The sequence below is a fragment of the Polymorphum gilvum SL003B-26A1 genome, assembly GCF_000192745.1.
Taxonomy (GTDB): Bacteria; Pseudomonadota; Alphaproteobacteria; order Rhizobiales; family Stappiaceae; genus Polymorphum; species Polymorphum gilvum.
In genome coordinates this window covers 3,913,888-3,970,084 of record NC_015259.1, presented here as the reverse complement: position 1 = coordinate 3,970,084, position 56,197 = coordinate 3,913,888, and the positions used below count along the sequence as shown (strand labels likewise).

At 64.8% G+C, this 56,197-nt stretch carries 56 protein-coding genes and 1 tRNA gene (2 of these 57 running past the window's edge); 37 read left to right on the top strand and 20 right to left on the bottom strand.

Features of this window, described 5'->3' with window-relative positions; all coding sequences use genetic code 11:
- From cpaB to SL003B_RS18455, 7 genes are all read left to right on the top strand, one after another.
- Positions 1-620, top strand: the 3' portion of a protein-coding gene (gene cpaB / locus SL003B_RS18485; RefSeq protein ID WP_013654394.1) for a Flp pilus assembly protein CpaB. 157 nt of this gene lie to the left of the window's left edge; the window shows 620 of its 777 coding nt (coding positions 158-777); the start codon falls outside the window, past its left edge; it ends in the stop codon at positions 618-620.
- 50 nt (positions 621-670) lie between these two features.
- Positions 671-2,083 carry a type II and III secretion system protein family protein gene (locus tag SL003B_RS18480; RefSeq protein WP_013654393.1) on the top strand — a complete coding sequence of 471 codons (1,413 nt, stop codon included), beginning with the start codon at positions 671-673 and terminating at the stop codon, positions 2,081-2,083.
- Between the two features lie 10 nt (positions 2,084-2,093).
- Positions 2,094-2,813, top strand: coding sequence for a CpaD family pilus assembly protein (locus SL003B_RS18475; RefSeq protein ID WP_013654392.1), 720 nt, complete (start codon positions 2,094-2,096; stop codon positions 2,811-2,813).
- A 20-nt stretch (positions 2,814-2,833) separates the two neighbouring features.
- A complete protein-coding gene (locus SL003B_RS18470) occupies positions 2,834-4,129 on the top strand; it encodes a CpaE/TadZ family protein (RefSeq protein WP_013654391.1) in 1,296 nt (431 codons plus the stop codon).
- 121 nt (positions 4,130-4,250) lie between these two features.
- A complete protein-coding gene (locus SL003B_RS18465; RefSeq protein WP_013654390.1) occupies positions 4,251-5,660 on the top strand; it encodes a TadA family conjugal transfer-associated ATPase in 1,410 nt (469 codons plus the stop codon).
- Complete coding sequence (locus SL003B_RS18460) at positions 5,653-6,672, top strand: type II secretion system F family protein (protein WP_013654389.1); 1,020 nt, start codon at positions 5,653-5,655, stop codon at positions 6,670-6,672. The genes SL003B_RS18465 and SL003B_RS18460 overlap by 8 nt, the downstream gene beginning before the upstream one ends.
- A gap of 13 nt (positions 6,673-6,685) precedes the next feature.
- On the top strand, positions 6,686-7,663 hold the full coding sequence (locus tag SL003B_RS18455; protein WP_013654388.1) for a type II secretion system F family protein: 978 nt from the start codon (positions 6,686-6,688) through the stop codon (positions 7,661-7,663).
- Positions 7,664-7,771: 108 nt separating this feature from the next.
- On the opposite strand, the gene SL003B_RS18450 is transcribed toward SL003B_RS18455, so the two are convergent.
- Positions 7,772-8,548, bottom strand: coding sequence for a tetratricopeptide repeat protein (locus SL003B_RS18450; RefSeq protein ID WP_013654387.1), 777 nt, complete (start codon positions 8,546-8,548; stop codon positions 7,772-7,774).
- Between the two features lie 184 nt (positions 8,549-8,732).
- Between SL003B_RS18450 and SL003B_RS18445 the strand changes: the two genes are divergently transcribed.
- From SL003B_RS18445 to SL003B_RS18435, 3 genes are all read left to right on the top strand, one after another.
- Complete coding sequence (locus SL003B_RS18445) at positions 8,733-10,166, top strand: leucyl aminopeptidase family protein (protein ID WP_013654386.1); 1,434 nt, start codon at positions 8,733-8,735, stop codon at positions 10,164-10,166.
- Positions 10,167-10,232: 66 nt separating this feature from the next.
- Positions 10,233-10,583 carry a MarR family transcriptional regulator gene (locus SL003B_RS18440; protein WP_013654385.1) on the top strand — a complete coding sequence of 117 codons (351 nt, stop codon included), beginning with the start codon at positions 10,233-10,235 and terminating at the stop codon, positions 10,581-10,583.
- Positions 10,584-10,594: 11 nt separating this feature from the next.
- The gene (locus tag SL003B_RS18435; protein ID WP_013654384.1) at positions 10,595-11,461 is read left to right on the top strand and encodes a C40 family peptidase; all 867 of its coding nucleotides are present in this window, start codon (positions 10,595-10,597) and stop codon (positions 11,459-11,461) included.
- Positions 11,462-11,472: 11 nt separating this feature from the next.
- On the opposite strand, the gene SL003B_RS18430 is transcribed toward SL003B_RS18435, so the two are convergent.
- A complete protein-coding gene (locus tag SL003B_RS18430) occupies positions 11,473-12,654 on the bottom strand; it encodes a DNA recombination protein RmuC (protein WP_013654383.1) in 1,182 nt (393 codons plus the stop codon).
- A 167-nt stretch (positions 12,655-12,821) separates the two neighbouring features.
- Here SL003B_RS18430 and def point away from each other — a divergent pair, with 167 nt between their 5' ends.
- The 4 genes from def to truA all read left to right on the top strand — a co-directional run bounded on the left by def (position 12,822) and on the right by truA (position 15,825).
- Positions 12,822-13,340 (top strand): peptide deformylase, encoded by a 519-nt coding sequence (def, locus tag SL003B_RS18425; RefSeq protein ID WP_013654382.1) that lies wholly within the window; start codon positions 12,822-12,824, stop codon positions 13,338-13,340.
- A gap of 132 nt (positions 13,341-13,472) precedes the next feature.
- Positions 13,473-14,435 (top strand): methionyl-tRNA formyltransferase, encoded by a 963-nt coding sequence (fmt, locus tag SL003B_RS18420; protein WP_013654381.1) that lies wholly within the window; start codon positions 13,473-13,475, stop codon positions 14,433-14,435.
- 17 nt (positions 14,436-14,452) lie between these two features.
- The gene (locus SL003B_RS18415) at positions 14,453-14,986 is read left to right on the top strand and encodes a GNAT family N-acetyltransferase (RefSeq protein ID WP_013654380.1); all 534 of its coding nucleotides are present in this window, start codon (positions 14,453-14,455) and stop codon (positions 14,984-14,986) included.
- Positions 14,987-14,994: 8 nt separating this feature from the next.
- The gene (truA, locus tag SL003B_RS18410) at positions 14,995-15,825 is read left to right on the top strand and encodes a tRNA pseudouridine(38-40) synthase TruA (protein ID WP_013654379.1); all 831 of its coding nucleotides are present in this window, start codon (positions 14,995-14,997) and stop codon (positions 15,823-15,825) included.
- On the opposite strand, the gene SL003B_RS18405 is transcribed toward truA, so the two are convergent.
- The gene (locus SL003B_RS18405; protein ID WP_013654378.1) at positions 15,822-16,646 is read right to left on the bottom strand and encodes a DUF2189 domain-containing protein; all 825 of its coding nucleotides are present in this window, start codon (positions 16,644-16,646) and stop codon (positions 15,822-15,824) included. The two genes, truA and SL003B_RS18405, sit on opposite strands and share 4 nt — an antisense overlap.
- Before the next feature lie 202 nt (positions 16,647-16,848).
- On the opposite strand from SL003B_RS18405, the gene SL003B_RS18400 reads away from it, so the two are divergent.
- From SL003B_RS18400 to SL003B_RS18390, 3 genes are read left to right on the top strand one after another with little or no spacing between them, the layout of a single operon-like run.
- Entirely contained in the window at positions 16,849-17,274 is a 426-nt protein-coding gene (locus SL003B_RS18400) for a DUF805 domain-containing protein (RefSeq protein ID WP_013654377.1), read from the top strand.
- Between the two features lie 52 nt (positions 17,275-17,326).
- Positions 17,327-18,508 (top strand): succinyl-diaminopimelate desuccinylase, encoded by a 1,182-nt coding sequence (gene dapE, locus SL003B_RS18395; protein WP_013654376.1) that lies wholly within the window; start codon positions 17,327-17,329, stop codon positions 18,506-18,508.
- Between the two features lie 3 nt (positions 18,509-18,511).
- Positions 18,512-19,105 (top strand): hypothetical protein, encoded by a 594-nt coding sequence (locus tag SL003B_RS18390; protein ID WP_013654375.1) that lies wholly within the window; start codon positions 18,512-18,514, stop codon positions 19,103-19,105.
- 85 nt (positions 19,106-19,190) lie between these two features.
- On the opposite strand, the gene dapD is transcribed toward SL003B_RS18390, so the two are convergent.
- Positions 19,191-20,039 (bottom strand): 2,3,4,5-tetrahydropyridine-2,6-dicarboxylate N-succinyltransferase, encoded by an 849-nt coding sequence (dapD, locus tag SL003B_RS18385; protein ID WP_013654374.1) that lies wholly within the window; start codon positions 20,037-20,039, stop codon positions 19,191-19,193.
- Between the two features lie 190 nt (positions 20,040-20,229).
- Between dapD and SL003B_RS18380 the strand changes: the two genes are divergently transcribed.
- Positions 20,230-21,135: a DMT family transporter gene (locus tag SL003B_RS18380; protein WP_013654373.1), complete on the top strand. Its 906-nt coding sequence runs from the start codon at positions 20,230-20,232 to the stop codon at positions 21,133-21,135.
- A 6-nt stretch (positions 21,136-21,141) separates the two neighbouring features.
- Here the strand turns inward: SL003B_RS18380 and SL003B_RS22470 are convergent, their stop codons facing one another.
- From SL003B_RS22470 to rpmH, 11 genes are all read right to left on the bottom strand, one after another.
- Entirely contained in the window at positions 21,142-23,121 is a 1,980-nt protein-coding gene (locus SL003B_RS22470) for a methyl-accepting chemotaxis protein (protein ID WP_049792615.1), read from the bottom strand.
- Between the two features lie 140 nt (positions 23,122-23,261).
- Entirely contained in the window at positions 23,262-23,714 is a 453-nt protein-coding gene (gene queF, locus SL003B_RS18370; protein WP_013654371.1) for a preQ(1) synthase, read from the bottom strand.
- A gap of 48 nt (positions 23,715-23,762) precedes the next feature.
- Positions 23,763-24,128, bottom strand: a complete 366-nt coding sequence (locus tag SL003B_RS18365) for a hypothetical protein (protein ID WP_013654370.1) — start codon at positions 24,126-24,128, stop codon at positions 23,763-23,765.
- A 99-nt stretch (positions 24,129-24,227) separates the two neighbouring features.
- Entirely contained in the window at positions 24,228-25,139 is a 912-nt protein-coding gene (locus SL003B_RS18360; protein WP_013654369.1) for a LysR substrate-binding domain-containing protein, read from the bottom strand.
- An 86-nt stretch (positions 25,140-25,225) separates the two neighbouring features.
- The gene (locus tag SL003B_RS18355) at positions 25,226-25,981 is read right to left on the bottom strand and encodes a pyrimidine 5'-nucleotidase (RefSeq protein ID WP_013654368.1); all 756 of its coding nucleotides are present in this window, start codon (positions 25,979-25,981) and stop codon (positions 25,226-25,228) included.
- Positions 25,978-26,865: an acetylglutamate kinase gene (argB, locus tag SL003B_RS18350; protein ID WP_013654367.1), complete on the bottom strand. Its 888-nt coding sequence runs from the start codon at positions 26,863-26,865 to the stop codon at positions 25,978-25,980. The genes SL003B_RS18355 and argB overlap by 4 nt, the downstream gene beginning before the upstream one ends.
- 455 nt (positions 26,866-27,320) lie before the next feature.
- The gene (gene yihA, locus SL003B_RS18345; RefSeq protein ID WP_013654366.1) at positions 27,321-27,977 is read right to left on the bottom strand and encodes a ribosome biogenesis GTP-binding protein YihA/YsxC; all 657 of its coding nucleotides are present in this window, start codon (positions 27,975-27,977) and stop codon (positions 27,321-27,323) included.
- A gap of 76 nt (positions 27,978-28,053) precedes the next feature.
- Positions 28,054-28,695, bottom strand: coding sequence for a CatB-related O-acetyltransferase (locus SL003B_RS24020; protein ID WP_013654365.1), 642 nt, complete (start codon positions 28,693-28,695; stop codon positions 28,054-28,056).
- Positions 28,696-28,882: 187 nt separating this feature from the next.
- A complete protein-coding gene (yidC, locus tag SL003B_RS18335; protein WP_013654364.1) occupies positions 28,883-30,706 on the bottom strand; it encodes a membrane protein insertase YidC in 1,824 nt (607 codons plus the stop codon).
- A gap of 9 nt (positions 30,707-30,715) precedes the next feature.
- Positions 30,716-31,126 (bottom strand): ribonuclease P protein component, encoded by a 411-nt coding sequence (rnpA, locus tag SL003B_RS18330; protein WP_013654363.1) that lies wholly within the window; start codon positions 31,124-31,126, stop codon positions 30,716-30,718.
- Between the two features lie 65 nt (positions 31,127-31,191).
- Positions 31,192-31,326: a 50S ribosomal protein L34 gene (rpmH, locus tag SL003B_RS18325; protein WP_013654362.1), complete on the bottom strand. Its 135-nt coding sequence runs from the start codon at positions 31,324-31,326 to the stop codon at positions 31,192-31,194.
- 415 nt (positions 31,327-31,741) lie between these two features.
- Between rpmH and SL003B_RS18320 the strand changes: the two genes are divergently transcribed.
- The 4 genes from SL003B_RS18320 (at position 31,742) to SL003B_RS18305 (ending at position 36,006) form a co-directional block, all read left to right on the top strand.
- The gene (locus tag SL003B_RS18320) at positions 31,742-32,599 is read left to right on the top strand and encodes a TVP38/TMEM64 family protein (RefSeq protein WP_013654361.1); all 858 of its coding nucleotides are present in this window, start codon (positions 31,742-31,744) and stop codon (positions 32,597-32,599) included.
- A gap of 104 nt (positions 32,600-32,703) precedes the next feature.
- On the top strand, positions 32,704-34,134 hold the full coding sequence (locus SL003B_RS18315; RefSeq protein ID WP_013654360.1) for a dihydrolipoyl dehydrogenase family protein: 1,431 nt from the start codon (positions 32,704-32,706) through the stop codon (positions 34,132-34,134).
- 47 nt (positions 34,135-34,181) lie between these two features.
- Positions 34,182-35,672, top strand: a complete 1,491-nt coding sequence (locus SL003B_RS18310; protein WP_013654359.1) for a sensor histidine kinase — start codon at positions 34,182-34,184, stop codon at positions 35,670-35,672.
- Between the two features lie 257 nt (positions 35,673-35,929).
- A tRNA-Arg gene (locus tag SL003B_RS18305) sits at positions 35,930-36,006 on the top strand.
- On the opposite strand, the gene SL003B_RS22875 is transcribed toward SL003B_RS18305, so the two are convergent.
- Complete coding sequence (locus SL003B_RS22875) at positions 35,977-37,635, bottom strand: recombinase family protein (RefSeq protein WP_083812126.1); 1,659 nt, start codon at positions 37,633-37,635, stop codon at positions 35,977-35,979. The genes SL003B_RS18305 and SL003B_RS22875 overlap by 30 nt on opposite strands.
- A gap of 7 nt (positions 37,636-37,642) precedes the next feature.
- Positions 37,643-37,843: a hypothetical protein gene (locus tag SL003B_RS22870; RefSeq protein WP_083812125.1), complete on the bottom strand. Its 201-nt coding sequence runs from the start codon at positions 37,841-37,843 to the stop codon at positions 37,643-37,645.
- Positions 37,844-38,043: 200 nt separating this feature from the next.
- Here SL003B_RS22870 and SL003B_RS18295 point away from each other — a divergent pair, with 200 nt between their 5' ends.
- The 9 genes from SL003B_RS18295 to SL003B_RS18255 all read left to right on the top strand — a co-directional run bounded on the left by SL003B_RS18295 (position 38,044) and on the right by SL003B_RS18255 (position 52,097).
- The gene (locus SL003B_RS18295; RefSeq protein WP_041376296.1) at positions 38,044-38,334 is read left to right on the top strand and encodes a type II toxin-antitoxin system RelE/ParE family toxin; all 291 of its coding nucleotides are present in this window, start codon (positions 38,044-38,046) and stop codon (positions 38,332-38,334) included.
- A 3-nt stretch (positions 38,335-38,337) separates the two neighbouring features.
- On the top strand, positions 38,338-38,673 hold the full coding sequence (locus SL003B_RS18290; protein ID WP_013654357.1) for a HigA family addiction module antitoxin: 336 nt from the start codon (positions 38,338-38,340) through the stop codon (positions 38,671-38,673).
- A gap of 64 nt (positions 38,674-38,737) precedes the next feature.
- Positions 38,738-42,250, top strand: coding sequence for a helicase-related protein (locus tag SL003B_RS18285; RefSeq protein ID WP_013654356.1), 3,513 nt, complete (start codon positions 38,738-38,740; stop codon positions 42,248-42,250).
- Positions 42,247-43,578, top strand: a complete 1,332-nt coding sequence (locus tag SL003B_RS18280; RefSeq protein WP_013654355.1) for an AAA family ATPase — start codon at positions 42,247-42,249, stop codon at positions 43,576-43,578. The genes SL003B_RS18285 and SL003B_RS18280 overlap by 4 nt, the downstream gene beginning before the upstream one ends.
- 1 nt (position 43,579) lies before the next feature.
- On the top strand, positions 43,580-44,221 hold the full coding sequence (locus SL003B_RS18275; protein ID WP_013654354.1) for a retron system putative HNH endonuclease: 642 nt from the start codon (positions 43,580-43,582) through the stop codon (positions 44,219-44,221).
- 2 nt (positions 44,222-44,223) lie between these two features.
- Complete coding sequence (locus SL003B_RS18270; protein WP_013654353.1) at positions 44,224-47,124, top strand: DUF1156 domain-containing protein; 2,901 nt, start codon at positions 44,224-44,226, stop codon at positions 47,122-47,124.
- A gap of 14 nt (positions 47,125-47,138) precedes the next feature.
- Positions 47,139-49,973 carry an ATP-binding protein gene (locus tag SL003B_RS18265; RefSeq protein ID WP_013654352.1) on the top strand — a complete coding sequence of 945 codons (2,835 nt, stop codon included), beginning with the start codon at positions 47,139-47,141 and terminating at the stop codon, positions 49,971-49,973.
- Positions 49,974-49,985: 12 nt separating this feature from the next.
- Positions 49,986-50,879 (top strand): abortive infection family protein, encoded by an 894-nt coding sequence (locus tag SL003B_RS18260; RefSeq protein ID WP_013654351.1) that lies wholly within the window; start codon positions 49,986-49,988, stop codon positions 50,877-50,879.
- Positions 50,880-51,191: 312 nt separating this feature from the next.
- On the top strand, positions 51,192-52,097 hold the full coding sequence (locus SL003B_RS18255; RefSeq protein WP_013654350.1) for an ArdC family protein: 906 nt from the start codon (positions 51,192-51,194) through the stop codon (positions 52,095-52,097).
- Positions 52,098-52,123: 26 nt separating this feature from the next.
- Here SL003B_RS18255 and SL003B_RS18250 read toward each other — a convergent pair whose 3' ends face one another.
- Positions 52,124-52,330: a hypothetical protein gene (locus SL003B_RS18250; protein WP_041375630.1), complete on the bottom strand. Its 207-nt coding sequence runs from the start codon at positions 52,328-52,330 to the stop codon at positions 52,124-52,126.
- A gap of 320 nt (positions 52,331-52,650) precedes the next feature.
- Between SL003B_RS18250 and SL003B_RS18245 the strand changes: the two genes are divergently transcribed.
- The 5 genes from SL003B_RS18245 to SL003B_RS18225 all read left to right on the top strand — a co-directional run bounded on the left by SL003B_RS18245 (position 52,651) and on the right by SL003B_RS18225 (position 54,712).
- The gene (locus SL003B_RS18245) at positions 52,651-53,115 is read left to right on the top strand and encodes a helix-turn-helix domain-containing protein (RefSeq protein WP_013654349.1); all 465 of its coding nucleotides are present in this window, start codon (positions 52,651-52,653) and stop codon (positions 53,113-53,115) included.
- Entirely contained in the window at positions 53,112-53,681 is a 570-nt protein-coding gene (locus tag SL003B_RS18240; protein ID WP_013654348.1) for a PIN domain-containing protein, read from the top strand. The genes SL003B_RS18245 and SL003B_RS18240 overlap by 4 nt, the downstream gene beginning before the upstream one ends.
- Before the next feature lie 217 nt (positions 53,682-53,898).
- Positions 53,899-54,258 carry a DUF2958 domain-containing protein gene (locus SL003B_RS18235; protein ID WP_013654347.1) on the top strand — a complete coding sequence of 120 codons (360 nt, stop codon included), beginning with the start codon at positions 53,899-53,901 and terminating at the stop codon, positions 54,256-54,258.
- Entirely contained in the window at positions 54,255-54,482 is a 228-nt protein-coding gene (locus tag SL003B_RS18230; protein WP_013654346.1) for a hypothetical protein, read from the top strand. Before SL003B_RS18235 ends, SL003B_RS18230 begins: the two co-directional genes overlap by 4 nt.
- A complete protein-coding gene (locus tag SL003B_RS18225) occupies positions 54,479-54,712 on the top strand; it encodes an Arm DNA-binding domain-containing protein (RefSeq protein ID WP_013654345.1) in 234 nt (77 codons plus the stop codon). Before SL003B_RS18230 ends, SL003B_RS18225 begins: the two co-directional genes overlap by 4 nt.
- An 84-nt stretch (positions 54,713-54,796) precedes the next feature.
- Here the strand turns inward: SL003B_RS18225 and SL003B_RS18220 are convergent, their stop codons facing one another.
- Positions 54,797-55,216, bottom strand: coding sequence for a hypothetical protein (locus SL003B_RS18220; RefSeq protein ID WP_148259344.1), 420 nt, complete (start codon positions 55,214-55,216; stop codon positions 54,797-54,799).
- A 212-nt stretch (positions 55,217-55,428) separates the two neighbouring features.
- Here SL003B_RS18220 and SL003B_RS18215 point away from each other — a divergent pair, with 212 nt between their 5' ends.
- On the top strand, positions 55,429-55,929 hold the full coding sequence (locus tag SL003B_RS18215; protein WP_041375629.1) for a hypothetical protein: 501 nt from the start codon (positions 55,429-55,431) through the stop codon (positions 55,927-55,929).
- A gap of 64 nt (positions 55,930-55,993) precedes the next feature.
- Here the strand turns inward: SL003B_RS18215 and SL003B_RS18210 are convergent, their stop codons facing one another.
- Positions 55,994-56,197, bottom strand: partial view of a WGR domain-containing protein gene (locus tag SL003B_RS18210; protein WP_013654342.1) — the 3' portion only. Its footprint extends 24 nt past the window's final position; only the last 204 of its 228 coding nucleotides appear in the window; its start codon lies off the right edge, out of view; its stop codon occupies positions 55,994-55,996.

The window sequence follows — 56,197 nt, the reverse complement described above, 5'->3', positions numbered from 1 at the left end:
ATATACGGTTGGGCGATCACCTGGCTGCCTCCGATATCAGTTGGGCAGAATGGCCGGAAAATGTCGTTCCGCAAGGCGCGATCACGCGCCAGAACCAGCCTGACGCAGAGGAGCTCATGGTCGGCCAGATTGCCAAGGCGCCGATCTACAGTGGTGAGCCGATCCGCGGACAGCGCTTGATCCGCACCGACCGCGGCTTCATGGCTGCCATCCTGCCCAAGGGCAAGCGGGCGATCGCCGTCGGCGTTGAAGCGGAAACGACTGCAGGCGGGTTCATCCTTCCCGGTGACAAGGTCGATGTCATTCTTACCCGCAGTTCGGATTCCAACCGCAGCAATGCCAGGAGCGAAACGATCCTGGAGAACGTTCGGGTCTTGGCCATCGACACGACGACGGCCGGCGAACAGGACGAGAAGTCGCTGTCTCCGGACCGCACCGCCACGCTCGAACTCAGCCTGGAGCAGGCGGAAGTCGTCGCCCAGGCGCAGCAGATCGGGACCATTTCCCTCGCCCTGCGCAGCGCCCAGGATTCCGGCGACGAGATGGACGGTCCGATCAGCCGCAAAGGCGGCGTCAGCTTCGTAAAATATGGCGTGTCCAGTCAGGGCTCGACGCGATGACGGCGGGAACCGGGAGCCATCGCGTGTGGGCTAGCATGAAGGAAGCAGTCATGAGTGGCAGGCGTTTTGCGACCGGTCTGTTGGCGGCTCTGGCGGTCTTGGTCACGGTCTCGGCCATGCCGGCTGCACGGGCCGACGACGGCTTCCCCAAAACCGTTCATGTCGCTGCGGGCGAGCGCGCCACTGCGCGGCTGCTGCGTGTCGGCCTCGGACGCTCGGTGGTCGTCAACGTCGCAGAAGATGTTGCGGACGTCCTCGTTTCCAACCCCGAGATCGCGGATGCGGTGGTGCGCAGCAAGAACCGGGTGTTCGTGCTCGGCAACAAGGCAGGCCAGGCGAACCTCGTCCTGTTCGGGCGCAACGGCCGCGAACTGGCGAGTTTCAATCTTCGTGTCGAGCCGGATACCTCGGACCTGAGCGCCCTCCTGAAGCGAGTGCTGCCGAATTCCGATATCCATGCCGAGTCCATTAACGGCAACGTTGTCCTGTCGGGAACCGCGGTCAGTGCGGCCGACGCCCAGAGTGCGGCGGATCTCGCTACGCGGTTCGGTGGCAGCGGAGCGGGCGCCCTGCCGGTGCTCAACATGATTTCGGTCGCCGGCAAGGACCAGATCCAGCTAAAGGTTACTGTTGCCGAGGTGGACCGGTCGGTCGTCAAGCAGCTTGGCGTGAACCTGTCCGGATCGATAGGCATCGGCAACTATAGGGGTACTTTCAACAGCGCGTCCGATTTCCCGGTCAACCCCGGCATCACCTCCCAGGCGACCGGAGGCATCGGATTTCTGGCCGGCGGCACCAATGTCAATGCCGAGATTCAGGCACTGCAACGCGACGGCGTCATCCGCACCCTCGCAGAACCGACCCTGACCGCCATCTCCGGTGAGAACGCCAGCTTCCTGGCCGGCGGCGAGTTTCCGGTTCCCGTCAGCCAGGACAACGACACCATCGGCGTCGAATTCAAGAAGTTCGGCGTCGGCCTCGATTTCACACCGGTAGTCCTCTCGGGCGGCCGCATCAGCATGCGCGTCAAGACCGAAGTCAGTGAGCTGACCAATGACGGGGCGGTCACGACAGGCGGCATCGTGATCTCGGCACTGAAGGTGCGTCGCGCGGAGTCTACCGTCGAGCTTCCCTCCGGTGGCACGCTTGTGATGGCGGGCCTCCTCAAGGAGACCTACAAGCAGGCGGTCAACGGCATTCCGGGCTTGATGCAACTGCCCGTCCTCGGGGCTCTGTTCAAGAGCCGCGACTTCCTGCGTCAGCAGACCGAACTGGTGGTCTTCGTCACGCCCTATGTGGTCACTCCGGTTGCGGCGAACGCGCTGACGAGGCCGGACCAGAACTTCCTTCCGCCGTCGGATGCAGAGACGGTATTCCTGAACCGCATCAACAAGCTGTTCGGGGTGTCCGGTGCCAAGGTGCCGGGTACCTACCACGGCCAGGTGGGCTACATCTATGAGTGAGGAGCGGGCCATGCGTATGAGTTTCCCGAGCAGCCGGTCTCTCCGGGTCATGGCTCTTTGCGCAACGGCGGTTTCGGCGGCGGCGCTGGCGGGTTGCCAGAGTGGTCAGACGTCGGCGCCTCTGGCCGCCACCAACGACTATCGGCTGCGCCATCCCATCGTGATCACCGAACAGGCAGAAACCCTCGATCTCCCGGTCGGGCAAAGCACCCGAAATCTCAATCGCGATTTCGCCGAGCGGGTGACCGAGTTCGGTCAAGCGTCGCGCCGCAATGGCAACGGACACGTCGAGATCCTGGTTCCGTCCGGGGCAGCAAACGAGGCTGCCGTCCATGCGGTGACGCCGAGGATCCGGTCGGCACTCGCGCTCGGCGGGGTTTCCGGTACCCACGTTTCGACGCGGTCATACCCGGTCGACGACGCTACTGCCCAGGCGCCTATCCGGCTCGCCTACACGCGGATCAAGGCGTCCGCCGGTCCCTGCGGAGAATGGCCTGCCAACATCGGCGGCAGCCTGAATGCCAATCAGGACTATTACAACTTCGGGTGTGCCACTCAGGCGAACCTGGCGGCCATGGTCGACAACCCCGCCGACCTCCTTGGACCTCGGGCTATGACGCCGGCCGACCAGATGCGCCGGGCGACCGTGTTCCAGAAATATCGTGCCGGCGAGCAGACGGCCTCGGACTACAAGGAAGGCGACGGCGCGTCCGTCTCCGATTCGAACTAGGGAAAGAGCGGAGAGCTGACATGACCACCGCCGCCGCCCAGGGCAACTACGGGGCCCTGCCCGACGAGACCGGCACCCTCCAGCCGGTCGTTCAGGCGCCCGAAATCCGGTCGGTTCCCCGGATTTCGCTTCAGGCCTTCTGTATCGATCCCGAGACGGCCAAGGTGATCGAGGCCGCCGGCGAGGACCGTCGCATGACCAAAGCCCATGTGAAGGTTCACATGGGCGGCATTCCGGCGTCGATCGAGTTCTACTCACAGGCGCCCACCCCGAACCTGATCGTGCTCGAAAGCGCCGCCGCGCCGGATGTCTTAGTTGCCGACCTCGATCGTCTTGCAGAATTCTGTGACGCCGGCACGAAGGTCATCGTCATCGGCCACGTGAACGACGTTGCGCTCTACCGCGAGTTGATCCATCGAGGCGTCAGCGAATATCTCGTGGCGCCAATCAGCGTATTCCAGATGATCGGTGCGGTCGGAGAACTCTATTGCGACCCGCAGTCTGCCCCGCTCGGGCGGACGATCGCCTTCTTCGGGGTGAAGGGGGGCTGCGGCGCCTCGACCATCGCGCACAACGTCGCGTGGTCGATCGCGCGGGACTTTCAGAACGAGGTGGTGCTGGCCGACCTCGACCTGCCATTCGGCACCGCCGGACTCGATTTCAACCAGGATCCCCTGCAGGGCGTTTACGAGGCAGTGTCCGCGCCGGAGCGCCTCGACGAAACGTTTCTCGACCGTATCCTGTCCCGCTGCTCGGATCGCCTCAGCCTGCTTGCCGCTCCGGCGTCTCTGGAGCGGACCTACGACTATTCCGACACCTCGTTTGATGCGCTGGTCGATGTCATGCGCCAGGGCACCCCGACGATCGTCCTGGACGTGCCCCATGCCTGGAACGGATGGGTCAAGCACATGCTCGTGGCGGCCGACGAGGTGATCATGGTCGCCGAGCCCGACCTGGCCAACCTGCGCAACGCCAAGAACCTCGTCGACACGCTCAGGCACCTGCGGCCGAACGACGGTCCGCCGCATTTGGTCATGAACCGCGTCAACATCCCCAAGCGCCCCGAGATCAAGCCTGACGAATTCGCTAAGGCGCTGAATCTTGCGGTGCTGGCGGCGATCCCCTTCGAGCCGCAACTGTTCGGTACCGCCGCCAACAACGGCCAGATGATTGCCGAGCTGGATGGCAAGCACGCGATCAACGAGGTGTTCAACACCGTCTCGCAGGTCGTGTCCGGACGCAGCGAGGTGAAGAAGAGCCGCCGGTCGCCTTTCGGATCGCTGCTGTCGATCCTCAGGAAGGGCAAGGGCGCCTGACGGCGCGCGCCAAGGTAAGAGTGGAGCCGACATGTTCGGGAGACGCGGAAATACGACGCCAGGATCGTCGCCGGTCACACGACCGGTAGTCGAGCCGCGGCCGTCGCCGGCGCCGGAGCCGATGGCCCCGCCGGCCGACCTCGCTCCGCGAGAAAGCCGCGCCGCGGACATCGACAAGGTGATCCAGGCGGCGGCGTCCCAGATGGTTAAAAAGGACGACGACCGCAGCCGCCGCCGCTCACCCGAGTATTACGAGACCAAGTCCTCCATCTTCAATGCCCTGGTCGAGGCGATCGACTTGTCGCAGCTAAGCCGTCTCGGCCCGGAGGATGCCCGCGACGAGATCCGAGACGTCGTCAATGACATCATCGCCCTGAAGAATGTCGTCATGTCGATTTCCGAGCAGGAGGATCTGCTCGAGGACATCTGCAACGACGTACTCGGCTATGGTCCGCTCGAACCGCTTCTGGCGCGCGACGACATCGCCGACATCATGGTCAACGGCGCCCACACGGTCTACATCGAAACCGAAGGCAAGATGCAGCAGACCAACATCGCGTTCCGCGACAACGCGCAACTGATGAACATCTGCCAGCGGATCGTCAGCCAGGTCGGCCGCCGGGTCGACGAATCGAGCCCGATCTGCGACGCGCGCCTGCCCGACGGGTCGCGCGTCAACGTCATCGCGCCTCCGCTCGCAATCGATGGCCCGGCGTTGACGATCCGCAAATTCAAGAAGGACAAGCTCACCCTCGACCAACTGGTGAAGTTCGGCTCCATCACGCCGGAGGGAGCGACGATCCTCCAGATCATTGGCCGGTCGCGCTGTAATGTCCTCGTCTCCGGCGGCACGGGCTCGGGTAAGACGACGTTGCTGAACTGTCTGACTGCCTACATCGATACCACCGAACGCATCATCACCTGCGAGGACAGCGCCGAACTCCAGTTGCAGCAGCCGCATGTGGTGCGCCTCGAAACGCGGCCGCCCAACCTGGAGGGCGAAGGCGAGGTCACCATGCGCGACCTGGTGAAGAACTGCCTTCGCATGCGTCCCGAACGCATCATCGTCGGCGAAGTGCGCGGACCGGAGGCGTTCGACCTGCTGCAGGCCATGAACACCGGTCACGACGGCTCGATGGGCACGCTGCACGCCAATTCGCCGCGCGAGGCGCTCTCGCGCGTGGAATCCATGATCACGATGGGCGGTTTTTCGCTGCCGTCGAAGACGCTGCGCGAGATGATCGTCTCTTCGATCGACGTCATCGTCCAGGCCGCGCGTCTCAGGGACGGCTCGCGCCGCATCACCCACATCACCGAGGTGATGGGCATGGAAGGCGACGTGATCATCACCCAGGACATCTTCCTCTACGACATCATCGGCGAGGACGCGAGCGGTCGCATCATCGGCCGGCATCGCTCGACAGGCATCGGTCGACCGAAGTTCTGGGAGCGGGCGCGCTACTTCGGCGAGGAACAGCGTTTGGCAGCGGCCCTGGATGCCGCCGAGGCGGCGGAGCTTGTCAATGACTAGCCTTGATGCCTTGCTCACGCCGGAACTGACGACGATTGCCGTGGCGCTGCTTGCCGCCTTCAGCATCGGCGGAGTGATCTACGCCCTGTTCGAGCCGGTTCTGAGCGGGTCCAAGCGGCGCGAGCAGCGCCTCGGCCAGATCGCCGCCCGCCCCCAGGCAGCGTCCGATCGCCGGCCCGTGCGCGACGCCGAGAAGCGGCGCAAGTCGGTGCAGGACCAGTTGAAGGAGTTCGAGGAGAAGCAGAAGGCCCGCCAGAAGAGGGCCAACAGTCTGACCCTTACAAATCGGCTCGAACAGGCTGGCCTCGACTGGGAACGCAAGCATTTTATCATCTTCAGTATCGTCAGCGGCCTCGTGTTCCTGATTCTCGGCTTTCTTCTGACCCGCTCGCCGATCCTCACGCTGGCCATCGCCTTCGTCGGTGGCCTCGGCTTTCCGCGCTGGTATCTCGCCCGGCGGCGGCGGAAGCGGTTCGATGCGTTCCTGAACGAACTGCCGAACGCCGTCGACATCATCGTGCGCGGCGTCAAGGCAGGTCTGCCGCTCGGGGACTGCATCAAGATCGTCGCCTCGGAGGCGCGCGATCCAGTGGCCGGCGAGTTCCGCAAAATCGTCGAGGCTCAGGTCATGGGACTGACGCTGACCGAGGCCGTGGGCCGTCTTCCGGACCGGGTACCGCTGGCGGAAGCGAACTTTTTCGCCATCGTCGTGGCAATCCAGCAGCAGGCCGGCGGCGGCCTGTCCGAGGCCCTCGGCAATCTCGGCAAGGTTCTGCGGGGCCGCAAGACGCTCAAGGGCAAGATCCGGGCGCTGAGCTCTGAGGCGAAATCCTCGGCGGCAATCATCGGTTCTCTGCCGTTCATCGTCTCGTTGATCCTGTACCTGATCGCTCCCGATTACATCATGCTCTTGTTTACCGAGACAGCCGGCAACATGATCATCGCCGGCGGCCTGCTCTGGATGTTCATCGGTTCGATGGTCATGAAGAACATGATCAACTTCGACTTCTAGGAAGGGCGCCGGCATGGGCTTCTCGGATCTTGCCAACAGCCAGATGGTCATCGCGGTCCTGACTATGGTCGCCGTGGCGGGTACCGTCTTCACGCTCGTCATGCCGGTGTTCGAGCGCGACGGACTGAAGTCGCGGATGAAGACCGTCGCTCTCGAGCGCGAGAAGATCCGCGCCCGCGAACGGGCACGCCTTGCGACCGAAAAGGGCGATACGCGGGTCTCCCTGCGCAATCAGCCGAAGAAGCAGGTCAAGAACCTGGTCGACAAGCTGAACCTGCGCACGGCACTCGCCGACGAGAATACCCAGGACAAGCTTCGCATGGCCGGCTACCGCGGCACCGGCCCGCTCTACACCTTCCTCTTTGCGCGTATCGTGATGCCGTTGATCCTGTTCGTGATCGCGCTGTTCTACGTCTTTGCCTTTCTGCCGGCCACATTGCCCAGCTTCACGAAGGTCTGCGCGGCTCTGTTCGTCGGCGGCATCGGCGTCTTTGCGCCCAATGTCTACATCCAGAACCGGATCACCAAGCGCCAGCAGTCGATTCGCCGGGCCTGGCCGGATGCGCTCGACCTTATGCTGATCTGCGTGGAATCCGGCATGTCGATCGAAGCCGCCTTCCGCAAGGTGGCCGACGAGATAGGCATCCAGTCGATTCCGCTCGCCGAGGAACTCACCCTCACCAATGCGGAACTGTCCTTTCTCCAGGAGCGCCGCCAGGCCTACCTGAATTTCGCCAAGCGCACCGGCGTCGACGGCGTCAAGAATGTCACCATGGCGTTGATCCAGGCGGAACGCTACGGCACGCCGATCGGCCATGCGCTGCGGGTCATGGCCGACGACAACCGCGAGCAGCGCATGCAGGAAGCGGAAAAGAAGGCCGCTTCCTTGCCGCCGAAGCTCACGGTGCCGATGATCGTGTTCTTCCTGCCCGTGCTCTTCTTCGTGATCATGGGGCCGGCGGTCATGCAGATCATCGCAACCTTCCGCTAGGCCGGCGGGGCTCGGCTCCGGAGCCTCCGCATCCGGACGCTTGCCCGTGGTGATGCCTTGCCGACGGTCGACGTTCGCCCGCGGGACGCTGCGCGAGACCTCGTCCGTTCAGCTGCGGCTTTGCGCGATCATTGTCTTCAGATAGGCGATGTTGGCTTCCGCCTGGGCGGGGTCGAGTTCGCTGCGAGCCACTTGCTCGGCTTCCGCGAACTTGCCCTGCAGGCCAAGCGCGAGCGCCAGATTCTGCCTGATCCGGCTGTCGGCGCGTGGGCTTTGGGAGGCCTTGCGCAGGGTGTATTCGGCTTCCGGCAACTCCCCGGACAGAAGGTGCGACAGGCCGAGATTGTTGAGCAGGCTCGGCTCGTCCGGCGCGATCTTGCTCGCCTGGTTATAGAGCGACCGCGCCCGGGCGTGGTTGCCCATCTGGTCGTGGACCGCGCCTTCCGCAGACAGTAGCCGCCAGTCCGGGTTCTGGGGTGTCTGCGCCGCCTGGAGCACGTTCAGCGCCTCGGCGAAGTTGCCGTTCATCGCCAGGATCTTGCCATAGGCCGACGCGATCTCACGGTCATTGCCGTTGGCAATGATCGCCGAGCGCAGCACGGCCATGGCCTGCTCGATCTGGCCGTTGCGGCGCAGGGCATTGGCATAGCCGAGCACGGCCGTGCGGTCGGAGGGGTTACGCTCGTAGGATTTCGACCATGATGCCACCTCGCGTCGCGCGTCCGCCGAACCGGGGGCGACATAGCTCTGGGTGGGGCTCGAATGGGTACCGATCACCTTCTTGGAAGAGGCGCAGCCGCTGACGAGGAGGGCAGCCGCCACAGCGGCGGCGAGCGGAACGAGGCGGGGCCGGGAAACGGTCCCGCAGCAGGCGGGATGGACCATGAACTTCTCCTCGAAACTCGGGCAGCGAACTGTGCGATTTCCTAAGAGCAATAACTTATTAACCCTAATGCTTTGTTAAACAGTGGCTTTGTCGGTCTCAGTCCATCCGGCGGGCAACCATTGAAATGCGCCGGGGGGCAGCGTAGACCTGGGCTCTTCCGTTTCGATGCTGGAGATCCAAACCGTGTCCGACAGCCTGCTCGCCTTGGCCGATGCCGTGTCGCCCGTCTCGATTCATGCCGTTTGCACCCGGACTCTGGCGGACAGGTTATCCCAACTGGGGCAAGGCGCAGCAGACTGGGCGACCCTTCAGGGCTACAAGGCTGCGGCCGGCACCGTCCTGGTCTTGCCGGGGGATGCCGAACGGCCCCAGGCAGTCCTGTTCGGCGTTCCGGAGACAGGGCAGGGGACTGGCCAGGAAACAGGGCAGGGGACTGGGCTGGGGGATACCTTCGCCGCAGGTGCGCTTGTCGCCGCGCTGCCGGCCGGCGACTACTGTCTCGCCGAAGGCTTTCCCGATCCCGAACGGGCCGCGTTGGGCTTCGCCCTCTCGTCTTATCGCTTCACGCGCTATCGCTCCGCCGAGGCTAGGCCGCTGCCGCGCCTGGTCATCGCCGATGGCGACATGCTCGCACGTCTGCGGCGTATCGGTGCCGGCGTGGCGCTTGCGCGCGACCTGATCAACACGCCTTCCAACGACATGGGGCCGGCGGAACTCGCTGAGGCCGCTGTCGGTCTCTTCGCGCGACATGGCGGGACGGCAGAGGTCATCGTCGGCGACGATCTGCTGAAACAGGGCTTTCCCATGATCCACGCGGTCGGCCGTGCGAGCAACCGCGCACCGCGGCTCATCGATTGCCGGTGGGGCGAGGCGGCCCACCCCAAGGTGACGCTGGTCGGCAAGGGCGTGGTGTTCGATACCGGCGGCCTCGACATCAAGCCGTCGAGTTCCATGCTGCTGATGAAGAAGGACATGGGTGGGGCGGCGAACGTTCTCGGCCTCGCGGCCATGATCATGGACGCCGGCCTGCCGATCCGTCTCCGGGTCCTGATCCCGGCGGTGGAAAATGCGATCTCCGGCTCTGCCTTCCGTCCCGGCGACATCCTGCCCAGCCGCAAGGGGTTGAGCGTGGAAATCGGCAACACCGACGCGGAAGGAAGGCTGGTGCTCGCCGACGCGCTGGCCCTGGCCGATGAGGAGGAACCGGACCTGATCGTCGACATGGCTACTCTGACCGGCGCCGCGCGGGTCGCCCTTGGCCCCGACCTGCCCCCGGTCTACACCGATGACGAGGACCTCGCGTTGGCGCTGGCTGCGAAGGCCGAGGCGGAAAACGACCCGCTTTGGCGCTTGCCCCTGTGGCAGCCCTACATGAAATACCTCGACAGCAAGATCGCCGACATTAACCATGTCAATACCTCCGGCGCCGGCTACGCCGGGTCGATCACTGCAGCCCTGTTCCTGTCCCGTTTCGTCGAGAAGGCGAAGGCGTGGGCGCATTTCGATATCTTTGCCTGGACGCCGATCGAGCGACCAGGCAAGCCGACGGGCGGCGAGGCGCAGGGCATCCGGGCCTTGTTTGCGCTGTTGCAGGAACGCTATCCGGGAATTAAATAACGGAACCGAAACGATTTCGCGGTTCAATGGTCCGGATCGGCAACAGACCAGGAAGGCGCCGTCGCCATGGCGATTGACATTCGTGCTTCCCAGGCGCTGAAACTCTGGCACGAGGTCAATCTGGCGCTGGTCCGCGATGGCGATCAGGATCTGTCCGCCCGCCAGATGACGATTCTGCTGACCGTCTATCTAGAGCCGCCGCCTCACACGGTCCGTGGCCTCGCCGCCAGGCTCGGCGTCACCAAGCCGGCGATCACGCGGGCGTTGGACACGCTCGGCGCCATGCGCCTGCTGTCGCGCCGGCGTGACGAGGCCGACAGGCGTAATGTCGTCATCACCCGCACGGTCGAGGGCGCACTCTATCTCGACCGTCTCGGCGACCTTGTTGCCGAGAAGGCCAAGGCCTTGCCACGCTGAAGGAAACCGTCTTGCTGGAACAACTGGACAGACGACTGCATCCCGTCAGGCCAGACCTCGCGGCACGCGCCTATGAGGGCCGCGTCGCCGCCGCCCGGTTCGTCGATGGCACCAGGCGGAGTGTGACAGCCGACGTGCTGGCCTTCCGCCGCGAGCCGCGGCCGGACTGTCCGATCGACACCGAAGCGCTGTTCGGCGAGGCGATCACCGTTTACGAGGAGACGATGGAAGGGTGGGCCTGGGGTCAACTCGAAACGGATGGCTATGTCGGCTGGTTCTCCTCCGACGGCATCGGTCCTTTCCGCGAGACGACGCACAAGGTCTCGGCGCTGCGCACATTCCGATATCCCGGTCCTGAACTGAAGGCGCCGCCGCTCGGCATGCTCTCGCTCGGCGCACGTGTCGCCGTTACCGGTCATGCAGTCACACGCGGACTCGAGTATGCCCTGCTGGCCGATGGGTCTGCCGTGGTCGCACGGCATCTCGTGCCGCTGGGAAGGAGTGCGGACGACTGGGTCTCGGTCGCGGAAGCCCTGCTCGGCACGCCCTATCTCTGGGGCGGACGCTCGTCCCTCGGCCTGGATTGCTCCGCCCTCGTCCAGCTTGCAGCCTCCTTTGGCGGCCACAGCCTGCCACGCGACAGCGACCTGCAGGAACGCCAGGCCGGCGATGCCCTGCCGCTCGAGACGCGCGGCCTGAGGCGCGGCGATCTCCTGTTCTGGCGCGGCCATGTCGGCGTGCTGAGCGCGCCGGACCTTCTGCTCCATGCCAACGGCTTCACCATGACCGTCGCGCACGAAGCCCGGGACGCGGCCGTTGCCCGCATCGGCGCTACCGAATTCGGCGCCTTGACCGCCATTCGGCGCCTGCGGCGCTGAGAGGGACGCCGTCAGTCGTCTCCGGGCACGAGCCGCAGCCGCTCACTCTGGTCCGCGACGACCTCGCGCATCTCGCCGAGGTCCAGATCTTCGATCTTGCGGCTGCGCTTGGAGATCTTGTCGGTCGAGATCAGAATCTGGTCGATGTCCTTGTTCGCCTGGGCGAAATGAGACTGCAGCTTGCCGACGCGGTCGTTGAGCCGCGCCACGTCGTCGCTCAGGTGGGCCACCTCGGCCTGGATCAGATGAGCCTGCTCGCGCATGCGGGCATCGCGCAGGACCGCCTGGATCACCTGGATCGACAGCATCAGCAGCGATGGCGAGACGATCACCACTCGTGCCCGGTGTGCCTTCTGGACCAGATCCTCGAAATTCTCGTTGAGTTCGGCGAACACGCTTTCCGACGGCACGAACAGGAATGCCGTGTCCTGCGTCTCGCCGGGGATCAGGTAGCGCTCCTTAATGTCTTGGATGTGCTTGGTGAAGTCGCGGCGGAACTGCGCCTGGGCGGCCTTCAGTCGGTCGTCCCCTTCCGCCTTGCGCAGCAGGTTGAAGGCCTCGAGCGGGAACTTGGCGTCGATGGCCAGCGGCGGCGCGCCGTTCGGCATGTGGATCAGGCAGTCCGGCCGCGACCCGCTCGACAGCGTCGCCTGGAAGCTGTAGGCGCTCGGGGCGAGCTGGTCCTGGATGATCGCCTCCATGCGTCCCTGGCCGAAGGCGCCGCGCGTCTGCTTGTTGGCGAGGATTGCCTGCAGTTCGACCACCTGGCCGGACAGGTCGGTGATCGTGCGCTGGGCGCGGTCGATGACCGCCAGCCTCTCGTGCAGCTGGCGCAGGCCCTCGTGGGTCTGCTTGGTGGTGTCCGCCATCGACAGGCCGAGCTTGTGGCCCATGCCGTCGAGCCGCTCGTTGACGGCGCGCATCATGTCCGACTGGCGTGAGCCGAACACCTCCGCCATCGTCTGCATCCGTCCCGTCATCTCACCCTGGCTTTTCAGGAGTTGCGACAGGTGGGCCTCCAGTTCGTGGATGCGTTCGGCGGCCACCGCGTCGGCCGCTGCCCGCAAGCGGATCTGCCGCAGGGAGCTGAAGACCAGCAGAACGATGAAGGCAAGCATCGCCAGCCCGGCGGCGACGGTTACCTCGAGCACGGTCACCGACCGGTCGCCGACAATGAAAAGGATATCCTGCATGAAACAAACATAGAACGATTCGGGTGCCGACGCAGCCTCCGATATCGGCGACGCATTTTGCCGGCTGTTTGCATGAGGCCGGTTCTTGTCCGCTTTTGAGGGGCTTGGCCGCCTGTCCGCAACGGATTCGCGTTGACCGTCTGCCCGCCAATGCCTATCTGAGAGCCATGACGAAACGCGACATCCTGATCATCCCTGACCCTGTCCTGCGCCAGCACTGCGAGCCGGTCGTCAAGGTCGACGACGCAATCCGCAAGCTCGCCGACGACATGCTGGAAACCATGTATGCAGCGCCGGGAATCGGTCTGGCCGCCAGCCAGATCGGCGTGCTCAAGCGCCTGTTCGTGCTGGATGTGGCCAAGGAGGATCAGCCCAGGGCCCCGATGGTGTTCATCAATCCGGAAATTGTCTGGGCATCCGAGGAGATGTCTGTCTACCAGGAAGGCTGCCTGTCGATCCCGGAGTACTACGAGGAGGTCGAACGGCCCGCTTCTGTGCGCGTCCGGTTCTTCAATCGCGACGGCGACGAGCAGGAACTGCAGGCCGACGGACTTCTGGCTACCTGCATCCAGCACGAATACGACCACCTGAACGGCAGGCTGTTCATCGATTACCTGTCGAAGCTCAAGCGCGACCGCGTCGTCAAGAAATTCGCCAAGCAGGCCCGCCACGCCGAACGGGTCTGAACGGCCCATGCTTCGGGCGGCGTGCCTCCCCTATCCCTGCGGCTTGGTTGTTCCTGACACGGCGCGCTGTTGCGCCGCGCGTCCGCCTTGCGCAATAAGGGCGATGGTCCTTTCAGGGAAAGCGGAAACGGAATGTCGCTACGCATCGTCTTCATGGGCACGCCGGAATTCTCGGTGCCAACTCTCATGGAAATCGTCGGGCAGGGCCACGAGGTTGTCGCCTGCTACAGCCAGCCGCCGCGGCCCGCCGGCCGGGGGATGGACCTGCGCAAGTCGCCGGTCCACGAGGCCGCCGAGACCCTCGGCATTCCCGTCTTCACGCCGACTTCGCTGAAGGACCCGCAGGAACAGGAGCGCTTTGCCGCCCTGGATGCCGATGTCGCCGTCGTCGTCGCCTACGGCCTGCTGCTGCCGAAGCCGATCCTGGAGGCGCCGCGCGAAGGCTGCCTCAACCTGCATGCCTCGCTCCTGCCCCGGTGGCGGGGCGCGGCACCGATCAACCGGGCGATCATAGCTGGCGATCGCGAGACCGGCGTCGAGGTGATGCGCATGGAGGAAGGGCTCGACACCGGTCCGGTCTGCATGTCCGAGGTCGTGCCGATCGGTCCCGACATGACCGCCGGCGACCTGCATGACCGGCTGTCGACGCTCGGCGCAGATCTCATGGTGCGCGCACTGGCCGCCCTGTCGCGGGGCGCCCTCATGCAGACGCCCCAGGCCGAGACGGGCGCCACCTATGCCGCCAAGATCTCAAAGGCCGAATGCCGCATCGACTGGACGAAGGGTGCCGCTGCGGTTCACAATCACATCCGTGGCCTCTCGCCTTTCCCGGGAGCCTGGTGCGAGGTCGCCCTCGGTGGGCGGACCGAACGGATCAAGGTCTTGCGGTCCAGGGTCGAGGCCAGGAGCGAGGCCAGGAGCGAGGACGGAACCGGCGTCGCCGGAACGGTTCTGGATGTCTCGGAGGCACCGGTCGTGGCGTGCGGCAGCGGTGCCGTTCGGTTGCTGCAGGTGCAACGCGCGGGCAAGAAGCCCATGTCGGGCGCGGAATTCCAGCGCGGAGCGAAGCTTCAGGCTGGCGTGGTGTTGGCGTGACGGCGGAACCCGAGACGATGAACGATGCAAAGAATTTCCCCACCGTGACCATCCGGCCCGTCAATCCGGCCGACGAGCCGGCCGTGCACGCGGTGATCGCAGCCGCGTTCGGCCAGGAAACCGAGGCGGGGCTGGTCCATGACCTGCGTCACTGCGGGGCGTTGGTCCTGGAGCGGGTCGCGGAAACGCCGGACCGACGCATCGTCGGGCACATCGCGTTCAGCCGCGTGACCGGTGCGGGCGCCGGCCATCGGCTACATGTGTCTTGCCTCGCATCCCTCTCGGTACATCCGGATTTTCAGCGCCTCGGCATCGGTTCGCAGCTGGTCGAGTCCTCTCTTGCGGATCTCCGGAAGGCCGGCGAGGATCTCGTCCTGGTACTCGGGCCTCCGGCCTATTATCCGCGTTTCGGCTTCGATCCGGTGCTGGCGCAGAAGGTCCACGGCCCCTACGCCGGCAATGCCTTCATGGCGATGGCGCTGACCGAGGCGGGTGACAACGACCTGCCCGTCGAGGTGACTTTCGCCACGCCCTTCGAGGACTTCGAATAGGGCGCTCCATGCCGCGATACAAGCTGACGATCGAATACGACGGGCGGCCGTTCTGCGGCTGGCAGCGCCAGGCGAACGGCCCATCCGTGCAGGCGGTCATCGAGCGCGCGGTGAAGGCCTTCTGCGGTGAAGAGGTCACTATTGGCGGAGCAGGACGCACGGACACCGGCGTTCACGCTACCGGACAGGTTGCCCATGTCGACCTATCCCGCGACTGGCCGGCAGACACAGTCCTCGGAGCGCTGAACTTCCACTGTCAACCCGACCCGGTCGCTCTGCTCGCCTGTGAGAAGATGCACGCTGGCTTCGACTCGCGTTTTTCGGCGATCCGCCGCGCCTACCGCTACCGGATCGTCAACAGGGTGCCGCCGCTGACTTACGAGCGCGGGCTTGCCTGGCATGTCAAGCCACCGCTCGATGCGGAGGCGATGCATGCCGCCGCCCAGGTCTTCGTCGGCCATCACGACTTCACCACGTTCCGTCATGCCCGCTGCCAGGCGAAGAGCCCGGTCAAGACCCTGGAGTTCTTTGCCGTACGGCGCGAAGGCGATGTCGTCGTCGCCGAATGTGCGTCGCGCTCCTTCCTGCACAATCAGGTCCGCTCGATGGTCGGCACCCTGAGGCTCGTCGGCGAGGGGCGCTGGGATGCGCAGACCGTCCGGGAGGCGCTGGCCGCACGCAACCGCAAAGCCTGCGGTCCGGTCGCCCCGCCCGACGGGCTCTATCTGACCCGGGTCGACTACCGGCCCGTGTCGGAGGACCTGGCGGCGCTTGCCGCCCGCCGTTGGCACGCTGCCGGACTTGCTGCGCCCGACGCCGCCGACGACGGCGAAGCCTAGGTCGATGCGACTGTCGCCGCGGGCTCAGGCGCCACGCAGCGACGGTACAGATGCCAGGTCGTGTGGCCGAGCACCGGCAAGGTGACCAGCAGGCCCATGAAGGCCGGCATCATGGAGATGATCAGCGTCACCGTCACGACGATTGCCCAACCGACCATCGGCAAGGGCGAGGTGACGACGGCGCGCACGCTGGTGATCATGGCGGTGATGAAGTCGCGGTCCCGGTCCATCAGAAGCGGGAACGAGATCACGGTCAGCGAAAACAGGATTACCGACAGGATCGCACCGACGACGTGGCCGACCAGCAGGAACATCAGACCTTCCGGAGTGCTGACCACCTCGGAGACGAATTCGCCGAAGGTGGCGAAGGACTGGAAGCCGAGGAATAGGGCCAGCAGCAGGCGGACCTGGTACATCCACATGATCAACACGAACAACACGACGAAGGCCATCCAGGAGATCTCCCGACCACGCTGGGCCCAGACCACACCTAGCACGGACGGCCACGACAGCGTCTCACCGGCTTCGAGGCGGCGGCTGACCTCATACAGGCCGACGGCGATGAACGGGCCGATGAGGGCGAAGCCGGCAGCGAGGGGATAGCTCAGATAACTCATCTGGAAAGCCGAGGCGGTCAGGATGATCAGCAGGCCGCCGCCAGCGTAGATGGCGCCGAAGAACAGGCCGAATTGCGGCGCACGACGGAAATCGCGCAGGCCCGCCGCCAGCGCGTCGACGATATCGGTGATTCCGATTGCGTTGACGACCGGATCCCGCCGCACGGCCGGCGGGACCGGTGCGGTCGTTCCTTGCTCCTGCATGGTCAATGTTTCCTCCCAACATTGGCGTGTGCGTGCAGATTGGCGCGAAATCGTCGCGGCGCCAACGGTATTTTCGCGCCTTCGCAAAGAAGATTGGCGCCAACACTGCTGAAAAACCGCGGGCGAGGGCGCGCCGCGCTTGATCCGCCACGCGCTTGCCACTAACTCGGGGAGGACTTAACCGAGGCGAACCGGACCCCGCATGGCGCAAGCACCTTTTTCGGCCAACATCACTCCAGGGTTTGTATGGCTGTTCCTGAGCCCGATCGGGCGCCTCTCGCGCGAGCCCTATTGGCTCGGCTTCCTGATGGTCTGGGCGGTGATCGCCATCGCTGCGCGGATGTGGTTCACCACGCTCGACCCCTCGGTCGGCATCGAGCAGCTCACGATCGTCAATTTTATGGATTCCAACCCGCTGTTTCCGTTTCTGTTTTTGTTCCTGCAGTGGGTCGAGTTGTCGCTCGTCATCAAGCGGCTTCAGGATGCGGGGTTGACCGGGTTCCTCGCGCTTCTGATCTTTGTGCCGCTGCTGAACGTCGTGGTGATCCTGGTCCTCGGTTTCCTTCCGGGCACGGCCGGGCCCAATCGCTACGGGCCGGTCCCGAACAGCTATTATCGCCGCAAATAGACCCGCGCCGCCCGGATTGACGCAGTATCGGCCGCTGACTAGGACTGTCGTCATGACCGACATGCAAGATATCGCCGTTTCCTTGGCCCAGGACCTGATCCGGTGCCCGTCGGTGACGCCGGCCGAAGGCGGCGCTCTGCAACTGCTGCAGGAGCGACTGGAGGGTGCAGGCTTCTCCGTTCAGCGGCTGACATTTTCTGACACCGATACCCCTGACGTCGAGAACCTGTTCGCGTCGATCGGCCATGGCGCTCCCCATTTCGTCTTCGCCGGCCATACCGACGTGGTTCCTGCCGGAGCAACTGCCGACTGGAGCCACGGTCCCTTCGACGGCGTCATCGACGCCGGCCTGCTTTATGGCCGCGGCGCGGTCGACATGAAGGGCGGCATCGCGGCCTTTGCCGCCGCCGCCCTCGCCTTCGTCGCCGAGCGGGGGACCGACTTCGGCGGTACGATCTCCTTCCTCATCACGGGCGACGAAGAAGGGCCTGCGGTCAACGGCACGGTCAAGCTGCTTGACTGGGCGCGTGCCCAGGGACATGTCTTCGACGCTTGCATCGTCGGCGAGCCGACCAATCCGGTGCGCCTCGGCGATGCCATCAAGATCGGCCGCCGCGGGTCGCTGTCGGGCATTGTCGCCGTGACGGGCATCCAGGGGCATGTTGCCTATCCGCATCTGGCGCACAATCCGATTCCGAACCTCTTGCGGCTCCTCGCTGCGCTGCAGGCGTTGAAGCTCGATGAGGGCAACGCGCGGTTCGAGCCGTCCAATCTCGAGATCGTCAATCTCGAGGTCGGCAACGCCGCCTTCAACGTCATTCCGGCTCGGGCGGAGGCGCGCTTCAACATACGCTACAACGACGAGTGGACCCTGGACGGACTGAAGGCGAAGGTGACGGCCGTGATCGAGGCGGCCGCTGACCGATCCTGCGACTGGTCACTGGAGTTCCGGCGCGATGCCAGCGAATCCTTCCTCACCCGCGACGACCGGCTGATCGAGGGACTTGCCGACGCGGTCGAGGCCGAGACGGGTCAGCGTCCGGACCTGTCCACCGGTGGCGGCACGTCCGATGCGCGCTTCATCAAGGACTATTGCCCGGTGGTCGAATTCGGACTTGTCGGGCAGACCATGCATAAGGTCGACGAATGCGTCGCAGTTGTCGATCTCAAGCGACTGGCCGCGATCTACCGCCGGTTCCTGGATGGCTATTTTCCCGTGGCCGGAGCGGAGTGAGCGATGGTCGGCATCGCGGAAACGCTCCGCGCGATCGAGGCGAGTTGGGCGTTGTTCCGGGGCCGCGCGGATGCGATGCGCGGTTTCGACCTGTCGATCGGAGGCTTCTGGCGGTCGTTTTCGGTCGTCATCCTGCTTGTGCCACCGCTGATCGTAACCTCGCTCGCGGAGCGCCGGCTGATCCTGATCGAAGCCGGTGTGGACTCCGGGTTCTTCCCTGAACAGGCGTTCTGGCAGGCCCAAGTGGTTGTTTTCGGGCTCGACTGGATTCTCTATCCGTTCGTCATGGCCGTCCTCGCCGCTCCGCTCGGCCTGTCTCGGACCTATGTGCCCTTCGTCGTCGCACGCAACTGGACCAGCCTGCTTGCGACCGTGCCCTTCGTGATCCCGGCCCTGCTCTACATGGCTGGCCTGATCCCGTCCGGCATCCTGGTGCTTCTGTCGATCGCCGCGTTGGCGGTCGTCGCCCACTATCGCTACCGCGTGACGCGCATCTCCCTCCAGGCGAGCGTCAGCGTCTGCATCGGCGTCGTCGTGCTTGACCTGCTGCTGTCGCTGCTGATCGGCGAAAGCGTCGCACGGATGTTTGGACTTTAGCCGCCGGCCTGTGCCGGCTCGGAAAGAGCAACGGGCCCGCACGCAACGCGTACGAGCCCGGCCGATTAGGGTCGGCGCACCCGGTTCAGTCGCGCAGCAACTCGTTGATCGAGGTCTTGGAGCGGGTCTGCTCGTCGACGCGCTTGACGATGACGGCGCAGTAGAGGCTCGGTCCGGGCGTTCCGTCCGGCAGCGGCTTGCCCGGCATCGTGCCGGGCACGACGACCGAATAGGCCGGCACCTCGCCGACGAAGACTTCGCCCGTGGTGCGGTCGATGATCTTGGTCGAGGCGCCGATGAACACCCCCATGGACAGCACCGCGCCCTCGCGCACGATGACGCCTTCGACCACTTCCGATCGCGCACCGATAAAGCAGTTGTCCTCGATGATCACCGGACCGGCCTGCAGGGGCTCGAGCACGCCGCCGATGCCGACGCCGCCCGACAGGTGCACGTTCTTGCCGATCTGGGCACAGGAGCCGACGGTGGCCCAGGTGTCGACCATCGTGCCTTCGCCGACATGGGCGCCGAGGTTGACGAAGGACGGCATCAGGACGACCCCCTTGCCGATGAAGGCGGAGCGACGGACGATGCAGTTCGGCACCGCACGGAAGCCGGCCTCCTCGAAATCGACTCCGCGCCAGCCGTCGAACTTGGACGGCACCTTGTCCCACCAGGTCGCGTCGCCTGGCCCGCCCTTGATCACCTCCATCGGATTGAGGCGGAACGACAGGAGGACCGCCTTCTTCGCCCACTGGTTGACGACCCAGTTCCCGTCCTTCTTCTCCGCCACGCGCAGCTGGCCGCGGTCGAGCAGGTTCAGGGTCGTCTCGACCGCCTGCCGCACCTCGCCGGTGGTGTGGGTGTCGATGCTGGCGCGATCCTCGAAAGCGGCGTCGATGGTGGCGGCGAGCTTGGCAAGGTCATGGATCATGAGGGGGAGGTCTCCGGCACGGGGTGCGTTGGAAAAGGGCGTTGACTCTGTCGGCGGATAAGAAGCGGGGCGGTGCTCTTGAGTCAATGGGGTAGGGCGGTTGAGAATGCCTCAATGGGCGGCCGTGGCAGGCGCCCCTATAGTGCTGCGGTCCAGTCCTGGCGGGGCGGACGGTCAGGAGCAGCTCTGCATGGAACTCTGGATACCGATCACGATTTTTGCCGCATTCTGCCAGAACGTGCGCTCGGCGCTCCAGAAACACTTGAAGGGGCGCTTGGGAACGACCGGCGCGACCTTCGTGCGCTTCGGCTACGGCTTTCCCTTTGCCGTGCTGTATGTGGCCGTCCTGCATCATGGGTTTGGCCACGACCTGCCAGCGCTTAATGCCGGTTTCCTGCTCGCTGCGATCGCAGGCGGCCTGGCGCAAATCTTCGCCACCTTCCTGCTCGTCCACCTGTTCTCGTTCCGCAATTTCGCCGTCGGCACGGCCTATTCCAAGACCGAACCGGTCCAGGCAGCCCTGTTCGGGCTGGTCCTCCTCGGCGAGCGGGTTACCCCGGCGGCGGGTCTCGCCATCCTGACCGGGGTGGTCGGCGTGGTGATCATATCGATGGCGCGCACGCCGCTCACGCTGCAGGCGCTTGGCACGTCTCTCGCCGGCCGTCCGGCGCTGATCGGGCTCGCCTCGGCCGCTTTGTTCGGCGCATCGGCGGCCTGCTATCGGGCAGCCTCGCTCGCCCTCGGTGGCCCGATCTTCGTCATGCAGGCCGGTTTTAGCCTTGCCTTCGTGACCCTGTTTCAGACCGCGGTGATGGTGATCTGGATGGCCGCGCGTGAGCCGGACCAGCTGCGCGCCAGCCTGGTCAACTGGCGCGCCGCGGTCTGGGTCGGCTTCGCCGGCATTGCCGGCTCGATCGGCTGGTTCACCGCCATGACCCTCCAGCAGGTCGCCTATGTCCGCGCGCTGGCCCAGATCGAACTCGTGTTCACCTTCGCGGTGTCCCTGTTCGTGTTCAGGGAGGCGACCAGCGCCCGCGAGGTGGCAGGTTGCCTGCTTATCGTCGCCAGCATCGTGCTGCTTGTGCTGGGGCGCTGAGCCGGCTCAGTCCTTCGTGTCTCCGGTCAGGAAGCGGATGCCGCCGCGCTTGCCGTCCGACCAGACGGCCTCGCCGAGGCGATCGGCACCGTCAAGGCGCACGCTCACGGTCTTGCCCACGTCCTGCTGATGCAGCCCCTCGACGCCGATCCCGTTCTTCGATACGTCCGTCAGCTTGATTTTTCGTATCTCGTCGCGGGTCGCCAATTCGGTCTCCGCCGAATGTGCCGTGCGTGCATGGGTGCGCCTGTCGATGGCCTTGAGATCCGTGTCGAGCGCATGGGCGAGGCCGTTCAGGCTGTCGACGACCTTGCGGCTGGCGGAATCCATTACCTGCAGGGCCTCGAACGCGGCGCCGGTGTCGCCCGCAGCATGCGCCTCCAGCGCCTTGCGCGCGGCGGCATGGACCGCGCGGTGTGGTTCCTCGAGGGCGACAAAGGCCCGATGGCGGCGAATCTCGGGGTTCTTGATCGCGTCATACCATTTGCCGAGACGACAGCCGTGATGGTCGGGCACGTCGTGGGCATGCCAGTTGCCGCGCCCGACGACCGTATCGACCACGCGCTTCTTGAACAGCACATGGTCGATCTTCGCCATTTCGCAGAGCGAGCGACTCGAATCGGCCTGGAACCAGGTTTTCGCACTGGTGCTGAACTTGTCGTTGGTCGCCTGCAGCGTGCCGTTCATGTCGCCGAGGCGCCGGTCGTTGTCGCTGGCAAGGTCCGCGACCTGGGCGATGCTTTCGGCGATTTCCTGGCTGGCGCCCTTCTGCTGCTGCAGGATCGCCGAGATCTCGCGCATCCGCCCGGACACGCTCGAAACCTGGGCGCCGATCGACTGCATCAGGTCATTCGCGCCGGCGATCGCTTGCTGGCCGTTGCCGACGGCATCGCGCGAGCTGCCGATCGCGGCCTGGATCGTCTCCATACCGGCCTGGAGCGCCTCGATCCGGCGCGAGATGTCTTCCGTAGCCTTCGCGGTCTGGGTCGCCAGCGACTTGACCTCGGCCGCGACGACTGCGAAGCCCTTGCCTGCCTCTCCTGCGCGCGCGGCCTCGATGGTGGCGTTGAGGGCGAGCAGGTTGGTCTGGTTTGCGATCGATTCGATCACGGCGAGGAATTCGCCGATCTGGGCGGATGCCTGGTGCAGGTCCGTGAGACTCTGGCCGGTCTGTTCGGATGTCGAGGCGATCTCGTTGATCGCCTCCGAGACCGCTGCCATTGTGGCGAGGCCCTGCATCGCCGCCGTGTTCGTGGCGTCCGCCTCGTGCGTGGCCCCCTCGCTGTTGGCGGAAATCTGGTCGATAGACATCACCAGCTGGGCCGCAGCCGCGGAGATCGCCTGGCCGCCCTCGGTCGCCCTGCGCGTGTTGCGGCCGAGGATTGCCATGTTCATCGTGATGTCGTTGATGTCACACAGCGTGTTGGCGATGTTCTGCAGGCTCTTCAGCTGGTTTAGCGCTTGCTCTGACCCCGCCTGCTGGTGCAGCGCGCTGTTTTCATAGGCCTTCTGGGCGAGGATCATGTCGAGGAAGAAGCGCGACACCAGCGCCTGCAACGCCGAATCGAGTTTCTTCGGGGAGAAGCGGTATTTCGACGTCACGATCGGGATCGTGGCAGTGATCAGGCGGCCGAACGCCGCCATGAGCCAGGAGGCGTCGAGACCGACGCGTAGATGCGCGGCGCCGATTTTGGCGGCCTGGCCTTCGAATTCCAGGTCGGGCGCGTTGTTGAAGATGTACTGCCAGTGCTTGACCTGCGCCGACTTGAGTCCGGCAGCCTTGCCCGGTTGGGATCCGATCTTGTCCTGGATCTCCTCTGTGCGGGCGATCGCGGCATAGAAATCGTCGAGAATGCGCGGCAGCTCGGGCTCGAGCGCGCGCCAGGCGCGGCGGGTGGCGTCCTGCAAGACGCCGCCCGGGATCATGAAGTCCGAAATGCTCTGCGCGAGTCTCTTGTGGCCCGTTTCTGCCGCAGATGCTGTCATGAAATCCCCCAGACGATTGAATTTAAAGGGACTATCGTTCGTCCTGGGTGAATGAATGCTTAATGGGAAAAGGTCTTTCTGCGAGATGGAAGTTCAAAACTATCGTAGGGTAAGAAGTCTGCGCAGTTTTGACGAGGCGCTCAGCCCCGGCCGCGATAGGGCGGCACGCCCTGGTCCGGAATCCAGACGCTGTCCGGCGCCTTGCCGGTCTGCCAGAACACGTCGATTGGGATGCCGCCCCGCGGGTACCAGTAGCCGCCGATCCGCAGCCAACGGGGCTCCAGGGTCGTCGCAAGCCGCTTGCCGATCGCCACCGTGCAGTCCTCGTGGAAGGCGCCGTGGTTGCGGAACGAGCCGAGGTAGAGCTTCAGCGACTTGGATTCGACCAGCCAGCGATCGGGAATGTAGTCGATGACGAGGTGAGCGAAATCGGGCTGTCCGGTGACCGGACAGATCGAGGTGAATTCCGGACAGACGAAGCGGGTCACGTAGTCCGTATCGGCATGGGGATTGGGCACGCGGTCGAGCGTCGCACTGTCGGGATCGGCGGGTAGGGCGACAGCGCGGCCGAGCGCCGGGGCATCGTGGGTCATGGCTGTGCGATCCGGTCGGTTGTACGCGGCGGCCCGGACATCGCCCCTTCAGGGGTTGAGAACGATGATCTTGGTTTCGCCGCCGTTGCAGGTGTAGCAGCAGCTGGTGCAGCTGTTTCTTTTGTTGTAGCCGACGCCCCAATAGGAACTGGTGCGGTTGCGAACCCATGCCCCGTAGCAGATTTTTTCGCCCGGTCGACAGGAAATGCTGATGTCACGAACGGAGTAGTCGTCGAGGATGTAGATCTTGCCGCCGCCCGGCCAGACATGGTTGCGCTGTTCGGAATACAGTTCCACGCTGACGACGTTGGGATGCTCGCTGCGGAAATGCCAGGTCAGCGTCTCCGCCCCTGCCGGCAGCGCGAAGCCGGCAAGCCAGGTTGCGGCGAGAACCGCCGACAGCCACCGCGCCATTCTCTTTTCCATGACTCGTGCTCCCCAGCCAAGTCGATCTGGATCGCATGATCGTCGGGGCGTCCTGGAATTTGCGCAAGCGCTTTTTTCTTGCGCAGGTCATTTGGCTTGGTTCTCTGCCTTGGTCTCGCCGTCGGGATTGGCCGCCCTTGCGGTCTGTACCAGCCAGTCACGGAACCCGGCCACAGGCCGGCTCAGCGGCCGGTTCGGCGTGCGCACGAACCAGTAACCGGTCTTCAACGGCATGACCGGCCAGTCCGGCATGACGAGATGACCGGCCGACAGTTCGAGTTCGACGAAGCGTCGGTCGATGACGATCGCCCCCATGCCCGCGATGGCTGCCTGGATCGCGAGGTCGCGGCTTTCCAGCACGGTTCCGGACGTCGCGTCCGGATGCTGCAGGCCGGCATGGACAAGCCACTTCTGCCAGTCGTCCCGGCGCGCCGCACTGTGCAGCAGACGCAGGCCGCGCAGTACCTGTTGGGGATCCTGGCCCGGTTCGCGCAGCAGGCGCGGCGCCATGGCCACCGCCAGATGCTCTCGCCACAGCAGCACGGCCTCGACGCCGGGCCAATCGCCGGTGCCGAGCCGGATGGCGCAGTCGTAGTTCTCCCGGTCGAGATCGACGACGCGGGTGGACGCGGACAGCAGCAGTTCGACGTCCGCCTGCCTCGATTGGAAGTCCGGCAGGCGCGGGATCAGCCAGCGCGTCGCGAAGGTCGAGACGGTGCTGATCCGCAGCTCGGTGCGTCCCCGCCGGCGGAAGCTGTCGACCGCGTTTTCGATCCTCTCGAAGGCGTCGCCAAGGCCGATCGCCAGCCGCTGGCCCTCGTCGGTCAGCATCAACCCGCGGCCGTCGCGCAGGACCAGAGTCGCTCCGAGCTCACTTTCGAGCTTGCGCAGCAGATGCGACAGGGCCGACGGCGAGACACCCAGGCTGTCGGCGGCCTGGGCGGCCCGTCCATGCCGGGCGAGCAGGGAAAAGGCATGCAGCGCGCGCAAGGAGATCATCGCTCGACCCGTGGTTCCCTGTTGAGGAGATCTCAATAGACGGAACATCCGGGACAGGTCGAGTCCGTTCCGTGGCGTCGCCTAAGTCATCCGATGGGCAACTCGATGGAGCCGAGCACCGCGCGCAGGAATCCCGTCAGGTTGTCGGTGACGAAATCGACGTGCGGCGCGTCCTGGCCTTCCAGCTCCCAGTCCTCGCGGAACACCTCCCGCGTTCCCGACGGCACGACCAGGACGGTGCGCATGCCGAGCCGGTGCGGGACCAGCAGGTTGCGTGTCAGGTCCTCGAACATGGCGGCGCGCGCCGGCGACACGCCGGTGCGGGCGAGGAACAGGTCGTAGGTTTCCTTGTTCGGCTTGGGCATCAGACCGGCCGCGACGATATCGAAGATGTCCTCGAAATGGTCGGTGACGCCCAGGGCGGCGGCAGTACGTTCCGCATGGGCCCGGTCGCCGTTGGTGAAGATGAACTTGCGCCCCGGAAGCGACGCGATCGCTTGGCCGAGGGCCGGGTCCGGCTTCACCGGCGAATAGTCGATATCATGGACGTGGGCGAGGAAATCGTCCGGATCGATGTTGTGTTCGATCATCAGGCCGCGCAGCGTGGTACCGTGGCGGCGATAGAAGTCCTTCTGCTTGGCGCTCGCCTCGTCCTTGCCGACGCCGAGCAGGCGCGCGATATAGTCTGCGATCCGGTCGTTGATCTGGCTGAAGAGATCTGTTTCCGCCGGATACAGGGTGTTGTCCAGGTCGAACACCCAGGCTTCGACCCCTTGGAATGCGCGCAGGTCGTAGGCGTGGGCGTGGCGTCCTTCGCTTGGGAGGTCGTCGAGGGCGGTCACGGCCGGATCAGCGTTCCGACGCCATGGTCTGTATAAAGCTCGAGCAGCACCGCGTGGGGAACCTTGCCGTCGAGGATTACGACGCCTTCCACGCCTCGGTCGAGCGCCTCGATGCAGGTTTCCACCTTCGGGATCATGCCGCCGGAGATCGTCCCGTCGGCGATCAGCGCCCGCGCCTTGGCGACGGTCAGCTGCTTGATCAGGGTCCCGTCCTTGTCCAGCACGCCGGGCACGTCGGTCAGGAACAGCAGCCGTTTGGCGTTGAGGGCGCCGGCGATGGCGCCGGCAAAGGTATCGGCGTTGATGTTGTAGGTCTCGCCGTCGGCGCCCGGCGCGACCGGCGCAAGGACCGGAATGAGGTCTTCCTTGAGCACCAGTTCCAGCATGGTCGGATTGACCTCGGCCGGCTCGCCGACGAAGCCGAGGTCGATGAGCTTCTCGATGTTGGAATCGGGGTCGATCATCGTCCGCTGCAGCTTGGTCGCCGTCACCAGATTGCCGTCCTTGCCGCACAGGCCGACCGCTCGGCCGCCCTCCGCATTGATGGACTGGACGATTTCTTTGTTGATCGAGCCGGCGAGCACCATCTCGACGATCTCGACCGTGGCCTTGTCGGTGACGCGCAGGCCGCCGCGGAACTCGCTGACGATGCCGAGGCGTTTCAGCATGCTGCCGATCTGCGGCCCGCCGCCGTGGACGACGACCGGATGCACGCCGGATTGCCGAAGCAGTGTGATGTCGCGGGCGAAGGCCTTGCCGAGCTCCGGATCCCCCATGGCGTGTCCGCCGTATTTCACCACGACGCGCCGCTTGTCGTAGCGCTGCATGTAGGGCAGGGCCTGGGCGATGATATGCGCGTGGCTATGGATATCCTGGGTCGTCATCGGCTCGAAAACTCGCTGCTTCAGTCGAGGGGCGGCAAGGGCGCGCGCCCTGCACGACAGGCGTCCGGACCGCGTCTATAACCGGTTTGCCGCCGCATCTCAACGCGCTTGGCGCAGCCTCGGGGTTCGGCAGCGCAGCGGCGGCGGCACCTATCCCGCGCGTTCGGAAGGGGATTTTTCGCGGGCTTTCTCCCTGGCGAGCAGCATCGAAACCTGTCCCGCGGCGACCGCGAGGCGGTTCGATGTCCCGTTGCGGCATCTCGGTGCGGAGCAGGATGATCCTAAGCCTCTCGATCAGGCCGGGGGGCAGCCCGGGGCGAGGGCATCGCGACGCAGAGGCGGAGCGGTAGACCGGCGGTGCCGCACCCTGCGAAAATCTGGCTGGGACACATTTGTCGAAGCCAGGTGACTATACGGATGGTCCGCATATCGGCAGGGTCGGCCGCTCTGCCGTCCTAGCCGGCACCGCCGTTGACCAGAACGGCGATCGCCGCTCTCAGGCTATCGATGCCGGTGTTTTTCTCGGACGAGGTAACCAGGATTTCCGGATGGGCGGCAGGCCGTTTGGCGAGCGCCTTGGCCGTGTCAACCACCAGGCGGTCGAGTTGGCCCGGCTTGATCTTGTCAGCTTTGGTCAGCACCACCTGGTAGACCACGGCGGCCTTGTCGAGCAGTTGCATGGCTTCGAGGTCGTTGCTCTTCAGGCCGTGTCGGCTGTCGATCAGCAGGAACACCCGCCGCAGGGTCGGCCGGCCGCGCAGATAGGCGAAGATCAGGTCGGTCCAGGCGTCGACCATGCCCTTGGGCGCCTCCGCATAACCGTATCCGGGCATGTCGACGATGGTGACGGCAGCGCCCTCTGCGCCGAAGAAGTTCAGCATCTGCGTCCGCCCCGGCGTGTTGGACGTCCGCGCGAGAGCCTTCTGCCCGGTCAGCGCGTTGATCAGGCTGGACTTGCCGACGTTCGACCGCCCGGCGAAGGCGATCTCCAGCGATCCGATGTCGGGCAGTTGCCGGATGTCGGCGACACTGGTCAGGAAGCGCCAGGGGCGGGCGAACAGCAGCCGTCCGGCTTCGAGCTGCGTCTCTGTGTGTTTGGGTACGTGATCCATGGGCGTGTTCATAGCGCCCGGCGGGCGTCCCGTCGAGCCGCGTTGGCGCCGGGCCGTGGTGGCCCGGCGGTCGGAGTCACGCGGCGGCCCGCTCGAGCACCTGCAGGTCGGCGCCGCGAATGGCGTCCAGATTGCGGCTGATCCGCTCGACTGGCCAGTTCCACCAGGCGATCACCAGCAGCCTGTCGATGACGGCGGGGGCAAAGCGCTGTCGCACGATGCGCGCGGGGTTGCCGACGGCGATCGCATAGGGCGGTACGTCCTGCCCTACCACGGCCCTGGTCCCGATGATGGCGCCGTCGCCGATGGTCACTCCGGGCAGGATGCGGGCCTCCCGGCCGATCCAGACGTCGTTGCCGATCCGCGTGTCGCCGCGCAGGCCGGCCGTCCAGGTGGCGGGATCGAAGCCCAGTTCCCAACCGCCGCCGAAGATGCTGAACGGATAGGTCGAGAACCCGGTCATGGCGTGGTTCGCGCCGTTCATGATGAACTGCACGCCGGTGGCGAAGGCGCAGAACCGGCCGATGATCAGTCGGTCGCCGATGAAGTCGAAATGGTAGAGAACGCAGCGCTCTTCGAAGTGCTCCGGGCCTTCGGGATCGTGATAGTAGCTGTAGTCGCCTGCCTCGATGGTGTGGCGGGTGACGACGTTCTTGATAAAGGCGGTATGGCGCGCGCCAGGGAACGGAAAGCGGGCGCTCGGATCGGGGCCGTGCATGGCTGATCTCCAGAGGCAGGAAAGGCTCGGGGTACGGTGAGCCGACGGACTGCGTCGGTCGCTGCGACCCGTCGTTCGGCGCTGCGCCGTCCGTGCCGGGTCTTGCCTCAGTGGATCATCGGTCCATGCACTCCTGTTCGGTCGACCGGGCGGCCCCGCACACGGCGGCAGGCCGCCGCAACGGGTTTCAATCTTTGGCGCCGGCCTCTGGTTTCTTGCGCTTGAAGGTGATTTTCAGGTTGTCCCAAAGTTCAACCTTGGCGCCCTGCCGCCGCATGATCACGTATTGCTGGGCGATCGACAGGGAGTTGTTCCAGGCCCAGTAGATCACGAGGCCAGCCGGGAACGACGCCAGCATGAAGGTGAAGATCACCGGCATCCAGGTGAAGATCATCTGCTGGGTCGGATCCGGCGGTGCCGGGTTCATCTTCATCTGGACGAACATCGTCACGCCCATGATCAACGGCCAGATGCCGAGCATCAGCATCTGCGGCGGATCCCAGGGAATCAGGCCGAACAGGTTGAAGATCGTCGTCGGGTCGGGGGCGGACAGATCCTGGATCCAGCCGAAGAACGGCGCGTGCCGCATTTCGATGGTGACGAACAGGACCTTGTAGAGGGCGAAGAATACCGGGATCTGGATCAGGATCGGCAGGCAGCCGGCCAGCGGGTTGATCTTCTCCTTCTTGTACAGTTCCATCAGGGCCTGCTGCTGCTTGGCCTTGTCGTCCTTGTACCGGTCGCGGATTTCCGTCATCTGCGGCTGCACGAGCTTCATCTTGCTCATCGAGACGTAGGACTTGTTGGCCAGCGGGAAGAACACAAGCTTGACCAGCACGGTGACCAGCAGGATCGCGATGCCGAAGTTACCGACCAGATGGAACAGCCAGTCGATGACGAAAAACATCGGCTTGGTCAGGAAATAGAACCAGCCCCAGTCGATCAGCAGTTCGAAGCGGGCGATGTTCAGCGCCTCTTCGTAGGCGTCGATGACCTTTGTTTCCTTGGCGCCGGCGAACAGATAGGAACTCGCGGAGCCGCTCGCCCCGGACGCCACGTCGACCGCCGCGCCGAGGAAGTCGGCCTGGAAGTTGTCGGTCGTCGCCGTGTAGCCGAAACTCGGCTGGAAGCTTGAGCCCGGCATTGGGATCAAAGTCGCGGCCCAGTACTTGTCGGTTATGCCGAGCCAGCCGCTGTCCACCTGGCCGGGACGGATCTGGCCGTCTTCCTCGACGTCCGAATAGTCGACCTCCTGCAGGCCCTTCTCGCCGAACACGCCGATCAGGCCTTCGTGGAGGATGTAGAAGCCGGCCGTCTCCGGTTTGCCACGGCGTACGATCAGGCCATAGGGGAAGAGGCGGATGGCCTCCTGCGTCCCGTTCACCACCTCCTGCGAGACGCTGAACATGTAGTTCTCGTCGATCGTGAAGGTCCGCTTGAAAACAAGACCCTCGCCGTTGTCGAAGGTCAGCGTCACCGGCGTCTGCGGTGTCAGCCTGTCGGATCCTTCCACCGACCAGAGGCTGTCGGGGCCGGGCAGGGCGACTGTCTTCGTACCATCGGTCACCCAGCCGAAGTCGGCGTAGTAGGGCTTCGGCCCGCCCTTCGGCGAGAACAGCACGATCGTCGGGCTCTTCGGGTCGACCGTCTCGCGATAGTCCTTCAGCCGGAGGTCGTCGATCCGGGCTCCCGCCAGATTGATCGAGCCGCTGACGCGCGGCGTTTCGATCGTGACGCGAGCGCTGGTGCCGAGTGCGGCCTCGCGGGTCAGTGCGACGGGCTGTGCACCTGCTGCCGGAGCTGTCGAGCCGGGCGCGGGAAGTGAGCCGGGCGCCGTCGCGCCGGGCGTCGGGGCCTGGGCATCCTGACCGGCGGCCTGCTGTTGCGCGTCCTGCTGTGCCAGCTCGGCCTGCTGGCGTTCGAGTTGCGGCCTTGCCACGAAATACTGCCAGCCGAGCAGGACGACCAGGGACAGCGCGATAGCGAGGAACGTGTTGCGGTTATCAGCCATGGACTGCTGTCATCCCTGTTTCGGCTTCGGCGCCCGGAGCTTGTCGCCCCTGTCGCCGCGCGGCTTTCGGTGCCCGGACGCGTTCCGGGCGGAATTCGGATCCAGTGCCTTTGCCAGCCCTGATCTAAGGTCCCTGACCAGGTCCGCAAAGGGCATATCCAACGCCGAACGCCGTCCGATCAGCACGTAGTCCGCTCCCTCGGGCACGTCGCCGGGCGAAAGGGCCGCCACGGCTGCGCGCAGCCGCCTGCGGATTCTGTTTCGTTCCACCGCGTTGCCGGTCCGCTTGGTCACCGTGTAGCCGAAACGGGTACCCCGGTCATCCCCACGCCGGAGGCCCTGCAACACAAAAGCGCGCCGATCCGCCCGTCCACCTTTGGCGACGGCCAGGAACTCGGTGCGCTTCTTCAAGGTTTTCATCAGCCGTGGCGTCGCTTGTCCAATGTCCCTTGGGAACTGGTTCGAAGCGCCGCGGCCCGCCGCGATCAGGCGCTGAGGCGCTTGCGGCCCTTGGCGCGGCGGCGCGAGAGAACCTGGCGGCCATTCTTGGTGGCCATGCGGGCACGGAAGCCGTGACGGCGCTTGCGGACGAGGCGGCTCGGTTGATACGTACGCTTCATTGTTCTTACCCGCGCCGGCGCGCGGCCCTTGATCTTCAAAAAGTGCTGCTGGAAGCATCCGGCGCGCTTGTCCAGCGCGTCGCCCCGATCGGACGCCGACCCGAATGCCTTTCCCGGTCGAGCGCGCTTATACGGGCGCTCACCCGTCAAGTCAACGAGGGTGGCCGGACTATCGCGTTCTTTTGACTCGCGCGCAACGCTTGGTCCGGAGCGGTGAGTGGTTCTGTCTGCGGGGTCAAATCTCGGTGAGACTGGATACTTCTGCAGCTTGCATGGTTACATGTTCGTCGTCGCGCCGATGGCGCACACGTGAGCACGGACGGGGAATGCAACGAGAGTCCTACGATCGGAAAGATTTTGGCACCGGATCGGCCGGTCTGCGGAGAACTGCCGCCCGGTCCGGGAGCGCACTCGCGTGACCCGTCCTGCCGCTCGGGATGCAGCTGCCGACCGGGCCGGCCATCCGCAGGACGACACCGGAGCGGCATCTTCCGGGGCGACCCGGCGGGCCGCGCGCCGCCGGGGCTTGAAACGCTGGGCGCCGCTCGCCGCCATCGCGGTTCTGATGGCCGTGGGCGTCTTGCTCGGCTGGCACGAGCATCTGACCCTTTCCGCCTTGATCCGCCATCGCGAACTGCTGTCCACCTATGTCGGCGACCGGTTTCTGCTTGCCCTGAGCGCTTACGGCGTCGTCTATGCGCTCTCGGTCGCCCTGTCGTTCCCCGGTGCGGTACTGCTGACGGTCGCCGGCGGTTTCCTGTTCGGCTGGGTGTTCGGCGCCCTGGTCGCGGCGATCGCGGCGACCGCCGGCGCCACGGCGATCTTTCTCGCCGCCCGCTCCTCGCTTGGAGCCGCACTCAAGGCCCGTGCCGGACCCTTCCTTGCGCGCCTGGCCGAGGGCTTCAGGGCCGATGCGGTCAGTTACCTTCTTTTCCTGCGCCTTACGCCGGTGTTCCCGTTCTGGCTGGTCAACATCGCGCCGGCGCTGTTCCATGTGCCGCTGGCAACCTTCGTCCTGACCACCGCGATAGGCATCCTGCCGGGAACCTTCGCCTTCGCGTTCATCGGCTCTGGCCTCGACAGCGTGATCGCCGCCCAGGAGGCGGCCGATCCCGGCTGCGCGGCCGCCGGAACCTGCCGCATCGACGTCGGCGCCCTCGTGACAACCGAGCTTCTGGTCGCCCTGTTTGCGCTCGGCATCGCCGCTCTGATACCGGTGGTGCTGCGCGTTCTGCGCGCGCGGCGGCAGAGTACGGGACACCGGCCCGAGTGACACCGGCTCAGTGACACCAGCCCAGTGACACCGGCCCAGTGACACCGGCCCAGTGACACCGGCCTGACGGATGCCGACCGGGTGCCAGATCGAAAGGATTGTCCATGACCCGTGTTCTGACGCCGGACATCTGCATCCTCGGGGCCGGTTCCGGCGGCCTGTCGGTCGCCGCTGCCGCCGCCGCCTTCGGCGTCGAGGTCGTTCTGGTCGAGCGCGACCGCATGGGCGGCGATTGCCTCAACGCTGGCTGCGTGCCCTCCAAGGCGCTTCTGGCGGCCGCACGCCAGGCCCAGGCCCGGCGCAGCGGGGTTGGGTTCGGCGTCGGCGAGACCGAGCCGCTGGTCGATTTCGCCGCCGTCGGCGCCCATGTTCGGTCGGTCATCGCCGCCATCGCGCCGCATGATTCGGTCGAACGGTTCGAGGCCCTCGGCGTGACCGTGCTCAAGGCCGAGGCGCGCTTCGGCGGTCCCGACCGGGTGATGGCCGGAGACTGCGAGATCCGCGCCAGGCGCTTCGTCGTCGCGACCGGGTCGCGGCCCCTCGTGCCGCCGATTCCGGGCCTCGACGCGGTGCCCTATCTGACTAACGAGACCCTGTTCGACCTGACCGAGTGCCCGGCTCATCTGCTGGTCCTGGGCGGTGGACCGATCGGCATGGAAATGGCGCAGGCCCATCGCCGCCTCGGCGCCCAGGTCACCGTCGTCGAAGCGCACAAGGCGCTCGGACGCGACGACCCGGAGCTGGCGGCCTTCGTCCTCGACCAGTTGCGTGCCGAAGGCGTCGAGATCCTAGAGGGAAGCCGCGTCGAGGCGGTCGAGCAGGCGGATGAGGGGGTTGCGCTTCTCGTTGCCGGACCCGGCGGCAGTCACCGTCGGGTCGAAGGCTCACATCTGCTGGTCGCCGCCGGGCGGGCGCCGGTTCTCACCGGCCTCGGCCTCGACGCCGCCGGCATCGGCTACGGGCCGCGTGGGATCACCGTCGACGGCGGTCTAAGGACCACCAACCGGCGCGTCTATGCCATCGGCGACGTCATCGGCGGCTTGCAGTTCACCCACGCAGCCGGCTATCACGCCGGTCTGGTCGTGCGCTCGATCCTGTTCCGCCTGCCGGCGAAGGAAAATCGCGATCTCGTCCCTTGGGTCACCTACACCGCGCCAGAGCTCGCACAGGTCGGTCTTTCGGAGGCCGAGGCACGGCGCCGCTTCGGCGATCGGGTCCGGGTGCTTGCCGTCGATTACGCCGCCAGCGATCGCGCCCGCGCCGACCGTGCCACGATCGGCCGCCTAAAGCTGATCGCCGGGCAGCGCGGCCGGCTTCTGGGTGCCGGGATCGCCGGCGCGCTGGCCGGCGAGATGGCCAATCTGCTGTCGCTCGCCCTGGCGCAGAAGCTCGACATGAAGGCGCTCGCCGGCTTCGTCGCGCCCTATCCCACCTACGGCGAACTCGTGCGCCGGGCGGCGCTCTCCTACTATGCTGGCATGCCGGCAAACACCTGGGTGCGGCGGACGATCCGTTTCCTGCGGCTTTTTGGCTAGCTGGCTTTCGGAGTAGGATCGGCAAGGCAGGGCACGGATGTGAGGCGATGAGACGGGAGCAGCCGCAGGCAAGCGAACAGGTCACGGCCGATGACCCGGCGACCGGCGACCCGGCCGCGACGCGTGACGCACGCCGATTCGGCGGCCTGTCCGGCAAGCTGCTGCTGCTCACGGTGCTGTTCGTGATGCTGGCGGAAATCCTGATCTACGTGCCGTCGGTCGCCAACTATCGCAACACCTGGCTCAACGACCGCCTGACCACGGCCAGCGTCGCCGCCACCGTCCTGACCGAGACCAACACGCTGGCTCCGCGCTTGCAGGAGGAACTGCTGCGCGCCACCGGCGCCGTCGCCATCTCGCTCGATCAGGGCAATCGTCGCCGGCTGATCGCCATGAGCGCCATGCCGCCCGAGGCCGAGCTCGTTATCGACATGGCCGACATGCACCCGCTGCGCGCCATCGCGGAGACCTTCCGCACCCTGGTCTACAGGGGCGATGGCCTGATGCGCGTCATCGGCAAGGGGCCCATGGAGGCATCGGAACGCGTCGACGTCGTGCTGCCGATCGTGCCGCTGCGCGACGACATGTTGGCCTTTTCTGGCCGCATCCTGGCGCTCTCCCTGGTCATTTCGGTGATTACGGCCAGCCTCGTCTATGTCGCGCTCCGGGCGCTGTTCGTGCGTCCCCTGCAGCGGCTGACCCGATCGATGGGACGATTCGCCGAGGCGCCGGAGGACGCCTCGCGGATCGTGACCGTCACCGCGCGATCCGACGAGATCGGCGACGCCGAGCGGCGCCTGGCCGCCATGCAGCAGGCGCTGTCGCGCACGCTGCACCAAAAGCAGCGCCTCGCCGACCTCGGCCTTGCCGTGTCGAAGATCAACCACGACCTGCGCAATCTGCTGGCATCGGCGCAGCTGTTCCTCGAGCGCCTGGAGAATGTGCCCGACCCCACCGTCCGACGCCTGGCGCCCAAGATCGTCGCCACGCTCGACCGGGCGGTCGCCTATACCCAGGCCGTGCTGTCCTACGGCAGGGCGCAGGAGGCGCCGCCCGCTCGCCGGCTGCTCGCGCTGCGCCGGATGGTCGACGACGTCGGCGACGTCCTCGGCCTTGCCGACCGCACCGACGTCGCCTTCGACAACGCCGTGCCCGCCGACCTGGAGGTCGACGGCGATCCGGACCAGCTGTTTCGCGTGCTGCTCAACCTGTGCCGCAACGCCCTGCAGGCGCTGGACGGGGAAACGGACGCCGCGCTGGTGCGCCGCATCGCCGTGTCCGCCGACCGCGACGGGGCGCAGGTCGTCGTGCGTGTCCGCGACACCGGTCCGGGCATCCCGCCGCGCATCCGCGACGAGCTGTTTCGCGCGTTCCGCAGTGCCGCCAAGCCGGGCGGCACCGGCCTCGGCCTCGCCATCGCCGCCGAGCTCGTGCGCGCCCACGGCGGCACCCTTTCGCTGGAGGACGGCGGCCCGGGCGCCTGCTTCCGGATCGTCCTTCCCGACCGCGCCGCCGGCGGCGACGCCGGGCCGGCCTGATCGTGTTTCGGCGCTGCCGCATCGCGCGCGGCGGCGATCGGGTGCGGGGGCAGGATGTCGGGCCAGACGGCCGTGCGGAGCGCGGAAATCCGCCGTTCTGGCGACCGTGCGAAAAAACCGCTAAAGGTCCCTTGCAATCCGGGTCGGACTTGAGTAGGAGTAGCGCCCTGTTCGGAAGCGGCATCGCATGAGGCCGGTCCGGACCCTGCCGGAAGCGCCTCCGCGGTCGCCCGCCGGCAGACGGCCATCAGGCCCGCGCGCCCGTAGCTCAGCTGGATAGAGCACCAGACTACGAATCTGGGGGTCAGGAGTTCGAATCTCTTCGGGCGCGCCACTTCCGAACAAAACTGGGAACTCCGGCCGGAGCTACCCCGTCCCCCATCACGAGGCGTTCGAGGACGGTCCTTCGCCCGTAGATGCGGACTTCCGTGTCATCGACTTCCACATTGTCGATCATGGCCCGCAGATAGGCGCGGCGGAACGGGATCGGCCCTTGCAGCACGTTCGCCCGCATGGCCTCGACCGCGACGGCGATCTTTTCGCCGGTAATGCGCGCCTCCGGGCTTAGCTCCGCCGCCGCGCGCGTCAGGGCGACATGGGCAATGTCGCGCTCCGTCTTCACCACCCCGATCCGCTCCTTGAGCGTCGGGTCGGACGGATCGGCGACGCCATTTTCAATCGCCTGATAGAGCCGCTTCAGCCGTTCCTCGGCATCAGCGAGCTTGCCCTTTAGGGCGCTGAGGCGTTGCGCGTGATCTTCGTCCCGCGCCGTCTGCCGTTCGAGGAGGCCCGCCAGCAGGTCTTCGACGAAGCGTTCGGTCAGCAGCTTGTCGCCGAGGACATCGAGGACAATTTCGTCGAGCTTGTCCATCGGGATCGAGCGGCCCTTGCAGGCCGACTTGCCCTTCTGCATGGCCGAGGCGCAGGTGTAATAGCGGTAGCGGCCGCTCTTGCCAGTGCGCAGCGTCATGCCGCCGCCGCAGGTCGCGCAGGTGGCGATGCCGGTCAGCAGGATCGGGCCGGTCACGACTCGCGGCGGCGTGGCCTTTGGATTGCGGGTCTTGAGCTGGGCCTGAATGGCGTCGAAGGTCGCCGGGTCGATGATCGGATCGACCGGTACGACGACGTGCTCGGCGTCGGGCTTTGCCTCTCGCGTCTTCCAAGCCTTCGTGTTGAAGCGGTGCTCGCCCTTGTAGGTGGTGCTGGTGATGAGCTTGTGCAGCGGGCCGATACCCCACCGCGCGCCTTTGCGGGTGCGATAGCCGCGTTCGTTCAGCCAGTTGGCGGCGGCCTTGATACCCATCGGGCCACTGGCGCCGTCGCCCTCGCGGATCAGCTTGAAAATCTGACGGACGACTTCGGCCTCGACCGGATCGACGGCCAGCTTCTTCTTGGTTTTCGCGCCGCGCTGTTCGGCGGCGACAATGGCATAGCCGTAAGGGGCCGCCGCACCGTTCCAGAAGCCTTGCCGCGCATTCTCTTGCATGGCGCGCAGGACGTGCTTGGCGTTTTCCTTGGATTGATATTCGTCGAACAGGGCGAAGACCTGTCGCACCATGACGCTCATGGGATCGTCGCCGAGGTCTTGCGTGATCGAGACCAGCCGGACGTTGTGCTTGCGCAGCCGCCGGACATGATATTCGAGCGCGAAATGGTCGCGCGCGAAGCGGCTGAAGGAATGGACGACCACGGCATCGAAGGGAGCGCCGCCGCCCGTCGCAATGTCGAGAAGGCGCTGAAGCTGCGGCCGGTTATCGTCGGTGCCAGACAAACCGGCATCGACGAACTCGGTGACGACACTCCATCCCTTGGCCTTGCAGAACGCCGTCGCCTGCCGCCTCTGGTCAGGGATGGAGAGGTCGCTTTCCGCCTGCCGCCCCGTGGACACCCGCAGATAGAGCGCCGCGCGCAGCGGCGCTTCACCATCGGCGACGGCGAGGGTTGCGGGCTTCGGGGCGGCCATTCCTTCGTTACTCCGGGGTGGCTACAGCGGGCAGATCGTCAGGCGTATCGGCGGCGAGGATGGCGAGCAGTTGCGCGCCGAGGAAGGCTTCGACGACATCCAGCACGGCATCCGTGACCGGAACCTCGACAGGAAAGTCGTGAACCACGCGAAGCGACTGCTTCGCGGGCTTCTCGGCCTTGCCGCTATGGTGGACATCGAAGGACATGCCCCGACGGTGCCGAACCGCCGGGCAAAGCGATTGGTCACGGCCTGGTCATTCTGTCCTGGAACGGAAATGCTCACCCGCGCTCCGCAGCCTCAACGCCATGCCGGCGCAGGTCGCACCGACAACCGAATCCTAGCAAACGGCCAGCAATATGTAAAGTGTCGCTTGACACTATGCGCAACCATTCGGTAGCATCGGCCATGAAGATTCGGAACGTGGTCCATCCGGGCCTGCGCTCTCTCATCGCAGAGGACGAACCGGCCGGCCCGCGAGGCATCGAGGTTTCGAGATTGCGGCGCATCCTGTCCTTCCTTCAGGACATGGCCGGGGAATCGGAGCTTCGCTGCGTCGCTGGCTGGACGGTTCAACTACCGCCGGGTGCCGGGCGGGGGCGATGGGAGCTTCGGGCCGCGCCGATCGGCGCGCTCACGTTTGCGATCGACGCACAGGAAAACGAGATCGTAGACCTTAACTACGAAGGAAGCGGCTGAGACGTGGGCGCAAGCGCAATGAACGGCATCCGAATGAAGGCTCCCGCCCATCCCGGCGGCTTTGTAAAGACCGAGGTGATCGAACCTCTCGGCCTGTCGGTCACTGCTGCCGCCGATGTTCTCGGTGTCACCCGCGCCGCCTTGTCCGCCCTGCTCAACGAGCGGGCCGACCTGTCGCCGGAAATGGCAATCCGCATCGAGAAGGCGTTCGGCGTGTCGATGGAAACACTCATGCGGATGCAGAATAGCTTCGACATCGCCGAGGCACGGAAGAAGGCGGAGGCGGTCAACGTCGCGCCCTATTCGGGCAAGCCGCCGCAGCGAAATCTCCCATCATGACCGGTTCAAATTCAGCAAACTTCGGGGCAGAGGCTCGCGCACCCAAAAGAAAGCCGTCCACCACATGAAGCTCGAAGAAATCAAGTCTGGCCTGAGTCTATCTGGGATCGAGCCGTCCCAGATCGTGACGGTCGTTGCCGTCGTCCCCCTGGGGGAAGGCTCCGTCCAGCTCATCTACCGGACGCCGGACGGCGCGATGAAGGAACGGCTTCTGGGCAGGGGCGACGAGCCTTCGGTCGATGTCGCCACTGTCGAGCGACCCTTCTCCTTCGACGGTGACGGCGCAGCTTTCCAGCTTGCTTGTGAGGCGAAGCGGATCGACCTCGCCTTCCTCTTCGATCCGATGATGGCGGTCCACAGCTCGAATGTGGAGCCGCTGCCTCACCAGATTACCGCCGTCTATGAGTCGCTTTTGCCCCGGCAGCCACTGCGGTTCGTCCTGGCGGACGATCCCGGTGCGGGCAAGACGATCATGGCCGGCCTTTACATCCGCGAACTCATCATGCGCGCGGACTCGCATCGCATCCTGATCGTCGCGCCCGGCAGCCTAGTCGAGCAATGGCGGGACGAGCTTTACGAGAAATTCGGGCTAGAGTTTCACGTCTATTCCTCGCTTATGGAGCAGACCTCGCCCAGCGGAAACCCGTTCGACGACTATCCACGCCTCATCGTTAGGCTGGACCAGCTCTCTCGGAACGAGGAACTTCAGGACAAGCTCTGCGCACCCGGCTGGGACCTCGCCGTCTTCGACGAAGCGCATAAGCTCTCCGCGCACTATTTCGGTTCCAAGCTTGAGAAGACCGGCCGTTTCCGTTTTGCGGAGAAGCTGGGCGCTCATGTTCGGCACCTGCTGTTGATGACCGCGACGCCGCACAACGGCAAGGAAGCGGACTTTCAGCTTTTCCTTTCACTGCTCGATTCCGACCGATTCTACGGCAAGTTCCGGGACGGCGTGCATAAGGTCGATGCCTCCGACCTAATGCGCCGCATGGTTAAGGAAGAGTTGGTCAAGTTCGACGGCACGCCGCTTTTCCCGGAGCGAAAGGCATACACCGTCAATTACGTTCTCTCGCCCATCGAAGCGGCCCTGTACGAGGCCGTGACTCAATATGTGCAGACGGAGATGGGCAAGGCCGACCAGCTCGAAGGGGCGCGCAAGGGCTCTGTCGGCTTCGCCCTTGCCGCGCTGCAACGGCGTCTCGCTTCAAGCCCTGAAGCCATTTTCCAGTCGCTCAAGCGCCGACGTGAGCGGCTTGAGAATAGGCTGCGGGACGAAAAGCTCGGCATCAAGGGACGTCACGCCGCAGCCGAAACTTATGCTGGTGCGCCGGAGGACGACGACGACTTGAGCGCGGAGGAGCAGGAATCCCTTGAGGAAAACCTGATCGACGATGCGACGGCCGCCAAGACTGTAGTCGAGCTTGAAGCGGAGATTGTCATCCTGAAGGGACTGGAGGAGCAGGCCAAGGCCGTCGTCGCCTCCGGGCAGGATCGCAAATGGGATGAGTTGTCGAGAATCCTTCAGAACCACCCCGAAACCCGCGATGCCGCCGGTCGGCAGCGCAAAATCATAATCTTTTCCGAACACCGAGATACGCTGAACTACCTTCATGCGCGGATTGCCGGCGTGCTTGGCAATCCCGACGCCATTGTGACCATCCACGGTGGCACGCACCGTGACGAGCGTCGCCGACTTCAGGCGCTTTTCCGCTCCGATCCCGATGTCCGTGTCTTGGTGGCGACCGACGCCGCAGGCGAAGGTGTCAACCTTCAGAACGCCAACCTCATGGTCAACTATGACTTGCCCTGGAATCCGAACCGGCTGGAGCAGCGGTTCGGCCGTATTCACCGCATCGGGCAGACCGAGGTTTGCCACCTGTGGAATCTGGTTGCCAAGGAGACCCGCGAAGGCGATGTCTATCACCGCCTGCTTCTGAAGCTGGAGGTCGAGAGCCAAGCTCTGCATGGCCGAGTGTTCGACATTCTCGGCGAGGTTTTCGAGGAAACCAGCCTGAAGGATTTGCTGGTCGAGGCGATCCGCTACGGCGACCGGCCCGAAGTCCGCGCCCGCCTGACCCAGAAGATCGACAAGGCGCTCGACCACGATCACCTGAAATCCCTCTTGAACCGCAATGCGCTCGCGCAGGAGACGATGAGCGCGGATCGGCTGTTCGCCGTGAAGGAGGAAATGGAGAAGGCGGAGGCCCGGCGGCTTCAGCCCTACTTCGTCCGAGCCTTCTTCTCCAAGGCCCTCGACGCGCTCGGCGGCACGGCGCATCCGCGCGAGGCCGGCCGTTACGAGATCAGCCATATTCCTTCGGCGATCCGCGAGCGTGACCGCCGGCTGACCGGCCGGAATCGCCGCGACCATGAGCCTGTCTTGCGGCGCTACAGCCGCATTTGCTTTGAACGTCAGGCCATTCAGCCGCTCGACAAGGCGGGGGTGGAGCGCGCCGTTCTCATGCACCCCGGCCATCCGCTCATGCTCGCCATGTCGGATATGATCCTGGAGCAGCACACCAACCTTCTCCGGCAGGGTTCGATCCTTGTTGACCCGTCCGATGAAGGACTCGACCCGGCGCTGCTGTTCCTGCTGACGCATGAGATCAAGTCCGGCGACAACACCGTGCTATCTAAACGCCTGCAATTCGTGCGGGTTGGCCCGGACGGGCAGGCGAGCTTCGCCGGATGGGCGCCCCATCTCGACCTTGAGCCTTTGCCAGAGGCCGAGCGCCCCTTGCTCAACGACGTGCTCGACGCGCCTTGGCTGTCCTCCGGTCAGGAGGCGCGTGCCTTGGCCCTCGCCGCGACGACGCTGGTGCCGGAGCACTATGGCGAGGTTGCGCAGCGGCGCATCGACCATGTGGAGAAGACCCTGAACGCCGTCCATGAGCGGCTGAGCAAGGAAATCGCCTTCTGGCAGGACCGTTGGATGAAGCTGAAGGACGACGCCGAGGTCGGAAAGGACGTGCGGCTCAACCTTCAGAATGTCGAGCGCACGCTTGGCGACCTTCAGGGCCGTTTGGACAATCGAAAGAAAGAGCTTCAGGCCATGCGCCATGTCGTGAACGGCACGCCGGTCGTGTTGGGCGCGGCGCTGATCGTGCCGGCGGGCTTGATGAACAAGCTGCGCGGCGACGAGCCCGCCGATCCGGTGGCGGCGACCTTCGCGGCCGACGCGACGGCCCGCTCGCGCATCGAGCATCTTGCCATGTCAGCCGTCCGGCAGGCCGAGGAAGCGCGCGGCTGCCGCGTCGTCGATGTCTCCGCCGCAAAGTGCGGCTGGGATTTGACTTCCTATCCGCCGGCCGTTGACGGCAGGCAGCCTGATCCCAAGCACATTGAAGTGAAGGGCCGGGTGAAGGGCGCAAGCACCATTACGATTACACGTAACGAAATGCTCTACGCCTTCAATCAGGGTGACAAGTTCGTGCTGGCGATCGCCATCGTCGGTGAGGACGATGCTATCGACGGCCCGCACTATATTCCCAGCCCCTTCGACCGCGAACCGGGCTGGGGCGTCGCATCCATCAACTTCCATCTGGGCGATCTGCTCGCCAAGGCAGAGGCCCGATGATCGCGCTGAGCCTCGACAAGCTATCGCTGACGAATTTTCGCTGCTTCGCCCATTGCGAGGTCGAGTTCCACCCCCGCCTGACCGTGCTGGTCGCGGAGAACGGCAGCGGCAAGACCGCCGTGCTCGACGCCGCTGGAGCTGCGCTCTCGGTCTTCGTCAACGCGCTCTATCCGCCGGAGAAGGTCCGGCGCATCGAGCGGAGCGACGTGCGCCTAGTCCCTGGTCAGGAGCGCAGGATGTCCCCCTGCCTTCCGACCGAATACGGAGCGCAGGCTACCGTTCAGGGCGAGGCCGTGACGTGGAAGAGCGCCGTTAGAACCTACGGGGACAAAGTGCGGCCGAGCACCCGGCACCTTAGTACGATGAAAGCAGCCGCGCAGCCTTTCCTGTCCGACACGGCGGTTCTTCCGCTCATTGCCTATTACGGGACGGGTCGCCTCTGGAGCGAGCAACGGCAGACCGAATATCGCCGATCCTCCGTCACCAATGTCGGGGAGCGCGTCGCCGGCTATGCCGATTGCCTCACGTCGTCTTCGTCCTTCAAGGGCATTTCGGCGTGGTTCGAGCATCGTTTCAGGCAGACGGCATCGCCTTCATTCCGGGAAAGCCTGCAAGCCAACCTTGCGATGATCGAGGGCGTGAAGGCCGCCACCGACACGGTTCTTCAGCCGACCGGCTGGTCAAGCCTCCGCTGGGATGACGAGCTTCATACCCTGACAGCCCAGCACGAGTCGCGGGGCGAGCTGCCGTTGTCCATGTTGAGCGATGGCGTGCGCACCATGCTTGCGCTTGTCGCCGATGTCGCGCGCCGCTGCGCAAGCCTCAATCCGCAACTGAGCGATCGGGCTGCGATCGAGACCCCTGGCATCCTCATCGTCGATGAAGTGGACATGCACCTGCACCCCCGCTGGCAGCAGCAGGTGCTCGGCTTGCTGCAAGCTGCGTTCCCGGCCCTACAGATCATTGTCAGCACGCACAGCCCGCATGTTCTGTCCACCGTCGATAAGTCGTCGATCCGCGTCCTCCATATCAGCAACGGCGACGTGGTGATCGAGACGCCCCTGATTCAGACCAGAGGCGTCGAGAGCGCCGATGTCCTGGCGACCGTGATGGACGTGGACCCCGTTCCGCAGGTTGAGGAGGCAATCGACCTCAGCGCCTATCGAAAGCTCATCGAGGCGGGCGAAGCCGAAGGGCCGGAAGCCACCGACTTGCGGCAACGCCTGATCGCGCACTACGGCGAGAGCCATCAGGTCATGCTGGAGGCCGACCGCCTCATCCGCTTCCAACGGTTCCGGCTAGCCAAAAACCGGCCGGAGGGTGCGTGACATGCGGAAACTTGATCGCGCCATCTGCCCTGCGCCGGCTTGCCTGGGCGGCTACGCCCACGGCGTTCATACGTGGGACAATGTGTCTTCCGTCCACAAGGAAGAGATCAGAACGCATCTTGAAACGATGCAGGGCCGTCGCTGCGCTTATTGCGAGGGCGACATAGAAACTCTCGGCCAGCACATAGAGCATTTCCGGCGGAAGAGCGTGCATCCCGCGCTCATCTTCGATTGGGAGAATCTCTTCTGGTCTTGTGACCAGACGGACTCATGCGGTCACTTCAAGGATAACGGCGCAGGCCAATACAACGTCACCGACCTGATAAATCCGTGCTGCGACGATCCGGATGGCTTCTTCATCTTTCAGGCCGATGGGACGATCAGCGTCCGGCACGGTCTTTCCGAAGTCGATCAACGACGAGCGACTGAGACGCTGCGCGTATTCTCGCTCGATGCCAAGTGGGGTCGCCTGCGCGCTATGCGCAAGGCCGCCGTATCCGGGTACGTTGACGACGCAAATACAGCGTTCGACGAAGGTTGGCCGTCCGATGATATTCGAACCCTTTTCCACGCGGAGCTTGAGATCGCGCGAAACCTACCATTCTACACAGCCATCCGGCATGTTCTGACGGAAAGACAATAAGAATGACCGTAACCGTGAAAACCCCGAAGAAGCTGATCGAAGTCGCGCTGCCGTTGGATGCGATCAACGAGGCTGCCGCGCGCGAGAAGTCGATCCGGCACGGGCATCCGAGCACTCTGCATCTGTGGTGGGCGCGGCGGCCGCTTGCGGCGGCGCGCGCCGTGATCTTCGCGCAGATGGTCAACGATCCGTCGTGGAAATGGGAGCTTGAGCATCCGGGCGAGATTCCGCCGAACAACATCAAGGCGAGCTGGGCCGCGAGCCGGAATCGGCTCTTCGCCATCATCAAGGATTTGGTGAAGTGGGAGAACACCACCAACGAGGCCGTGCTGCAAAAGGCGCGGGCGGAGATTCGCAAGTCCTGGCGCGAGACCTGCGAACTCAACAAGGCCCATCCGCAAGCGGCAGAGCTGTTTGATCCCGAAAAGCTGCCAGCCTTCCACGATCCGTTCGCAGGCGGCGGGGCGATACCGCTTGAGGCGCAGCGCCTTGGGCTTGAATCCTATGCGTCCGACCTCAATCCGGTCGCCGTCCTCATCAACAAGGCGATGATCGAGATTCCGCCAAAGTTTGCCGGGCGACCGCCGGTGAACCCTGCATCTCGGAACAACAAGGCGGCTTGGAGCCAGCAGTGGTCTAGGGCGCAGGGGCTTGCCGAGGATGTCCGCTACTACGGGCAATGGATGCGTGACGAGGCCGAGAAGCGCATCGGACACCTCTATCCACCCGTCGAAATTGGGAAGGAGACGGCGCAGGAGCGCCCCGACCTCAAGCCGCTTGTCGGCCAGAAACTCGCGGTTATCGCGTGGCTATGGGCAAGAACCGTCAAGAGTCCCAACCCCGCCTTCCGGCATGTCGATGTGCCGCTTGCCTCGACGTTCGTGTTGTCTAGCAGGGCAGGGAATGAAGCCTATGTGTGTCCTTCTATTGACGGGGATAGCTATCGCCTGTCTGTAAAGATCGGCAAGCTACCTGCCGACGCGAAAGACGGAACGAAGCTATCCAGAGGTGCCAATTTCAGATGTCTGCTGTCAGGCACGCCCATCGAACCACAATACATAAAGGCAGAGGGGCGTGCCGGTCGAATGGGTATGCGTTTACTCGCCGTTGTGGTTGAAGGGCCTCGCGGACGCTTATATTTGCCACCATCTGTCGAAATAGAGCAAATTGCGAAAGAGATAAGTCCGTCATGGCGACCGGAAGCCGCTCTGCCCAACGATCCACGCAATTTCTGGACTGTGGATTACGGGTTGGTGACATATGGCGATCTTTTTACGCCTCGGCAGCTACTGATGCTTTCGACGCTCAGCGATCTCATCACGGAGATAAAAGAAAATATCGAGCGTGACGCCGCTGCGTCTGGCGTGGGTCACGACACGACTCCGCTTGATGCAGGTGGAACTGGCTCGCTCGCTTATGCCGAGACTATCGCGATCTACTTGGCATTTGCGATCTCTAAGGTTGCAAATATAGGATCTTCGATAGCGTCTTGGATGAGTGATCGAGGAGCATTCCGGGAGACTTTTGCGCGTCAGGCGATCCCGATGGCGTGGGATTTCGCCGAATCAAATCCACTTGCGGATGCTGGGGGCAGCTTCTCAAGCGCCATAGACAAAGGCTCTATGGCAATCGGCTATCTTCCAGCCAGCATCCGTTCGGTAGCGATCCAAACTGACGCTGCGGCACAGGATATTTCCGCCGGAAAGGTCGTATCGACCGATCCGCCCTACTACGACAACATCGCGTATGCTGACCTGTCAGACTTCTTTTATGTTTGGCTTAGAAGAGCACTTCGGCCCATTTTCCCTAGCCTTTTTGCGACACTTTCTGTCCCAAAGTCGGAAGAACTGGTCGCCACTCCATATCGTCATGGCGGTAAAGAAAAAGCAGAAGCATTCTTTCTCGCCGGCATGACGCGGGCAATGCACCGGATTGCCGGTCAAGCTCACCCATCAATGCCAGTGACGATATATTACGCCTACAAGCAGTCAGAGAGTCAAAGCGCCGAAGGGACATCGAGCACAGGATGGGTGACTTTTCTGGAGGCGGTTATTCATTCCGGTTTCGTGCTGACAGGCACTTGGCCAGTTCGTTCCGAGGGGGCAGGCAGAATAATCGCCAAAGGCGCAAACGCACTTGCTTCTAGTATCGTTCTAGTTTGCCGTCCGCGTCCCGCGTCGGCCGAAACGATTTCCCGCCGTGCGTTCTTGCGCGAGTTAAATCAGGTCTTGCCGGCCGCGCTTGATGAAATGACGCGCGGCTCAGGCGACGACCGCTCTCCCGTCGCGCCTGTGGACCTCTCGCAGGCCATTATCGGCCCTGGCATGGCGGTGTTCTCGAAATACGCCGCCGTTTTGGAGGCAGATGGCACACCGATGACCGTACAAACAGCGTATCGGCTCATCAATCGTTTCCTCGCCGAAGATGACTTTGACCACGATACGCAGTTTTGCCTGCACTGGTTCGAGCAATATGGCTGGAAGGAAAGTCGGTTCGGCGAGGCCGACACGCTTGCGCGCGCCAAAGGCACCAGCGTTGACGGTGTGAAGCAGTCGGGCGTGCTCTTCGCCGAAGGTGGCATTGTCCGGTTGCTGAAGTGGGCGGAATACCCGTCCGACTGGGACCCAACCGATGACGCACGCCTGCCCATCTGGGAAGCCCTGCATCACCTGATCCGTGTCTTCAAAGCTGAAGGCGAGAGCGGCGCGGGCAAGGTGCTTGCGGCCGTCGCGGCTAAGGCCGAGGCGACGCGGCAGCTTTCCTATCGCCTCTACACGCTTTGCGAGCGGGCGGGCTGGGCCGAGGATGCTCGCGCCTATAACGAAATCATAACGAGCTGGAGCGCCATCGAATCCGCCGCCGCAGCGGCACCGAAGGCGCATCAAGGCGACCTGTTTGGCTGAAGGGGGAGCCGACGATGAAACCTTGGAGAGAAGTGGCAGTACCCCATCAGGACGTGCTTGAAGGCACGTTCCAGCAATCGGAGTTCGCGGCCGACATCACGGCCGTCAACACCGGCAAGGCCAGCCGCGAATATCAGGATGCCGGTGCGTTCTTCGACCGCACGTTCATCACCGAGGGCATGGCGCTGCTGCTGACGCAGGTTGCGCAGCGGCTCGCCGGCCGAGGCGGCGAGCCGGTTGTTCAGCTTCAGACCGCCTTCGGCGGCGGCAAGACGCACACCATGCTCGCCGTCTATCACCTTGCCACCCGCAAATGCGCCCTGTCCGACCTCGCCGGCATCCCCGCGCTTGTCGATCGGGCGGGCTTGATGGACGTGCCGCAGGCCCGCGTCGCGGTGCTGGACGGCACGGCGCACGCGCCGGGCCAGCCGTGGAAGCGGGGGAGCCAGACGGTCAAGACCCTTTGGGGCGAAATCGCATGGCAGCTCGGCGGTGCTGACGCCTTCGCGCTTGTCGCCGAGGCGGACGCGACCGGCACATCCCCCGGCAAGGACGTGCTGCGCGAGCTTCTGGAGCGCCATGCGCCTTGCGTCGTGCTGATCGACGAGCTGGTCGCCTATATCCGGCAATTCCCGGAATCGCAGGCGATCAGCGGCGGCAGCTACGATTCCAACCTGTCCTTCGTGCAGGCCCTCACCGAAGCCGTGAAGCTGGTGCCCCGCGCCATCGTGCTCGCGTCCTTGCCGGAGTCCGATCTTGAGGCGGGCAGTCAGCGCGGCGTCGCGGCGTTGCGCGCCCTCGAAAAGACCTTCGGGCGCGTGCAGGCGCTTTGGAAGCCGGTGGCGACCGAGGAAGCCTTCGAGATCGTGCGCCGCCGGCTGTTCGAGCCGGTGCGCGACGAGAAGGCCCGCGAGGCCGTATGCCGCGCCTTCGCCGACGCCTATATCGCCGAGGGCGTGAAGCTGCCGGCCGATACGCAGGAGCGGCGCTACTACGATCGGCTGTTGCACGCCTATCCGATCCACCCGGAGGTTTTCGACCGTCTCTATGAGGACTGGACGACCATCGACGGGTTTCAGCGCACGCGCGGTGTCCTGAAGCTCATGGCGAAGGTCATCTTCCGGCTGTGGAAGGACGACAACAAGGACTTGCTCATCATGCCCGGCAGCCTGCCGCTCCATGATGGCAGCAGCCGCAACGAACTGACCTACTATCTTCCGGCCGGCTGGGATGCCGTGATCGAGCGCGACATCGACGGCGACCGCGCCGAGACTACCGCTCTGGAGAACAAGGAGCCGCGCTTCGGCCAGGTGGGCGCAGCCCGGCGCATTGCGCGCACGGTCTTTCTCGGCAGCGCCCCGTCTTCGGTCGCGTCCAAGGTCGCCGCACGCGGCCTCGACCGTGCGCATATCATTCTCGGCTGCCTTCAGCCGGGTCAGGCGTCTTCCGTCTATGCCGATGCGCTCGGCCGGCTTGCCGACCGGCTACACTATCTCAACGCCTCCGGCGACAAGGGACAGGACGCAACCCGCTTCTGGTTTGACACCCGCGCCAATCTGCGGCGCGAGATGGAGGATCGGAAGCGCCGCTTCGACGATCGGACGGAGGTGCGCGGCAAGATCGCCGAGGTGCTGAAGAAGACGGTCGGCAACGCCACGTCGTTCGACGGCGTGCATGTCTTCATCCCGCATGGCGACGTGCCGGACGACACCGCCTTGCGCCTGATCGTCCTGCCGCCGGAGACGTGGTACGCCCGCGAGGAACACCGGCTCGCCTTCGAGGCCGTGCTTGAGATCATCGGCAAGAACGGCGCAAAGCCGCGCTACCGCAGCAATCGGCTGATCTTCCTTGCCCCGGATCACGGGGCCATGTCCCGGCTCAGCGACGCCACGCGCGTCGCGCTCGCTTGGAGTTCGATCGTCGAGGACGTGAAGGAAGGCCGGCTCAACATCGACCTCTTGCAGAAAAATCAGGCCGAGAAGGAGCTGAAGAGCGCCGAGGACGCGCTGCCGCGCGTCGTCCGCGAATGCTACAAATGGCTGCTTTGCCCGATGCAGGATGCGCCGACCGACCCGAAGCCCGGCGTCGAGGCATTCGCCCTGAACACGACCGGCGGTTCCATCGGCAGCGAGATCGAGCGGGTTTGCGCCGACAACGAGTTGGTCATCACCACCTGGTCGCCGATCCACCTGCGCGCCAAGCTCAAGGAACTTTACTGGAGGAACGGGCAGAGTGCTACGAGCGCGGCCGGCTTCTTCGAGGACACCCTGCGCTACCTCTATATGCCGCGCCTCAAGTCGCGGGACGTTCTGGCGCAGGCCATCCGTGCCGGTGCAGCCAGCAAGGACTTCTTCGGCACCGCCTACGGCGATACCGATGGGAAGTTCGAGGGCTTTGCCTTCGGCGGCGGCAATGTCGTCTTCGACGACACATTGCTTCTGATAGAGCCGCAAGCGGCCCAAGCCTATGAGGACGCAAACCGGGCGGTGCCAACTCCGGCCGCCCCGGCGGTTGCCACGACCACGAGCGGCGTGGCCGAAGCGCCGAGCACCTATAACCCCAACGGCGCAACTTCGTCGCCGTCGCCGGTGACGCCTGTGGCGACGCCGGCCGCCGCGAAGCCGAAAACCTTCTACGGCTCTGCGGAGGTTCCGCCCGCGACCGCAAAGATGCGCCTTGTGCAGATCGCCGAGGAAATCGTTTCGGTTCTGACATCCGATCCGAATGCGACCGTTCGCCTTGTGGTGGAAATTTCGGCCGAGTTTCCAGACGGGGCCAGCGACGGCGTGAAGCGTGCCGTTTCAGAGAACGCCCGCAGCCTTGGCCTGAAATCGGCCGATTGGGAATGACGGCACGCCGCTATGCCCTTTCCGTTGTCGCCGCAGGCCATTGACGCCCTGGCCGACATCATCACCGGCGGGCCGGGCTTGGGCGGCGGGCCGCCGCCTATCGGCCTTTATCGCAGCGGGCCGCAGATCGAGAAGTTCATGCGGGCCTGCAATGTCGCGTTCAGCGTCAGCGGTTCGCGCGTGCCTTCATTGGTGTCGTGCCTGATCGAGATCAACAACGGCTACGAGGCGGAGAAAGTGCTGCCTCGGATCATCGAGGCAGCGGCCGACCCCCGCGACTTTACCAACGATCCGCCGCGTCACGTCGCCGTGCTCGACCATCTCAATCGGGTGCTCCGCTATGACGGCTTTGAGCTTCAGCAGCAGGGCCTCAAGGTGCGCCTGGTGGTGGCCGGTCATGCGACGCCGGTGGTCGAGCAGCTTTCCGGCATGGCGGAGACGATCAGTTTCGACACGGTGCAACGTGACCTCGACCGCGCCATCGCCAGCATCGAGACCGATCCCGAAGATGCGATTACGGCCGCCTGTTCGACGATCGAGGGCGTATGCCGGTCGATCCTGATCGAGCTTGGTGAGCCTTTGCCCGCGAAGAAGGACGTGCAGGGCCTTTTCAATGCCGTGAAGGGGCCGCTTGGCCTGTCCCCGGATCGCAGCGACCTCGACCCGTTGATAGCCGGCGATGTTCGGACTACCCTTGGCGGGCTTGCCACGGTTATCCAAGGCGTCGGCGCCCTGCGCACCCATGCCGGAGACGCCCACGGCCGCGAGCGGGGCTACGCCCGTGTCGATGCCCGGATAGGCCGCCTTTCCATTCATGCGGCCAGCACGGTTGCCCTGTTCCTGATCGAGACATGGCAGCGCAAGTTCCCGACCCGAATCCTGCATCGGCATGATGATCCGGCGTGATCGTCACGCCTGAAAGCGATCCGAGCCGCATGGCTTTGGTCTGATCGGTCTTCGCTTCTCGTTCTGAGTGCCGCGCAGTCACGGCCTTGATTCACGGGGGAACGTGCCGCCGGTCGCCGGTCTATGGCGCAACGGCTGCGCCGCAGTTTTTTCGCCTGGCGCAAGCGCCATTCCCCGCCCAGCCAAAAAACAGCGTCTTCATCCGTCTTTCCCTGCGGTCGCCCTTCGGGTGCGCCGCCCGCCCACCGGCGGCTGATCCGTCCCCGTCAAGGCCGCGACAGGCGCGGCTTCAACAGACGAGGAGACACGATCATGAACACCAAATCCAACGAGCGGTTCGACGTTTATCAGGCGATCACCGACCAGATCATCACCGCCATTGAGGCCGGCACGGGGCCGGTCGAAATGCCCTGGCACCGCTCCGGCGCGGGCGTCACCCGCCCGATGAACGTGGAAAGCGGCAAGGCTTACCGGGGCATCAACACGGTCGCCCTCTGGGCTGCGGCCATCAACGGCGGCTACGGCAACGGGCTGTGGGGAACCTACCGCCAATGGCAGGAGCGCGGCGCGCAAGTCCGCAAAGGTGAGAAGTCCTCCCTGATCGTATTCTACAAGGAGTTCGAGGTCGAGGACGAGGACACCGAGGACGGCAAGGGCCGTCGCTTCATGGCGAAGACGTCTCGCGTCTTCAACGTCGGGCAGGTGGACGGCTACACCATCCCCGAAATCGACCAGACCGCCGACCTCATCGACCCGATCGAGGCGGCCGACCGCTTCATCCGGGGAACCGGCGCGATCATCCGAGAGGGTGGCGATCGAGCCTTCTATCGCCCCGCGACCGACACGATCGCCATGCCCGACCGCTTCCGCTTCACCGGCACGAAGACCAGCACGGCCACGGAAGGGTTCTACAGTGTCCTGCTGCATGAGCTGGCCCACTGGTCAGGCTCCAAGCACCGCCTCGACCGCCAGTTCGGCGAGCGGTTCGGCGATGACGCCTATGCGATGGAGGAAATGGTCGCGGAAATTTCGGCAGCCAACCTCTGCGCCGATCTTGGGATCGCCGCCGATCCCCGTCCCGATCACGCCGCCTATATCGACCATTGGCTCCGCATCATGAAGGGCGACCGCAAGGCGATCTTCGCGGCGGCATCCGCCGCCAGCAAGGCTTGCGACTACCTCGCCAGCCTTCAGGGCGAGGAACGGGCGGCCGCATAGGCCGCCCAACCTTCGTATGACGGCCTTCAGCCGTAGGCCGGGAGATACGCACGGCCTATCGTCGCGCGGGCGTGCAGCACGGTCTTGATATTGTCGAGACAGGCCATCGCAAGGCTGCAGGCGAAGGAACCCATTTCGCTGCGCACCAGACGGAAGAACACGTCATCGTGCAGGGCATACAGCTCATCGTCGGAGCAGCGGGCGAGATCGTCGAGCGTGAGCAGCATATCCATCGGTGCGGTCTTTCCTGTTGAGGTTCGGGGCGCTAGCCCTTCATGGGGCTTGGCCGCCGCATCCGAAGGCCCGCCGCATCCGCGCTTCGCGCGGACGGGAACATCGTGACCGAGGCTGCACGCCTTGCGGCGCGGCTTCGCGCATGGGGCATGGATCACGCCGCCGAAGGGTGAGCGCCCCCGACCGGCACGGGACGGCCGACCGTAGGGCCGCTATTTTTCACCGGCGATCTTGTCTCCGCCGCTCGCCAGACAGATATTTCATTTGTTGCATTTACTGCATTTGATGGGCTATGATGGACGATGAAAGGAGCCTGCCCATGACCATGCTCGCACATCGACAACTCCCGCCCTCGGCGCAGGATGCCGCGATCGCGCGCGTGTCCGGCCAACTTCTATCCCGCTATGCGCGCCAGAAGCGGCCGTTGACGCTGCGCGTCACCGACGCCGATCAGGAGCGGCCCATAGAGCTGCCGGCCGGCGCGGTCGCGCTGCTGATGGACATCCTCGAAGCGATGGCCGCCGGCCGTGGCGTCACCCTCATGCCGGAGAGCGCCGAGCTGACGACGGTGCAGGCCGCCGAAGTGCTCAACGTCTCCCGGCCGTTCCTTATCAAGCTGCTGGACGATGGCACGATCCCGCATCGCAAGGTCGGCAAGCACCGGCGCATCCGCATGGAAGACGTGATGGCCTACAAGACGGCCATCGACCGCGAACGCGAAGCGGTGCTCGACCAGCTTGTCAGCGAGGCGCAGGAACAGGACATGGGCTATGGCCGCCCATGAGCCGCTACGCCGCCCTGCTTGATGCCAATGTCCTCTATCCCGCGCCGTTGCGGGACTTGCTCTTGCAGCTTGCCGTGACCGACCTGTTCAGGGCGAAATGGACGGCGGACATTCATCGGGAATGGATCGAGGCGCTGCTCCGCAACGAGCCGATGCGAGACCGCGCCGCATTGGAACGCACCCGCGACCTCATGGATCGGGCTACGCGCGACAGCCTGGTCGAAGGCTATCATGCCCTGATCCCGGCACTGACGCTGCCGGACGCCGACGACCGCCATGTGCTGGCCGCCGCGATTGTCGGCCGCTGCGACGTGATCGTGACGCAGAACCTCGCCGACTTTCCTGCCGAAGCTCTGGACCCGTTCGGCATCGACGTGCAGCACCCCGACCAGTTTCTGGTCAACCATCTGCATCTCGCGCCGGGCCTCTTCTGCGCTTGTGTCCGAAAGGTCCGCGCCCGGCTCAAGAACCCGCCCTACAGTGTGGAAGCCTATCTCGCCACCTTGACGCAGGTGGGGCTTGTCGCCACGGCGGGCGAACTCGGCGGCTTTGCCGATCTTCTCTGACGCCTGATCCGTTCGACCTTGGCCAGCTCCGTCGTCGCCTCCATCGGGTTGGCGTCCTATGGAATGTCCGCTGGTTTGACGGCCCGCGCCGTCCGGTCAAGGGCTTGCCCGCTCCACCCCCTTCGGGGCCGTGTTGGCCCTGTGACCCGCCGCCTTGAGCGGCCCGTCTCCCTGTTCGCGTCCATGAGGACGACCAACCCGAACAAAGGAGACGACTATGAAACTACTGACCAAGGAACAGATCGACCGGCTTGCGCGGAACGGCCGTGCGAACGCCGAGCGGATCGAGGACGACGGGAAAACCCACGACTTCGAGCCGGTGGTGAAGCTCTTCCTGCCGGACGGAGCGGCGACCTGGCTCCTGACGGAGACCGACCCCGAAGATGCCGACATTGCCTTCGGCCTGTGCGACCTCGGCATGGGCAGCCCCGAACTGGGGACGGTGCGACTGTCCGAGCTGGAATCGGTACGCGGCCGCCTGGGCCTCGCGGTCGAGCGGGATCTTCACTTCACGCCGACCGGCCGCTTGTCGAGCTATGCCGACAAGGCCCGTAAGGCGGGGAGGATCGTGGCATGAGCACGAACATCCGCCCCGATCATGTCAGCGCCTTCGAGGCGCTGACTTCCGGCGACTACCGGAACTTCGCCCTGTTCTCCTGCTTCGTGAATGGCGCGCCCGCTTCGGCGATCGTCGCCGTCACGCCGCCGACCGACGAATGCGGTGAATATCTCATCACCCCGCTTTTCGTGAGCGTCACGCCGGACATGGCGCTGACCGATCACGACGGAGGTGCGGCATGAGCTACGAGGTGCAGCACTTCACGATCTGCGACGGTTGGATCAACAACTGGGCCGTCCTCAATGAGGACGGTTCCAGCGAGCCGGAGACTTTCGCCACCGAGGCCGAAGCGCAGGCCGCGCTCGATGAATTTCTCGCCGAGATCGAGGAAGAGATCGCGCTCGGTCAGCGCGGTGAGGACGAGGGCTATGATCCCGACGAGTTTCGGATTGTCCCGACGGGCGCCGCATGAGCGGCGCTCTATCTCACATCCGTTCAACCGGGAGGGCATCGTCCTCCCGGTTGATGAACGCGCGACGGCGCAGGCGGCGCGCCCTTAGCGCGATTGCGTCGGGCCGGGCCGAAAGCCCCTTTTGCCCGTCGTCGTCGTCGGGATCGCCTGCCCGGAGGAGCCGCGCCTGCCGATGGCGTCGTCGATCACGGCTGCGATCTCGCCCATCTCCTGCGGAAAGCCGGCCTCCATCGCGCGCAGCGCGATCGGGCTGGTGGAGCCGCGCGCGCAGACGATCTCGGTATTGAGACTGGCGAGAAGTCCGGTCAGATGTTCGACACAGCGGGGCTTGAACATGAGATAGGGAATGTCGGGGCGATGAACCTGTTCGACAGCGATCAGCACCTTGGCATAGGTCGGGTGAACATGGTTGCCGTTGCCTTCGATCCGCGCCCTGATGAAGGAGAGCAGGTCATAGAACATGGCTCCGGTTTCCGTGGTCACAAGAAAGCCGAGGCGCGCCACCGCATCGAAAGGCGTCAGACCGTAGGCAATCCGATTGAAATTATCGACAGTGTTCCCCGTATTTCTGCTTCCCCTATTGGCTGTCATACTCCACCGCGCGCTTGTTGGTATTTTCTTAAGTTTACCATGCTGCCCACGGTGAACGCCATTTTTGGCGCGCACGAAGCAACGACCCGCATTGCGCTACTGACTTCAGAAGGGGGCCGGACACGATGACGACTACACCGGGCGGATCGGCCCTCGAACGCTTGCAGGCGCATATCGAGGCTGAGGTCGCGGCTGGTCTTACCAACCTGGACCGTTATCGCGGCAACCATCTTGCCGCCATCACCCCCTTCGAGCAGGAGGTCTTCCATATCGAAATGCACGACATCCCACGCCTGGGCGCTGCCTATTGGGCTTGGGAAGTTGCGTGCGGGATCATCCACGACAAGCTTGCAGGCGACCCCGACCTGGCGAACGCCCTTGCCGCCGAATTGGAGATCGTCCAGCAGGGCCGCACGCTTTCCGCAAAGGATCGGTCACATACCGACTTCGCCGAAGCCTGGACGGCATTCGCCAAGCTCTTCGGCATTCCATACCGCCTCGCCTTTGCGTTCTTCTGGAAAAACTACTTCATGGACGTGAGACTGGGCCACATCCTGCATGAGGGCGACTATCACGGCCCCGACTTCATGGCCGTTGCCCACACGGAGGACGAACCGCCCTTCTGACCGACTGCGGCTCAGGAGGCTGACTTGCCCCGCCGCAGAAGCGCCCGGCTGATCGGCTCGGCAATCATCCTTCGTACCCCTTGCGCCGCTTGGCGGCGACCAGCCTTGCAAGCGCATCGGCTGCGCCTGCCGGCCCGCCAAACCATTCCTCTATCCGCTGCCCACGCAGACTGCCGATCCGCCCCCATTCACGGATCAACGCCCACTCGCCAAGGAGCGTAGGGGCGATGCTCACCCGGTAGAAGCGTCGCATGTTCCGTTCCGGGGC

Coding starts and splice junctions, on each gene's coding strand:
- SL003B_RS18480 (WP_013654393.1), top strand. CDS start 671: ATGAGTGGCAGGCGTTTTGCGACCGGTCTGTTGGCGGCTCTGGCGGTC.
- SL003B_RS18475 (WP_013654392.1), top strand. CDS start 2,094: ATGCGTATGAGTTTCCCGAGCAGCCGGTCTCTCCGGGTCATGGCTCTT.
- SL003B_RS18470 (WP_013654391.1), top strand. CDS start 2,834: ATGACCACCGCCGCCGCCCAGGGCAACTACGGGGCCCTGCCCGACGAG.
- SL003B_RS18465 (WP_013654390.1), top strand. CDS start 4,251: ATGGCCCCGCCGGCCGACCTCGCTCCGCGAGAAAGCCGCGCCGCGGAC.
- SL003B_RS18460 (WP_013654389.1), top strand. CDS start 5,653: ATGACTAGCCTTGATGCCTTGCTCACGCCGGAACTGACGACGATTGCC.
- SL003B_RS18455 (WP_013654388.1), top strand. CDS start 6,686: ATGGGCTTCTCGGATCTTGCCAACAGCCAGATGGTCATCGCGGTCCTG.
- SL003B_RS18450 (WP_013654387.1), bottom strand. CDS start 8,548: ATGGTCCATCCCGCCTGCTGCGGGACCGTTTCCCGGCCCCGCCTCGTT.
- SL003B_RS18440 (WP_013654385.1), top strand. CDS start 10,233: ATGGCGATTGACATTCGTGCTTCCCAGGCGCTGAAACTCTGGCACGAG.
- SL003B_RS18430 (WP_013654383.1), bottom strand. CDS start 12,654: ATGCAGGATATCCTTTTCATTGTCGGCGACCGGTCGGTGACCGTGCTC.
- def (WP_013654382.1), top strand. CDS start 12,822: ATGACGAAACGCGACATCCTGATCATCCCTGACCCTGTCCTGCGCCAG.
- fmt (WP_013654381.1), top strand. CDS start 13,473: ATGTCGCTACGCATCGTCTTCATGGGCACGCCGGAATTCTCGGTGCCA.
- SL003B_RS18415 (WP_013654380.1), top strand. CDS start 14,453: ATGAACGATGCAAAGAATTTCCCCACCGTGACCATCCGGCCCGTCAAT.
- truA (WP_013654379.1), top strand. CDS start 14,995: ATGCCGCGATACAAGCTGACGATCGAATACGACGGGCGGCCGTTCTGC.
- SL003B_RS18405 (WP_013654378.1), bottom strand. CDS start 16,646: ATGCAGGAGCAAGGAACGACCGCACCGGTCCCGCCGGCCGTGCGGCGG.
- SL003B_RS18400 (WP_013654377.1), top strand. CDS start 16,849: ATGGCGCAAGCACCTTTTTCGGCCAACATCACTCCAGGGTTTGTATGG.
- dapE (WP_013654376.1), top strand. CDS start 17,327: ATGACCGACATGCAAGATATCGCCGTTTCCTTGGCCCAGGACCTGATC.
- SL003B_RS18390 (WP_013654375.1), top strand. CDS start 18,512: ATGGTCGGCATCGCGGAAACGCTCCGCGCGATCGAGGCGAGTTGGGCG.
- dapD (WP_013654374.1), bottom strand. CDS start 20,039: ATGATCCATGACCTTGCCAAGCTCGCCGCCACCATCGACGCCGCTTTC.
- SL003B_RS18380 (WP_013654373.1), top strand. CDS start 20,230: ATGGAACTCTGGATACCGATCACGATTTTTGCCGCATTCTGCCAGAAC.
- SL003B_RS22470 (WP_049792615.1), bottom strand. CDS start 23,121: ATGACAGCATCTGCGGCAGAAACGGGCCACAAGAGACTCGCGCAGAGC.
- queF (WP_013654371.1), bottom strand. CDS start 23,714: ATGACCCACGATGCCCCGGCGCTCGGCCGCGCTGTCGCCCTACCCGCC.
- SL003B_RS18365 (WP_013654370.1), bottom strand. CDS start 24,128: ATGGCGCGGTGGCTGTCGGCGGTTCTCGCCGCAACCTGGCTTGCCGGC.
- SL003B_RS18360 (WP_013654369.1), bottom strand. CDS start 25,139: ATGATCTCCTTGCGCGCGCTGCATGCCTTTTCCCTGCTCGCCCGGCAT.
- argB (WP_013654367.1), bottom strand. CDS start 26,865: ATGACGACCCAGGATATCCATAGCCACGCGCATATCATCGCCCAGGCC.
- yihA (WP_013654366.1), bottom strand. CDS start 27,977: ATGGATCACGTACCCAAACACACAGAGACGCAGCTCGAAGCCGGACGG.
- SL003B_RS24020 (WP_013654365.1), bottom strand. CDS start 28,695: ATGCACGGCCCCGATCCGAGCGCCCGCTTTCCGTTCCCTGGCGCGCGC.
- yidC (WP_013654364.1), bottom strand. CDS start 30,706: ATGGCTGATAACCGCAACACGTTCCTCGCTATCGCGCTGTCCCTGGTC.
- rnpA (WP_013654363.1), bottom strand. CDS start 31,126: ATGAAAACCTTGAAGAAGCGCACCGAGTTCCTGGCCGTCGCCAAAGGT.
- rpmH (WP_013654362.1), bottom strand. CDS start 31,326: ATGAAGCGTACGTATCAACCGAGCCGCCTCGTCCGCAAGCGCCGTCAC.
- SL003B_RS18315 (WP_013654360.1), top strand. CDS start 32,704: ATGACCCGTGTTCTGACGCCGGACATCTGCATCCTCGGGGCCGGTTCC.
- SL003B_RS18310 (WP_013654359.1), top strand. CDS start 34,182: ATGAGACGGGAGCAGCCGCAGGCAAGCGAACAGGTCACGGCCGATGAC.
- SL003B_RS22875 (WP_083812126.1), bottom strand. CDS start 37,635: ATGGCCGCCCCGAAGCCCGCAACCCTCGCCGTCGCCGATGGTGAAGCG.
- SL003B_RS22870 (WP_083812125.1), bottom strand. CDS start 37,843: ATGTCCTTCGATGTCCACCATAGCGGCAAGGCCGAGAAGCCCGCGAAG.
- SL003B_RS18295 (WP_041376296.1), top strand. CDS start 38,044: ATGAAGATTCGGAACGTGGTCCATCCGGGCCTGCGCTCTCTCATCGCA.
- SL003B_RS18285 (WP_013654356.1), top strand. CDS start 38,738: ATGAAGCTCGAAGAAATCAAGTCTGGCCTGAGTCTATCTGGGATCGAG.
- SL003B_RS18280 (WP_013654355.1), top strand. CDS start 42,247: ATGATCGCGCTGAGCCTCGACAAGCTATCGCTGACGAATTTTCGCTGC.
- SL003B_RS18275 (WP_013654354.1), top strand. CDS start 43,580: ATGCGGAAACTTGATCGCGCCATCTGCCCTGCGCCGGCTTGCCTGGGC.
- SL003B_RS18270 (WP_013654353.1), top strand. CDS start 44,224: ATGACCGTAACCGTGAAAACCCCGAAGAAGCTGATCGAAGTCGCGCTG.
- SL003B_RS18265 (WP_013654352.1), top strand. CDS start 47,139: ATGAAACCTTGGAGAGAAGTGGCAGTACCCCATCAGGACGTGCTTGAA.
- SL003B_RS18260 (WP_013654351.1), top strand. CDS start 49,986: ATGCCCTTTCCGTTGTCGCCGCAGGCCATTGACGCCCTGGCCGACATC.
- SL003B_RS18255 (WP_013654350.1), top strand. CDS start 51,192: ATGAACACCAAATCCAACGAGCGGTTCGACGTTTATCAGGCGATCACC.
- SL003B_RS18250 (WP_041375630.1), bottom strand. CDS start 52,330: ATGGATATGCTGCTCACGCTCGACGATCTCGCCCGCTGCTCCGACGAT.
- SL003B_RS18245 (WP_013654349.1), top strand. CDS start 52,651: ATGACCATGCTCGCACATCGACAACTCCCGCCCTCGGCGCAGGATGCC.
- SL003B_RS18240 (WP_013654348.1), top strand. CDS start 53,112: ATGAGCCGCTACGCCGCCCTGCTTGATGCCAATGTCCTCTATCCCGCG.
- SL003B_RS18235 (WP_013654347.1), top strand. CDS start 53,899: ATGAAACTACTGACCAAGGAACAGATCGACCGGCTTGCGCGGAACGGC.
- SL003B_RS18230 (WP_013654346.1), top strand. CDS start 54,255: ATGAGCACGAACATCCGCCCCGATCATGTCAGCGCCTTCGAGGCGCTG.
- SL003B_RS18225 (WP_013654345.1), top strand. CDS start 54,479: ATGAGCTACGAGGTGCAGCACTTCACGATCTGCGACGGTTGGATCAAC.
- SL003B_RS18215 (WP_041375629.1), top strand. CDS start 55,429: ATGACGACTACACCGGGCGGATCGGCCCTCGAACGCTTGCAGGCGCAT.